Genomic DNA, 57,671 nt, shown 5'->3' on the forward strand with positions numbered 1-57,671 from the left:
GTTAGAGCAAATTCGCCAAGACGCATACGAAGAAGGCCTCAAACAGGGGCATGAGCAAGGCTACGTTGACGGATTTGATAAAGGTGCCAGTGAAGGCAAAGAAGCGGGGTTCCAAGAAGGGCTAAAGCAAGGCAAAGAGCAAGGGCTCGAAGATGCGAAGCCCATTATTGACGAACAACTGGAGGCGTTAAAAAGCACGTTAGAAGCGCTTGATGAACCTGCCAAACACATTGATGAGCAGGTTGAACATGAGTTGATTTTTCTCGCCAGCGAGTTAGCCAAAGCCATTACCTTGAGTGAGTTAAAAACCAACCCCGACACTATTTTAAATGCGCTTCGCGCGGCAACCGAAGCCTTGCCAAGTAATGAGGCAATGTGCCAAATCAGCCTCCATCCAGATGATTTAGCGATAGTGACGTCACACTTCAGTGATACCGAGTTGGATAATCGTCATTGGCAGCTACTAGGTGAGCCGACTTTGGCGCGCGGTGATTGTAAAATCAAGCAACAGCGTTCATCTATCGATTTCACATTAGGGTTGCGAATCCAACAAGTACTGGAACCGTTTTTGCACGACAGCGGTGTCCATGTGCGTGATGAGCCAAAATCATGACAACTTCATTAAGTGAGCGTTTGCACCAGCAGCGTAAACACATCCGTCAACCTCAGGTCGCGGTAGCGGGGAGCTTGACCCGCGTTGTTGGCCTGACCCTTGAAGCAAAAGGGCTGCAAGCACCGCTGGGTAGCCAGTGTCAGGTCGAAACGAACCAAGGCTTAGTCGATGCCGAAGTGGTGGGGTTTAACGACGACGTGCTTTATTTAATGCCCAATGACCGTATCTCTGGGGTGTTGCCAGGAGCCCGCGTTATCCCTCAACACAAGCAGCAAGGGTTGCCAGTAGGGATGAGCTTACTCGGGCGAGTGGTTGATGGTTTGGGGCGCCCTTTAGATGGACTCGGGCCACTGCGCTGCGAGGAGTTTACTCACTTTGCCAAAAACACCATCAATCCTTTAGCACGGCGACAAATAAGCCAACCCATGGACGTAGGCGTGCGTGCTATCAACTCTATTATCACCGTGGGTCAAGGCCAACGTATGGGCTTGTTTGCCGGTAGTGGCGTGGGTAAGTCGGTATTGTTAGGGATGATGACCCGAGGCAGTGCGGCCGACGTTATTGTGGTTGGCTTGGTGGGTGAGCGTGGCCGTGAAGTTAAAGAGTTCATCGAGGAAATCCTGGGTGAAGAAGGGCGTCGTCGTTCTGTGGTGGTGGCCGCGCCGGCTGATGCATCGCCATTGATGCGTCTAAAAGGTTGTGAAAGCGCCATCACTATTGCCGAATATTTTCGCGACCAAGGCCTCAATGTATTGTTATTACTTGATTCGGTCACTCGTTATGCCATGGCACAACGGGAGATAGCGCTCGCCGTTGGTGAACCACCCGCCACTAAAGGCTATCCCCCTTCGGTGTTTGCCAAGCTACCTGCTCTGATTGAGCGTGCGGGTAATGGCGGTGAAGGCCAAGGCGCCATTACTGCCTTTTTCACGGTGTTGTCAGAGGGAGATGATTTGCAAGACCCGATTGCTGATGCCGCACGAGCTATTTTAGATGGCCATATTGTGCTTTCACGAGAGCTTGCCGACAGTGGCCATTACCCGGCCATTGATATCGAAAAATCGATTAGTCGAGTCATGCCGCAAGTGGTCTCAGAGCAACATATGCAGCAAGCGCGGTTAATCAAGCAAGTGGTGGCAATGTACAATGAAAACAAAGACATGATCACCCTGGGCGCATACCAAAAAGGCACCGATCAGATACTCGATCAAGCCATTGATATGATGCCGCGTATTAATAACTTTTTACGCCAGGGAATGAAGGATGTGGTGCCTTACGATGAGTGTTTAACGTCGTTAGCCAATTTACTAGGGCAGGGAGGTAACCATGGCTAAGCTGGCGCTGCTTTATAAACTTGAATCGGATAAAGAAGAGAAGCTGCGTGCTGACTTTCTAGGCGCGCAACAGCACTGGCAGTCTCATCAGCAAAAGCTCAATGGACTTAACCAGTTTCGCCAAGAGTATTTTGCACAACTGACGCAAAAGGCACAGGCCGGTCTATCCAGCGCTGGGTTTAGTCACTACCAAAACTTCATCAGCAAAATAGACCAAGCTATTGAGCAGCAAACACAGGTGGTTGAAACTGCCCACAGAGTCACCGAGCAGCGCCAATCACAATGGCGTCAACAGCGGGTACGTACTGAAGCCGTAGCCAAGTTAATTGAAAAAGAAAAACTTAAGCAACAAGCGAAGTTAGCGAAAGCAGAGCAAAAAATGTTGGATGAATTCGCCACCAATCAGTTTTATGCCCGACGGCGTTCAGGCGAAACTGGTATGTAACTTGCTGTAATTTTCTAAAAGCTTAGTTAACCTTGCAAAGCGGCACTGCTTTGCCACCTTTGAAGGGGTCATATGATGACACAGGTAGAATCAGTAATTGTCCTTCCCCAATCGGGACAGAGCCAAGATAAGGGTGCATCATCCACTTACGATTCTGGTGAGAAAGAGTTTGCGCAATTCTATTCTCAAGAGCAGCAACGCCAAGACCGTGTGAAGCGCTCCCCAGAGGATGAAAAGCAGGCCATTGGTGGCTTTGTGGGTCAAAAAAGTGATTCAAAAGAGCCCCAAAAAAATACTCAAGAAACCGAACAAAGTGTTGATAAATCAGCGGAAAAGGTTAACGAGCAAAGTAGTGATAAAGAACCATCAGCAACGGTCTTGGATGGCGAGAGTGATGCAGCTGATGGCGCTGAGCCGCTTAGTAATACGGCGCGGCCTAGCGAAGAGGTGGCGCAGACCACTCCCATAGCTGCTAGTGAAGATGACTTTTATCAGCAACTTTTTGCGCAATTGTCGATGAGCACAGAGCTCTCTGCGGTTGCCAAAGAAGTGGGCAGTGCTCTTAATGGTACCGGGTTCAGTGATGATATTGATGTCGACTTTATTGCTAAGTTACCAATCGAGCTTAAACAATCGCTTGCCCGTTTAACGCCAGCACAGCGCAGTGAGTTGAGTGTGCAACTGCAGCAAATGGCCTCGGCAGCGGGGATAGACGCAAAAGCGTTGGCTAGCATAGAGACACAACTGAATCAGTTAGTGGCCACCCCAGGGCAATCTGGCCTGAGCGATGCTGAACGCATTGCCGCGCAAGCCAAAGAGTTATCCATGGCAAAAGCCAGTGAACAGGTTCAGCGTCCAGCCGAGAGTGTAGCAGCACGCAGTGCTGAGGATGCCAGCAAACTAAACAATTCAACTAAGGTTGCCAGTGACGTTCAGCAAGAACTGAATAAAGTACTCGCTGATGGCAAAACCCTTGGTGCAGAGGCTGCAAAGTCTGATGCAAAAAATAGTACCGCGAGCGCGGCGCCAGGGTCATTAAACCCAGAGCAACAGCAACGCCAATCCCAAACCCAGCATATATTGGCAGCAGCAAAAGTTGAAGCGGACCAAGGCGGACCCAGTGTCAGCAAAACGACCCAAGCAGCAGTTAATCCAATGTTGAGCGATGCACAAATGAAAGCGGCTCAGCCACAAGGGGATAAGCAAACTAATCTATCAGCGAGTAAATTCAGCGCCGAGCCTATGATTGAGTCAGGGGATAAGGCGGTTTCGCCAAGTAAAGGCACGCAAGGGGAGAACGCTCAGCCTTCAGCCAATGCTTTGAGCGCTCAGTCTAAAGTGACTCAGCTTGCCAGTGCCTTAGTGGCACACGCGCAAGGCAATACCGAGCTCAGCAGTGCAATTGAGGCGGACCTTGCACATTGGCAACAGGTGCAACAAGCCGCCATGCAAAGTACGCAGAACACCCAAGCTCAAGGGCAAACTCAGCGTATGGCGCTGGATCCTGCACTGCTGCAAGCAATTAATATCACTAAAAACGACGCCGCGCAGCAAATACAGCAGCGCGTGAATATGATGCTTAACCTCAATAACCAAGAAGCCGAAATCCGTCTTGATCCACCGGAGCTAGGAAGTATGCAAGTGCGGGTACGCAGTGAGGGAGAACAAGCACATGTTAATTTTGTAGTGCAAAATCAACAAGCTAAAGAAGCGCTAGAGCAGGCGATGCCGCGATTAAGAGATCTACTAGCGCAGCAGGGGTTATCTTTGGGTGATACCAACGTCGAGCAGCAAAATCAGCAAAGTGCGCAGCACGATGGTGAACAAGGTCAAGGCAGCGAGCATGGCCCATTGACAGAGCAAGCAAGCAATGATGAAAACCATGGCTTAGAGCAACAGCAGAAAAACGCGCCAATGGAACAAGGAATTGATTTCTATGCGTAATAACTATTGCTATTATACAGTTAAGTGATTCTATTCGAGGCAACCTATGGCCGATGATAAGCAAACCGACCTGCAAATAGAAGAAGGCGGCGGCTCAAAGAAAAAACTGATTATAATCATTGCTGTTGTAGTGCTATTAGTCGGTGGTGGTGCAGGCTATTTCCTGTTTGCTGGGGGCGACGACCCGGCGCCTGCTACACTGGAACAAGAGCAAGGCGGTGCATCAGAGCAAGGTGGTGCAGCACCGAGTGCACAGCTTGGCAGTGCATTGTATGTGGGCATGCCTCGTCCTTTCGTATTCAATGTACCGGGCGCTGCACGTGACCGCATAGTACAAATTAAAGTACAGCTATTAGTGCGTGGCGAAGGGAACGAAGAGGCCGCTAAAAAGCATATTCCACTTATTGAAGGCACATTATTAAGTGTGTTCGCCGGTACCAATGCCGATGAGCTAAGCACTGCAGCAGGTAAAGAATCTTTGCGTGATGAAGCGCTTACGCAAGTACAACAAGCCCTCGAAGGCGTAGAGGGTTCGAAAGTCGTAGAGCGAGTGCTCTTTACCGGCTTTGTAATGCAGTAAGGGGTAGATGTGAGCGACTTATTATCTCAAGACGAAATTGACGCGCTACTGCACGGGGTAGACGATGTCGAAGAAGAGGATACCTCCGAGGGTGCCAGTGCCAGTGGCGAGAGCGCGCTGCAGTATGACTTTTCTTCACAAGATCGTATTGTCCGTGGGCGTATGCCAACGCTTGAGATTGTCAATGAGCGCTTTGCCCGACATATGCGCATCAGCTTATTTAATATGATGCGTCGCACCGCTGAAGTGTCCATCAACGGCGTGCAAATGATTAAATTTGGTGAATATATTCACACCTTGTTTGTTCCCACCAGTTTGAATATGGTGCGCTTTCGTCCGTTAAAAGGCACCGGTCTGATTACTATGGAAGCGCGGCTGGTATTTATATTGGTAGACAATTTCTTTGGCGGTGATGGTCGTTATCATGCCAAAATTGAAGGTCGTGAATTCACGCCTACCGAACGCCGTATTGTGCAGATGCTGCTGAAAATCATCTTTGAGGATTACAAAGAAGCGTGGGCTCCGGTCATGGATGTGTCGTTCGAGTATTTAGACTCGGAAGTAAACCCGGCGATGGCCAATATTGTCAGCCCCACTGAAGTGGTGGTGATCAGCTCGTTCCATATTGAGCTTGATGGTGGCGGTGGCGACTTCCATATTGCCCTGCCATATTCCATGTTGGAACCCATCCGTGAGCTGCTTGATGCCGGTGTACAGTCTGATACTGAAGACACTGATTTACGCTGGTCTAAAGCTCTGCGCGATGAAATCATGGATGTTGAAGTCGACTTATCGACACGGTTATTAGAGGTAGACTTGAGTCTTGAGCAGATTATGGAGCTCAAAGCTGGAGACATTATTCCAGTAGAAATGCCTGAGCATATCACTGTGTTTGTTGAGGACTTACCGACCTTCCGCGCGAAGATGGGCCGCTCTCGGGATATGGTGGCATTGCAAATTAGTGAAAAGATTAAACGCCCAGAATCGGTGAAGTCGGAACTTCATGTGTTTACGAAAGGCGGTAAGAAGCTCGACTCAGATGCTGAATTAGCCGAGCTTGAGGAAGATCTGCATTTAAGTGAAGGCGTAGATTTAGATTGGTAAAAAGGTGCGCACATGCGCGCCTAGCAACAGAGGTTGTATGTAATGAGTGATGATCAAGATACCATGGATGAATGGGCCGCAGCCCTAGCCGAAGCCGAAGAAGGTGAACAAGGCGGTGGCGACGATGCCCAGGTTGCAGAGCTAGACGAGCTCTCCGAAGAGCGCGATGAGGTCACGCCAGAGGAAAAGCGTAAGCTGGATACCATTTTAGATATTCCGGTGACCATTTCTATGGAAGTGGGCCGTTCTAAAATCAATATCCGAAATTTGCTACAGCTTAACCAAGGCTCAGTGGTTGAACTTGATCGCGTTGCTGGCGAGCCACTGGATGTATTAGTGAATGGCACCTTGATTGCGCACGGTGAAGTGGTGGTGGTGAACGATAAGTTTGGTATTCGCTTAACCGACGTGATTAGCCAAGTAGAGCGGATCAAAAAACTACGATGAGAGCATTGGCCTCGCTTTTTGCCCTCGTGGCACTTCCCGTTTATGCGCAAAATGGTGCCGCCCAACCTGGCGCGGGGCTTAATCTCAATGTTATGTCTATGTTGTTGTCGCTGTTATTGGTGGTCGGGACAATTATCGCATTAGCTTATATGCTTAAGCGTTTTAATCCGAATATGGCCAATAATGACGATTTTAAAGTTATACGCACTTTGCCACTGGGGACTAAAGAGCGGCTACTGGTGGTAGAAATCGATAATAAGCAACATTTATTAGGCGTTACGCCAGGTGCCATCAATTACTTATATGAGCTGGAAACGCCGCTCAAAGAGCGCGAGATGGCGCCACTGGCAAAGCAACTCAGCCACATACTCAATACTAAAAAAAAGACCTAAGATAATGAAATACTGGCTAATACTTCTTTTTGCTATGCTTTTAAGCCCGACTGCTTTTGCAGAGCAGGGGCTTCCCGCCGTGACCGTAACCACCAATGCCGACGGCACGCAGGATTACTCAGTCACCTTGCAAGTATTAGCGATTATGACGGCGCTAAGTTTTATCCCTGCCGCCGTTATTATGATGACCTCATTCACCCGTATTATTGCGCCAAGCCATCGGCTTGCAACAAACCCCTTCGAACCAAGTGCTGCTGGGCATGTCTTTGTTTCTGAGTATTTTTATTATGGCACCGATATACAATCAGGTGCACGACCAAGCGATTCAGCCTTACCTAGACGAAGAAATGTCCTCTATGCAGGCGCTGGAAGCCGCTAAGCAGCCGATGAAGGCTTTTATGCTTTCACAAACACGGATAAAAGATTTAGAAACTTTTGCGCAAATAGCCGGTTATGAAAAACTAGACTCGCCAGCGGACACCCCTTTTATCGTGGTGATCCCCGCATTTGTCACCAGCGAATTGCAGACCGCGTTTATTATTGGCTTTATGTTTTTCATTCCCTTCCTGATCGTTGATTTAGTCGTGGCCAGTGTCTTGATGGCCATGGGTATGATGATGCTCTCGCCAATGATTGTCTCCTTACCCTTTAAAATTATGCTATTTGTATTAGTGGATGGGTGGTCACTGGTAATGGGCACCTTGGCACGTAGCTTTGGGTTGGGAGTGTAACAATGGAGCCGGGCATTTTTGTCGATATTCTCAGTGATGCTTTATTTTTGGTGATAAAGTTGGTGTCGGCGATCATTGTCCCTAGTTTGATTGTTGGTTTGATTGTTGCGGTATTCCAAGCGGCGACCTCAATCAATGAGCAAACCTTGAGCTTCTTACCTCGTTTGCTCGTCACCCTAAGTGCACTTATTATCGGTGGCCACTGGTTTACGCAGGAACTTATGGATTTCTTTAACCGCTTAGTGCTGTCGATACCTGAAATTGCGGGATAACCATGGAATACCCCTTTGCCGTCATTGTTCAGTGGCTAAGTGACTACTTACTTCCCTTAGTCCGTATACTGGCAATGTTGATGGTCATGGCAGGGATAGGGGCACGTAATGTCCCTTCGCGTATTAAGCTTGGCTTGGCCTTGGTGATTGCCTTTGTTGCGGTGCCGGTATTGCCTCCTACTCAGTTCACCAACCTGTTTTCGTTGGAAATGGTGTTTGTGGTGCTGCAACAGCTGCTCATTGGTGTGGCTATGGGCTTTGCCTCGCAGTTATTATTGAATACCTTCATTCTCGCCGGGCAAATCTTAGCAATGCAAACGGGCTTGGGTTTTGCCTCGGTGGTTGACCCCTCAAATGGCCTAAGCGTGCCGGCGGTGGGGCAGTTCTATTTAATTCTCACCACCTTATTATTTTTTGTTTTTAACGGTCATTTGATGATGATCCAAATGATTGTACACAGCTTTATCGCGGTCCCTATCGATGGCACTTGGTGGGCGGTTGATCACTACTGGGATATCGTTACCTGGGGTGGGTGGATGTTTACTACCGCTTTGGTATTGGCGTTGGCACCGCTGACTGCGATGTTGGTCATTAATTTATCTTTTGGCGTGATGACGCGAGCGGCACCGCAATTAAATATCTTCTCAATTGGTTTTCCCTTCACCCTAGTGGCGGGACTAACCATTATCTGGGCAACCTTAGGAAACTTCATGGCGCAGTTTGAGGCGCAGTGGTTACGCATGGTTGAGCTACTTTGCTCGATGGCAGGCTGTAGTCCTTAGGAGTTGTTATGGCAGAAGATTCAGGTCAAGAACGTACCGAAGAGCCCACGCCGAAAAAGCTACAAGAGGCGAAGAAAAAGGGCCAAATAGCACGCTCAAAAGAGTTGGGTACCACCTTTGTATTGATTATGTCGGCGGTTTCTTTGCTCATTTATGGCCCCGATATTGGTCGTGGTTTACACACAGTCATGAAGCGAATGCTATCGCTGAGTCGTAACGAAACTTATGACACTACGAAAATGTTTGCAGCATGGGGGGCGGTAGCAGATTCATTGCTCTATCCCATGAGCATGTTTGTACTGGTTATAGTTATCGCCGCGTTTATTGGTAATACCATGCTTGGAGGGTTTAACTTTTCATGGCAGGCGATGGCACCCAAAGCCAGTAAGATGTCGCCGATGAAAGGGTTCAAACGTATACTTGGGCCGCAAGCAGCAGTTGAGCTGATAAAAGCGCTGCTCAAATTCGGGCTAGTTGCAGCGTGTGCGGTGTTTTTGATCAAAATGTATTTTTACGAAATTCTGCATTTGAGTATCGAAACGCCACCGAACAATATAGCTCACGCGTTGGAAATTATTGCCTGGATGTTTCTAGCATTGAGTTGCACCATGATTGTTGTCTCGGCGGTGGATGTGCCTTATCAGGCGCACAATCACCATAAACAGTTGAAGATGACCTTACAAGAAGTTAAAGACGAGTATAAAAACTCCGAAGGTGACCCGCAGATCAAAGCGCGTATTCGGCGAACCCAGCGGGAAATGTCACAACGTCGGCAAATGCAAGATGTGCCTGATGCTGATGTGGTGGTAACCAACCCGACGCACTTCTCGGTAGCGATAAAATACGATACTGAAAAAGCCGGTGCGCCAATAGTATTGGCTAAAGGGGCCGATGAAATGGCCTTACAAATTCGTAAAATAGCCAAGGGGAATGACGTCCCGCTGGTAGAATCTCCAGTGCTAACACGGGCGCTCTATCATACCACCGAAGTAGGCGAACAAATTCCCGAGCAGCTATTTACCGCCGTCGCGCAAGTGTTGGCCTATGTGTATCAGCTGAAACGCTTTGAAAAAGGACGCGGTCGCCGACCGTCTAAACTGGCGGACAAACTACCTATTCCTGATGAATTCAAGTATTAACCAACTGAAATATAAGATATAAAAAACTGGCCTACTCCTTGCTTTAATGACTGCAGTGTCAATTTATTGCTGTAGCATTTATGGATTTTAAGGCCGTTCTCACCCAGCTTAATCGCGATAAAAAAGAATATGCAAAAGGCGTAGGTACGCCGTTGTTGGTGCTCGCCGCACTGGCAATGGTGGTATTACCTATGCCGCCATTTTTACTCGATATTCTGTTTTCGTTTAATATTGCGCTGGCCTTGGTGGTGCTGTTAGTTACGGTCTACACCATGAAACCGCTTGAATTTGGTATGTTCCCAGCGGTGCTTTTAGTCGCGACCATTATGCGTCTGGCGCTTAATGTTGCCAGTACGCGGGTGGTGTTATTAGAGGGCCACCAAGGCGGGGACGCGGCCGGTAAAGTAATTGAAGCCTTCGGCTCGGTGGTGATCGGCGGTAACTATGCCGTGGGTCTAGTTGTCTTTCTGATCTTAATTATTATCAACTTCGTGGTTATCACCAAAGGGGCCGGACGTATATCAGAAGTGTCTGCCCGCTTTACCCTCGATGCGATGCCCGGTAAACAAATGGCCATTGATGCCGATTTGAACGCGGGTTTTATCAGCGCCGAGCAAGCGCGGGAGCGGCGTGAAGAAGTCACCCGTGAAGCGGACTTTTACGGTTCGATGGACGGTGCCAGTAAGTTCGTAAAAGGCGATGCCATTGCGGGTATCGTTATCTTAGTGATTAATATCGTTGGCGGGTTATTTGTCGGTATGATCCAACATGACTTGAGCTTTTCTCAGGCCATGGAAGTGTACACCTTACTCACCATTGGTGATGGCCTCGTGGCGCAGCTGCCATCGCTGTTGTTATCAATCGGTACTGCTATCGTCGTAACTCGCCAAAATGAATCACACAATATGGGCGAGCAAGTTAAAACCCAGCTTGGCAATGACAAAGCACTGTGGATAGCATCCGGTATTCTCATCACTATGGGGTTGGTACCGGGTATGCCCCATGTGGCGTTTTTAGGCTTAGGTGGCTTACTTGGTTTTGTTGCTTATTATTCGCAAAAGCAGGCAAAGCTTGCTGCTGAGCAGGAGCAACAAGAAGCTGAGCAGGGCCCTGGCAGCAATGTTGCCACCCACGACGAACCAAAAGAATTGGGCTGGGACGATGTGCAGCAAGTCGATGTCATCGGTTTGGAGGTAGGCTACCGCTTGATCCCGCTGGTGGATCAGGCCCAAGGTGGAGAGTTGTTAAGCCGCATTAAAGGGGTCCGTAAGAAGCTCTCACAGGAACTGGGCTTTTTAGTGCCGCCCGTTCATATTCGCGATAATTTAGAGTTAGACCCTAATGCCTATCGTATTACCCTAATGGGCGTGTCCAGCGGTGATGGTGAACTCAGTCATGGTGATGAACTGGCCATCAACCCGGGTCAAGTCTTTGGCCCAATCAATGGTGTGGCGACTAAAGATCCGGCTTTTGGTTTGGATGCGGTGTGGATCAAACCAGAGCAAAAAGATGAAGCACAGTCTTTAGGTTACACCGTCGTTGATGCTGCTACGGTAGTGGCGACCCACATTAGCCAGTTACTCACTAATAACGCCTCACTGCTATTGGGTCACGAAGAAGTACAGAGTCTGCTTGATATGCTAGCGAAAAGCCATCCGCGTCTAGTAGAAGGTCTAGTACCAGATGTGTTACCGCTGACTACCATAGTGAAAGTGCTACAAAATCTCCTCAATGAAGGCGTTGCTATTCGCGATATGCGCAGCATAGTGCAAACACTCGTAGAGTATGGTCCGCGCAGCCAAGACCCAGATGTATTAACCGCAGCGGTACGTATTTCATTGCGTCGTTTGATTGTGCAAGATGCGGTTGGCGCTACGCCAGAAATTCCTGTCATAACATTGGCGCCTGAGTTGGAACAGATGTTGCATCAGTCGCTTCAGAACGCAGGAGATGAGGGTGCTGGCATTGAGCCAGGCTTGGCAGAGCGGCTACAGGCCTCTTTAAGCGAAGCCCACCAGAACCAAGAAATGTCGGGTGAACCTTCCATCTTATTGACCTCCGGGATGCTTCGTACAGTGTTATCACGCTTTGTGAAGCACACCATCCCAGGGCTGAAGGTGATGTCTTACCAAGAAGTGCCCGATGAGCGTCAAATTAAGATTGTTAGCTCCGTTGGACAGCAATAGATCGGAAAGCCGGTTGTGAGAGGGTAATATTATGAAAATCAAACGCTTTTTTGCTAAAGATATGCGTACAGCACTGAAAGAAGTAAAAGATGAGCTGGGTGTTGACGCGGTGATCATGTCGAACAAAAAGCTTGCAGATGGCGTTGAAATCGTTGCTGCTATTGACCATGAACGCCCAGCAGCCGCACCGAAAAGCGCTCCCCAGCAGCAAATGCAGCCCCGCGCCACTGAGCAGCGTATGGTACGCCCACAAACACGTACGCAACGTCCTGAGCCGCAAAGTCACAATGGTGTGGCTGATTCATTACAGGCGTTGTTAGAGCGTCAGAGTCCGAAACCAAAGAACGCTGCTCTCGCCGACATGTTTTCGCAATCAGGTATTGATATGAGCGCGCCTGAAGAGCCCGTTGAACAGCCTCAGCGTCGCGCTGCGCCGGCCAATAACTACGCTCCGCAGCCAACGCTGGCAGAGCCAACGCAAGCCCGCGCTGCAGCGCAGTCCATGGGTGATGATTTGGACGGTGACGGTTTTGATGAGCTACACCGCCAGCCCAATGATTCTGTACAGCAAGAGGCCATGGACAGCGAAGAGATCAGTGCCATGCGCGATGAGATGAATGCCATTCGTCAGCTTCTTGAACATCAAGTATCCGGCTTATTACACCAGGACCGAGCGCGCCGCGATCCAACTCGTGCCTGCTTTATCGAGCGCTTGCAGGGCATGGGTATCGACACTGAAGTGGCTGAGCAGTTGGTGCGTTATGTACCAGACGACGTATCGCGCAAGCAGGCGTGGAGTGCAGCCCTGGATATGGTGCAAAAGCAGCTACACACCACCAATAATGAGATTTTACGTCATGGCGGCGTATATGCGTTGGTCGGCCCTACTGGCGTAGGCAAAACCACGACGGTTGCAAAACTGGCCGCATTAGGGGCGCAAAAATATGGGGCTGACAAGGTTGCGCTGATCACCACGGATACATATCGTATCGGTGCTTACGAGCAGCTAGCAACTTATGGACGCATCATTGGTTGCCCTGTGAAGCAAGTAAAAGATGCCAATGAATTGGCCGATGTGCTTTATCAATTACGCAATAAACGTCTAGTATTAATTGACACTGCGGGAATGAGCCAGCGCGATTTACGTTTAAGTGAGCAATTAAACACGCTCATGCGTAGTACGCGAGTCGATATTCGTAGCTATTTAGTGCTCAGTGCCACAGCACAACATGAAGTGCTTCAAGAAACCGTAAGGCACTTCCAAAAAGTTGACTTAAGTGGTTGTATTTTCACCAAACTTGATGAAAGTCTAAGTTTAGGCGAGATTATTAGTGTAGCGATTCAAAATCGCTTACCAATAGGGTATCTTACTAACGGTCAACGCGTTCCAGAAGATATTCGCGTTGCTAACTCAGAAAAAATGGTTAGAAAAGCTGAACAATTGTTTATCAAACGCCAAAAAACACAAAAATCAGCGGCACCAGCAGGGCGCCAAACAGTGGCGTCTCAGGCAGTAGGAATGTATGATTAACACAGTGCACGATCAAGCAAGTGGCCTTCGAAAAATGAATCAAAACAATAGCCAAGGCGTAAAAGTAATCGCCGTGACCGGTGGCAAAGGGGGCGTCGGTAAAACCAATGTCTCTTTGAATTTAGCTATTGCCATGGGTCAGCAAGGCAAACGTGTCTTAGTGTTAGATGCTGACCTAGGGCTGGCAAACTGTGACGTTATGCTTGGTCTGCGTGTTGAAAAGAACCTTTCTCATGTTCTAAGTGGTGAGTGCGAACTGCGCGATATACTGGTAACTGGGCCTGCGGGCATTCGTATTGCTCCGGCAACATCGGGGTCACAGAGCATGGTTGAACTGAGTGCCGCAGAGCATGCAGGTTTAATCCGTGCGTTTAGCGAGCTCGATAACGACTTTGATGTCCTCATTGTCGACACCGCCGCCGGTATCTCCGATATGGTACTGAGCTTCTCGCGTGCTGCGCAAGATGTTGTGGTGGTGGTCTGCGATGAGCCAACCTCGATTACCGATGCCTACGCGCTGATCAAGGTGCTTAGTCGTGAACATGGCGTATACAAATTCAAAGTCGTTGCCAATATGGTGCGCAGCCAGCGTGAAGGGCAAGACTTATTTGCCAAACTCTCCAAAGTAACCGACCGATTTTTAGATGTGGCGCTCGAATTAGTGGCCACCGTGCCCTATGATGAAAACATGCGTAAATCAACGCGTCGCCAGAAAGCCGTCGTGGAGTTATTCCCTAACTCACCCGCTTCGGTATCGCTGAAAAGTCTCGCTGGCAAGGCACTAAAATGGCCAACCCCTAATCAACCATCGGGGCATTTGGAGTTCTTCATTGAAAAGCTGGTCAATAATTAACTGTTGTTCGGATTTATGAATAAAGTGGCTGGATATCAAGATCAATTACAATTAAACACTCTGGTCGAGCGCCATGCCGCGCTGGTCAAGCGTGTTGCATGTCATTTGCTGGCGCGACTGCCAGCGAGTGTGCAGCTCGATGATCTCATTCAGTCCGGCATGATTGGCCTCATCGAGGCATCAAAAACCTTTGACGCCAGTAAAGGCGCCAGCTTTGAGACGTTTGCTGGTATTCGTATTCGTGGTGCGATGCTTGATGAAGTACGACGGGGAGATTGGGCTCCACGATCGGTACATCGCAATAGCCGCGCTGTAGCTACCGCTGTACATGAATTGGAAACCTCCCTAGGTCGGGAACCAAAGGATGTTGAAGTAGCTGAAAAACTTGATATTTCGCTCGATGAATACCATCATATTTTAAACGATGTTAATTGCTCTAAAGTGCTCGGTATCGAAGACTTAGGTGTCGATGAAGATGTACTCACCCCGAGCAGTGAACAATCTCAAACGGGGCGGCCCTATACCAGCGTTCACAACGAACGCTTTAACCAAGCATTAGTAGCGGCAATTAATTCTCTCCCCGAGCGTGATGCATTGGTATTATCGTTGTACTATAACGATGAAATGAATTTAAAAGAAATTGGGCAAATACTGGACGTAAGTGAGTCCCGTGTGAGTCAGATACATGGTCAGGCAATGATTAAGCTCAAAGCGAAAGTCAATGACTGGGTCAATTAGTAGTAAGAATAAAGGTTCATACCTCACTGGAGGATACTTTGGATAAAAACATGAAAATTCTCGTGGTCGATGACTTTTCCACTATGAGAAGAATCATTAAAAACCTATTGCGTGATTTAGGCTTTACCAACGTGCAAGAAGCGGACGATGGTAGTACCGCGCTGCCCATGTTGCAAAACCAAGAGTTTGACTTTGTGGTTACCGATTGGAACATGCCAGGTATGCAGGGTATCGATTTGCTCCGTGCAATTCGCGCCGACGACAGCTTAAAGCACATTCCAGTACTGATGGTAACTGCAGAGGCGAAGAAGGAACAAATCATTGCCGCTGCCCAAGCTGGCGTGAACGGTTACATCGTTAAGCCCTTTACCGCAGCTACATTAAAAACCAAGCTGGATAAAGTATTTGAGCGCTTAGGTTAACCGAGAAGGAGAGGTTTATGTCAGCTCCCGCTGCACCTCACATTACCCTAGAGCAAGCCAAACAGCTTGTATCGTTTCTTGAGCAAGGTGAGCAGGAGAAAGCCGATCAGCTGATCCTCGATGCAGCCTCCAAGGAACAGTCCGAACTGTTTGCTGAGGTTGGCAAGTTGACGCGGCAACTTCACGAGTCGTTGAAGAATTTCCAACTCGATACGCGCTTGAACGACCTCACGCAAGAAGCCATTCCCGATGCTAAGCAGCGTCTTAATTACGTGATGGAAATGACCGAGCAGGCGGCAAATAAAACCATGGATGCCGTGGAAGCCAGTTTGCCCATCGCTGAGCAGCTATCCACTGAACTACATCAAATTAAACCCATTTGGGATAAATTGATGCGTCGCGATCTCGAATTAGGTGAGTTCAAGCAGTTGTGTCATCAGCTCGATAGTTTTATGAACCGCTCTCAAGGCAGTACAGTGGAGCTGCACGACCTTCTTAACAATGTGCTGATGGCGCAAGACTACCAAGATTTAACAGGGCAGGTAATTCGCCGCGTAATCGAGCTGGTGCGCGAGGTAGAAGACAGCCTTATTAATTTATTAACTGTGTTTGCGGGCAACGAAGGTGAAGAACTGGTGGTTGAACAACAAAAAGCAAAACCAGCTGTGAACGCAGAAGGTCCAGAAGGGCCAATTATAGACACAGAATCACGTGATGACGTGGTCTCAGGCCAAGATGAAGTAGACGACTTGTTGTCTAGTTTAGGCTTCTAAAGAGGAGAGCGGCTGCATGAGCTTTGAAGTAGATGAAGATATTTTACAGGACTTTTTAGTCGAAGCAGGTGAGATATTGGAGCAGCTCTCTGAGCAGTTAGTAGAGCTTGAAAATAACCCTGATGATAAAGACTTGCTCAACGCTATCTTCCGGGGCTTCCACACTGTTAAAGGGGGAGCTGGGTTCCTTGGCATGAATGAGCTGGTAGATGCCTGTCATGGTGCTGAGAATGTGTTTGATATTCTGCGCCAAGGTAAGCGCCAGGTTACTTCTGAACTGATGGACGTGATCCTGCAAGCGCTCGATACAATTAACGACATGTTTGCGCTTATTCAAGCACGAGAGCAGCCGCAACCTGCAGACCCTGAGTTACTTGCTGTATTGCATAAACTGAGCGAACCTGAATCCGAAGATGAGGCACCTATTGCTGTGCCTGAACCTGCCGCAACTCCGAGTGAACCTGTTGTTGAACCCGAACCTGTGCCTGAAAATGTCGCATCAGGGGCCGATGATTTTGGCGATGATATTTTGTTCGATGCGCCAAGTGCTGGCAGTGACGAAGGCGAAGCGATTGACGAAATCACCGAAGATGAATTCGAAAGTTTGCTCGATGAATTGCACGGCCAAGGCAAAGGCCCGTCTGTGGGTGAAGGGTCAGCGGATGCTGGGACATCCGGTAATGATGAAGATATTACCGATGATGAGTTCGACTCGTTACTAGACGAATTACATGGAGCAGGCAGCTTTGGTGCCATTAGCGATAATGGCTCCACGCCGAGCGCCGAAGAGCAGGGAGCTGCGCAGCAGAGTGCACCGACTACATCGGGCCAATCAGAGTCGGCCAGTGGTGATGATGAAGACATTACCGAAGATGAATTTGATGCGCTGCTTGATGAGCTGCACGGCAAAGGCAATGCGCCTAAAGCAAGCTCGGCAGAAGCTTCGCCAGCGCCGGTTGAAAAGCCTGCGGCGCCAGTAAGCCAAAGTAAAGCTAAAGACACACCGCCGGCAACGCCAGCGCCTAGTCAAGCGCCAGCGGCCGCAAAACCAGCGCCGAGTACGGCGAAGGGGAGCACCCCGCCTAGCAGTGGTGATGCCAAAAAACCGGCACCTAAAGCCGCGCCACCGCCACAAGCAGAAACGACAGTGCGCGTCGATACCAAACGACTAGACCAGATCATGAATATGGTGGGTGAGTTGGTATTGGTACGTAATCGTCTTATTACCTTAGCGAATAATAACAACAGTGAAGCTATGGGTAAGGCTATCTCAAATCTTGACGTGGTCACCGCCGACCTACAAGGTGCGGTGATGGCAACTCGGATGCAGCCAATTAAGAAAGTATTTGGCCGCTTCCCACGTGTGGTACGAGACCTTGCCCGCAGCTTACAAAAAGATATTTCCTTGGTCCTTGAAGGGGAAGAGACTGATTTAGATAAAAACCTTGTCGAAGCCCTAGCTGACCCACTCGTGCACTTAGTACGTAACTCAGTGGACCACGGTATTGAGATGCCTGATGTTCGAGAAGCAGCAGGTAAACCTCGCACCGGTACGGTGCGCTTATCGGCTTCTCAAGAAGGCGACCACATTCTCCTGAGCATCCACGATGATGGCGCTGGGATGGATGCCGAAAAACTGAAAAAAATTGCTATTAGCAAAGGGGTTATTGATCACGACCAAGCCGCTCGTTTGAGTGACACGGAAGCCTATAACCTTATCTTTGCACCTGGATTCTCCACCAAAGAGGAAATTTCTGATATTTCTGGGCGTGGTGTGGGTATGGACGTGGTGAAAACCAAGATCAGCCAGCTTAACGGCACCATTAATATCGACTCACAGCTCGGTGTTGGTACCCGTCTAGATATCAAAGTACCGCTGACGCTTGCTATTTTGCCAACGCTGATGGTGATTGTGGGTGAACAAACTTTTGCTCTGCCATTGGCGGCTGTTAGTGAGATTTTCCACCTTGATTTGACCAAAACTAACATTGTCGATGGCCAGCTCACCATTATTGTGCGTGAAAAAGCCGTACCACTATTTTATTTAGAGCATTGGTTAGTCAAAGGTGCGGACCGCACCCAACGTAAAGCCGAAGGCCATGTCGTTATCGTTCAAATTGGTACTAAAAAGGTTGGCTTTGTGGTGGATTCGCTGATTGGTCAAGAGGAAGTAGTCATAAAGCCTCTGGATGCGCTGCTGCAAGGCACACCAGGTATGGCCGGGGCGACAATTACCTCAGACGGTGGCATAGCCTTAATTCTAGACGTGCCAAGCATGCTAAAACATTACGCTGGGCGTTCCAGCGTTAACTAAAATCGAGTATTAAATGGCTGTCAAAGTTCTAATAGTTGACGACTCAAGCTTTTTTCGTCGCCGGGTTACTGAAATTCTTGAAGGTGATGCCAATATCGAAGTCATTGACGCAGCTGTCAATGGCGCCGATGCGGTGGAAAAAGCAGTTAAGTTACGCCCAGATGTGATCACCATGGATGTGGAAATGCCAGTGTTAGATGGTATTTCTGCGGTGAAACAAATCATGGCGAAATCGCCAACACCTATTCTTATGTTTTCCTCACTGACGCGTGAAGGAGCCAGTGCCACACTGGATGCACTTGATGCCGGGGCATTGGATTTCTTACCGAAAAAGTTTGAAGACATCGCGCGCAACAACCAAGATGCGATTGAGATACTTCGACAAAAGGTGCGCGAGCTAGGACGTCGTCGTCTTTCGCGTTTTAATCGCCCAACGACCTCAACAACAGCACCGTCACCGGCGCGCCCCAGTGTCACCGCACGCAGTTCAGCGCAACCTGATAGAAGCTTTAACCAAGGAGCTTCGACTCGGCCTCAAAGCGCTAGCCAATTCAAGCCCAGCGGCAAAAAGTACAAGTTGGTGGCTATTGGCACCTCGACCGGGGGGCCTGTGGCACTGCAAACGATTCTGACTAAGCTGCCAGCCAATTTTCCTCATCCTATTTTGCTTATTCAGCATATGCCGGCCGCATTCACTCCTGCGTTTGCGCAGCGCTTGAATAACCTTTGCAAAATCAAGGTAAAAGAAGCGCAACAGGGAGACCGTTTGCAACCTGGAACGGCGTATCTTGCACCAGGTGGTCAGCAAATGATGTTTGATGGCCGCGCTCAACAGCAAACTCTGAAGGTATTTCAAGACGACAACCCAAGGATTACTTATAAACCCAGTGTTGATGTTACTTTTGCCAGTAGCGCAAAAGCATTCGGCGGTGATGTATTAGCCATTGTGCTGACCGGGATGGGTGCTGATGGTCGCGAAGGTGCGCGGATGCTTAAACAATCAGGCTCACGGGTTTGGGCGCAGGACGAGCAGTCTTGTGTTGTGTATGGCATGCCGCAAGCGATAGCCAGTGCCGGTTTGCATGACCACCAAGTGGCTCTTGACGATGTTGCCGCGCATTTACTCAAGGAAGTCGGCTGTGGATAAACTTTCCATAATTGGCCTTGCTGTTGCCATTATCGCCATTACCTTAGGCTATAGCCTCGAGGGCGGTATGGTTTCAGGGCTAATTGATGGACCGGCACTGATCATTGTCCTTGGCGGCACTTTAGGTGCCGTGATGTTGCAATCGCAACTAGCGACCTTCAAAAAGGCCTTGGGAGTCTTTAAGTGGGTATTTGTTCCCCCGTTTTATGATACCCAAGCTGGGATTGAGCAAATTAAATCGTGGGCCAGTACCGCACGTCAAAAAGGGTACCTGGCTCTTGAGGAACAAGCACTCGTAAGTGAAGACCCTTATGCCGCTAAAGGCTTAAGCTTGCTGATTGATGGCTCTCATGAGCAGCGCTTGCGTGACACCCTAGAAATCGAGCTTATGTTAGAGCGCGAGCGGTTGCTAGATGCAGCTCGTGTTTACGAGGCCATGGGAGGATATGCGCCGACCATTGGTATTTTAGGGGCTGTGCTCGGGCTCATTCAGGCGATGGCATACATTAGTGAGCCCGATAAATTGGGTGCTGGGGTCGCCACCGCATTTTTGGCCACGATTTATGGCGTGGGCTTTGCCAACTTGTTATTCCTGCCCGTTGCCAACAAGCTAAAGCAAGTGATTGAAGAAAAAATGCTCTATCATGAGCTCATCGCTGAGGGCATCATGGCAATGCAGCAGGGAGAGACGCCCGCAAATATAGAGTTGAAACTCGAGGCTTACTGCGCTGAGCGCCATGTTAGTGCAGGGTACTAATATGATGCGTATTCGTCACCGCCGAGGTCATGTAAAGGAGTCGCAACACACCCACCGTTGGCTTGTTTCTTACGCTGATTATATGACCATTATGTTCGCCTTGTTCGTGGTCATGTACGCGATTGCTATCAATAAAAAAGACGAAGAGTTTGCTATTTTCTCGCAGACGTTGGAGCAATTTTTTGACCGTGCTACCCAAGTGACTCAACCCATATTAACTGAGCAGCAGCAATCCACAGGGGACGGTGTGTTGCAACAACCACTGCCCGTCAATGACAATGTGTTAGAAGGTGAGAGTATTGTCAAAGAGCCTATTCGTGGCTCAAAGTTGATTCCAGAGCAAGCAGACGTGAGTCTTATCGAGCAAAAAGAGCTCGGAGAGCCTTTAGAAACTTTGTTAGATAAGTTAACTGGCACTTTGCTTAATGAAATTCGCCAAGGTGATGCACAGCTCCAACTGAATGAGAATTGGCTTACTATTGAGATGAGTTCGGGGCTGCTTTTTCCAAGCGCCAGCGCCACAGTGACGAATCGCGCCGAACAAGTGGTGGCTCGTATTGCTGAGATTATTTCGCCAATGCGCAATTACTTGCGTGTGCGTGGCTATACCGATGACCGCAGTATCAATAACGAAATGTTTCGCTCCAATTGGCAGTTATCAGCGGCACGTGCAGCGGCGGTAGTCAAAGAGTTGCAAACCCTGGGCATAAACCCTGCGCGAATGGCGTTGGAAGGGTATGGGCAGTACACCCCTTTTGCTGACAATGATACTGCCCAAGGGCGGGCGCAAAATCGTAAAGTGGTCATCGCAATTTCAAAGTTTGCCTTGCCTCTGCAAGAGACCCCGCAACAAGACAGTGCCGTTGAATCAGTTGAGCCCGCAGTGGAGCAAGAGCTGCCAAGCACTGACAATACAATAAAAATAATACAACTACCCCATGGCGGTATTCGTATTACGACGCGCAATGAGGAACAGCAATAATGAAGGTATGGACGGTCGCGAACCAAAAAGGCGGGGTGGGTAAAACCACCACAACGGTGTCTTTAGGCGGTCTATTGGCTGAACAAGGAAAGCGTGTCTTATTAATTGATACCGACCCTCACGCGTCGCTTACCTACTATTTTGGTATTGATTCAGAGGCCATCGAAGTGAGTGCTTACGATGTTTTCACTCGCGGTAAAAATATGGCGAGTGAGGAAATACTGCAATCGCTGTGTCCATCCGGTGTCGAAAATATTGATATTCTGCCGGCTACCATGGCCATCGCCACGCTTGATAGAAGCATGGGTAATAAAAACGGCATGGGGTTAATACTTAAAAAGGTATTAGCGAAAATCAGCGAACATTATGATTATGCCATTCTCGATTGCCCGCCGGTACTTGGGGTGTTAATGGTGAACGCGTTGGCAGCAAGCGAGCGCGTACTCATACCTGTGCAAACTGAGTTTCTTGCGCTCAAAGGACTAGATCGCATGATGCGCACGATGGAACTGATGCAGCAAAGTGCACAAACCTATAGCTATCAATACACGGTGGTCGCGACTATGTATGATAAGCGCACTAATGCCTCTTTGGATGCATACAAAAAACTGCGCGCTACGTATCATGACAGTGTTTGGCCGGGTGTGATCCCCATTGATACCAAGTTTCGCGATGCCAGCCTTGCGCAGCAGGTGCCTAGTAAGCACTGTGCTAAGGCGCGAGGCGTACAAGCCTACCGTGCGCTCTTAGACTATTTGCAAAACAAGCAGGTGGATGCATGAGTGGTCCTAATGAAAAGGTGATGAAGGAGTACCTCAGTGCGCTACTTAAAGAAGAAGCAGAGCCTAGGCGGGTAGCTAAGCCAGTCATCACTGAATCCCCTCAGGCAAATAAACTTGAGCCACTTGAAAAGTTACTTGCGCAGGCAGAGCAGCAAGCACAGGCTCGCGAGCAACAGCAACAGCAACAGCAACAGCAACAGCAACAGCAACAGCAACAGCAACAGCAACAGCAACAGCAACAGCAACAGCAACAGCAACAGCAATCCAGCGCGCACGTTGAGGATATTGCTCGGGCAATTAATAAGGCAAAACCTGCATCCTCAGGCACTAAGCTGCGCGCGCCACAGGCGGCGCGAGAAGAATATATGCAGGGCGAATTTCAGGCGCTTTTTTTTGACGTGGCTGGTTTGCTATTAGCAGTGCCTCTGAAATCTCTCGGTGGTATTCACCAGATTGGTGAAGTAAACCAATTATTCGGGAAACCACCTTGGTTCAAAGGGGTGATGTTAAACCGCGATGAAAAAGTCAGCCTTGTGGACACCGCCCGCTGGGTAATGCCAGAAAAATATGACAAAAACTTGGAACAGGCATTAAACTATAAGTATGTGATAATGCTTGGAGAATCTCAGTGGGGATTAGCCGCTGAGAATTTGATCAACAACGTAACCTTGAAAAGTGAAGACGTAAAGTGGCGACAAAGCCATGGTAAGCGTCCGTGGCTTGCTGGGGTTATAAAAGAAAAAATGTGTGCTTTAATTGATGTGGATAACCTGCAACTGCTTTTAGAGCAAGGGTTAGACAGTCAGGCTGAGTAATCAGGCACAAACTAATTGGTAACCAAGGCCGATTCATGACAGACGGCGTTATGGAGCTAAGTATGAGCGAAGAAAGAATAGTATCAGCGAAAGATGTAGACAGCAGTGATGAGGTACTGCAATGGGTCACCTTCCGGTTAGAGGAAGAAACCTATGGTATCAATGTGATGCAGGTACAAGAAGTACTTCGTTATACCGAGATCGCGCCCGTGCCCGGTGCACCCAGTTATGTCCTGGGTATTATTAACTTGCGAGGCAACGTGGTTACCGTGATTGATACCCGTTCACGCTTTGGGTTGGTTGACGCTGAAGTCACTGACAACTCTCGTATTGTGATTATCGAAGCGGAAAAGCAGGTTATTGGTATTTTGGTCGACTCGGTCGCTGAGGTGGTGTACCTGCGCAGCTCCGAAATCGACAGTGCGCCCAACATTGGTACAGAAGAGAGTGCTAAGTTTATCCAAGGGGTCTCAAACCGTGACGGTGAGTTACTGATTTTGGTGGATCTAAACAAACTACTCAGTGACGAAGAGTGGGACGAGTTAAGTAATATCTAAGTAATGAAAGACCCGAATCTGCTGTATATGATAGCCGCTAGCATAGTGTTATTGCTGGCGGTTTTAGTAATAGTGTTGTGGTTACGTACGTCGCAATTAGCGCGGCAAATGCGGGCACTGCGACAAAACATGGACACTGAAAAACAGGCGTCATCACAAACGCAAATTTTGCGTGCGGAGGTCAGTGAGTTGCGCACAGCATTGGCAAATATGAGCAACCGTATTGGCCAAATTCAACAGCGCACCGAAGAAGTGGCGCAACAGCAAGACACTATTCGTGAAGCAGACCCGCAAGCACGAATCTACTCTCGAGCAGTAAAAATGATTGAGCTAGGTGCGCCCATGGAAGAAGTCATGAGCGAATGTGAGCTACCTCGGGCAGAAGCTGAGTTACTGTTCTCATTGCATCAGAAAAATTAAGCTTTCACATTGAGCTTATTGCTAAAGTTCTGCCATCCAGGTGGAAACTTACCACGTAATACATAGGAAAAGGCAATAAGCTCAGCAATCACATAATAAAGCTCTTTGGGGATTTCTTGGCCTTGATCGAGCTTTTCTAAGGTCTTCGCTAAATCAGCATCTTGGTGAATTAAAATGCCTTGTTCTTGCGCTGCTTCGATAATGTGCTCGGCTAACTCGCCAAACCCTTTGCTCGACACGGTTGGTGCACTGCCATGCTCGTAGAGCAATCCAATGGCACTGCGTTGGGTTGATGATGTCATACTACACCTTTAAATTAACGATACTATGACGGCGATAAAACTGCCGCCACTGTTGTACTTGTTGCTCACTCACCTGCTCAACCTTAATGGGCGCAACGCCGAGGCCGTGACTTTGCAGCTTGCGTCTTAGTGTTTCACTGTGTTCGTTAGCAAGGTGGTGCAAAGCCTGAGAGCTGGCGCGAAGTTCACAATTGAGGGTTTGCTTACACAAGTGCGCCTGCACACTGAGCTCGCCCAATTTAGGGTAGTCAAATTGCATACGCACAAACCACACGTCTTCGCCCTTGCCTTGTTGGCTCTTTTCTTTGTAGCGACCAATACTTAGCTGCGTTTGCCCTGCCTCAGGTGGCAAACGCATAGGTAAAAACAGCTGTACCAAAGGGTTAGAGTCTTGCTGCGTTGTTAATTGTGGAGCGCTTGACTGGGGCGTCATACTTTGTTTAATGGCTGCTAAATCGCCGCCTAATGCTTGCGCCCCCGCACTTTGCAGCTGTTGCAATACTTGCTCAGCAGCAGAAGCTGGCGCTTGCGGTGTTTGAGCTAAAAGTAGGTTTATCAGTGGCATCAAGGCGCTTTGGCTGTGAGTCGCCATCGTGCTTGGCAGCTGTTGCAGGCTCTGAGCGCCCAACAGTGATAGCAAAAGAGTATCGATTTGAGCTGTGACGCTTGCACGGTATTGGCTAACAGGCTGTGACCAAGGCTGCAATTGGGCTCGCAACTGATTGACTGTGTTGGCTGCCGGAGTATGCGGTCCAACCATTTTACTAAAAGCTTGATTGACGAGTTGCTGTAGCTCTTTAGGCGCGTTTTGCACCAGAGTGTCTAGATTGGCAAGGTGATGGGTCAAGCTATGCTGTGCTGTATAAGGCTTTATTAATGGTGCCATTAACGCCTTGCTGAGAGGCAAGGAGAGTACTTGTTGTGCCCCTGATACCGTTTCTGTAGCAGCCCCAGACACCAAGGTTGCTTTTACCGTATGCTGCATCTGTGCGGTTAATGCTAATAGCGGCGACTGACTGCGAAGGGTACTAAGCAAGGCGCTCACCTCAACGCCCGGGCTTAATGGTTGCCCCATGGCGTTGTGTCTTGCCGCGCCATTAAAGGCGCTGAGTGACACCGGTTCAAGCCTTTTCGGCGTATCAAGTAGTACCGTACTAAGCAGTGGCTTTGCAGCACTTTGTAATAACTGCTGAGCACTTGCGAGTGAATTGATACTTGGCGCACCTCGCCCTTGCTGCCAAGACTGTAATTGTTGCTTAGCATGCTGCCATAACGAGGTGCTTGCTTTGTTGTCTGTTACCGGCCTATCACCGAGTTGCTGTGTTGCCGAGGAGGCCGTGATGCTGCTTTGAGTGTCCACAATCACTTGTGGGCGGGCAACGTGTAAGTCAATACGCGGCAATTGCAGTTTGAGTTGTAACGCAGGTGATGTTGGCGCCCCCCCCAGGCTTGTTGTGAGGCCCTGAGTTGGCAGTTGAGCCGATACGGTTCGGTTTATCGGCAAGGTCAATATGGCTTTATTCGCTTGGCCACCGACCAGGTTGAGCTGAGCATGCTTACCATCGGGACGAGGTAGCAACTGCAAGTTCATCGGTGTCTTTAGCAGCATGGCAACGAGCTTTTGTTGGCTCATCGGCAGTGGTAATTGGCTCCCTCCACTAAGCGGTAAGTGGGCCTGTATCTTTCCTTTCACTAACTGAACGATCAAGGATGTCGGCGATGGCTGAGCGTTAATTATCTCGGCACTGGATTTATTTAAATGCAAACTGGCATTAAGCGCCGGTATTGATAACGCTGCTTTGTCAGTTAATTGCACTGTTAGTGCCAAACGCGTTGGGCTCACAACTTGGCCCTGACCATTGGTTAAGGCTGCGCCAAGCAAACGCATTATATCCTGAGCGGAGCTAAGCGGTAGCGAGGTTTTGCTGGGCGTTAATTGCAGTTGTCCTTGAGCATTAAGTTGCACGGTGCCTTGCTCAATAGTCAATGGTAGCGGCCCCTTTGGTGCTGATTGCAGGGGAACCTCGAGGGTCCGCCATTGACCTTGCAGCTGAACTTGCATTGTTGCTTTGTCAGCGCTGATATGAACATTTTTAACCGCCAAGGGCTGCTCAGTGGGCAGCGTGAGTGTCTTAGCCTGCTGCGTATCACCAGCGATGCTCAGCGTTTGTGTGTGATGAATTAAAGGGGCAGATGGGCCCGACATATTACCCCCGAAACAAGATCAAAGTTTTGCCCGCAATTTTTCGCATTAGCATAGCATTATGGTAGACTATCGCCCAATTTTAAGCACTGAGAATGTCTGTTCGTGTTACACGTTGACGCAGTCACTTGCATTAAGCAAGAGCGATGCCTGTTTGAAGACCTTAGCTTTTCAATAAACGCTGGGGAGATCATGCAGTTAGAGGGGCCTAATGGGGCTGGGAAAACCTCTTTATTGCGCATTTTGGCGGGCTTTTCAGAGCCTATGCAAGGGCAAGTGCGCTTTATGCAAAAGTGTATTCGCCGTGACTACGAAAACTATGCGCAACAAGTGTTGTTTATTGGCCATAAAACAGGTGTAAACACACAGTTAAATGCATTAGAAAATTGTCAGTTCTGGCTTGATACTCACGGACTGAAAACCGACCTCAATATTTATGAGGTGCTGAGCAATCTTGGCTTAGTAGGACTAGAAGATGTTCCGGTGCGGCAATTATCAGCTGGCCAACAGCGCCGTGTTGCCTTGGCTCGGTTATGGCTCAATGATGCCAAACTGTGGTTTTTAGATGAGCCATTCACTGCCGTAGATAAAAAAGGCGTGGCATTATTGCAACAGCGTTTCGCTCAGCATTTGGCCCAACAAGGGGCGATTTTACTCACCAGTCACCAAGACTTGACCGCGCACTTTTCTCACCTCAGTAAGTTGCAGTTGGAGTATCGCATTTAATGATTCAGCAGCACTCCTACTGGCGAGTTTGGGCCAGCGTATATAAAAAAGATGTGCGTCTTGCCTTTCGCCAGCGCAGCGATATTGTTAATCCGCTGCTGTTTTTCTTAATCGTGATTACACTGTTCCCACTTGGCGTGGGTCCTGAGCCAAACTTATTGGCACGCATGGCGCCGGGTATTATTTGGGTCGCTGCTTTACTAGCGACGATGTTGGGTCTGGATAAAATGTTCCGAGATGATTACCTAGATGGTACTTTGGAGCAGTTATTATTGTCGCCATTCCCTTTGTCGCTCAGTGTGTCGGCAAAAATTGCAGCGCATTGGACCATTACAGGCTTGCCAATGGTGTTATTAACGCCACTGTTCGCATTACTAATGAATTTAGAAATGCAGGCCCTCAATGCAACGTTGTTAACGTTGCTTATCGGTACTCCATTATTAAGCTTGATCGGGGCGATCGGCGCGGGGTTAACCGTGGGTTTGCAAAAAGGGGGAGTGTTACTCAGTTTGTTGGTCTTACCGCTGTACATTCCCGTATTGATTTTTGCGACTTCCGCCATTGATACAGCCAGCATGTCGTTGGCTTATGGCGGTCAGCTCGCAATCTTAGGTGCATTTCTTACCGTCGCCATCGTGCTTGCGCCTATTGCCGTTTCATCAGCATTGAAAGTGAGTATTAACTAGTATGTGGAAGTGGTTACATCCCTATGCCAAGGCCGAGCGGGCCTACACGCTGTGTAACACACTGTTGCCGTTTTTTGCAGTGGTTACCGTGATATGCATGATCTTAGGTTGGGTTTGGGGGTTGGCTTATGCGCCGGCCGATTACCAACAAAAAGACAGCTATCGCATTATCTTCATTCATGTACCGTCGGCTATTTGGTCGATGGGTGCTTATTCGTCGATGGCCATTGCCGCCATCGTCGCGTTAGTATGGCAAATTCGCAATGCCCAACTGGCGGTGATTGCTATTGCGCCGGTGGGTGCGGCAATGACGGTGATTGCATTATTGACCGGCGCCGCGTGGGGTAAACCTATGTGGGGTACTTGGTGGGTATGGGATGCACGCTTAACCTCAGAGCTCATCCTGTTGTTTTTATACCTAGGGGTCTTGTCTTTGTACCATGCCTTTGAAGACAAACGTGCCGGAGGCAAGGCAGCGTCTATTTTGGCCCTTGTCGGAGTGGTCAACTTACCCATTATTCACTTCTCAGTGGAGTGGTGGAATACCCTGCATCAGGGCTCAACCATTACTAAATTTGATACCTCTGCCATCGACCCAAGTATGTTTTGGCCGTTAATGGTTAATATTGTCGCTTTTGCTGGTTTTCTAGGCTGGGCAACGTTGATCCGTTTGAAAACGGAGCTGTTAAAAAGTGAACAACATCGACCGTGGGTGAGAGCACTCGCCACAGGAGCAAAACATGGAGTTTAATAGTTTTTCTGAATTTCTCGCCATGGGTGGGTATGGCTTTTATGTATGGCTTTCCTTCGGCAGCTGTGCATTTATTTTGATTGCGCTTTTAGTGACCTCGCTATTAGAGAAACGTAACGTGCTCAAGCAGGTTGCCGCTCAAAGCGCACGAGAGCAACGTATTGAGAGGGCGAAACGCTCGCAGCAGGAGTCGTCACTATGAACCCAAGACGCAAAAAACGCTTAATCACCATTATTGCCTTATTGCTCGGTTTATCATCGGCGGTGGGGCTTACTCTGTATGCGTTGCAAGAGAACATTAACCTTTTCTATACCCCCAGTGAGCTGATTGAAGGCAAGGGTAAAGAGTTGGAAAAACCCAGTATTGGCCAAAAACTACGGATTGGCGGCATGGTGGTGCCAGGCTCAGTTAAGCGCGACGAAAACTCGCTATTTGTAGAGTTTAAACTGATTGACAGTGGCCCTATGGTCACCATCCGTTACAAAGGCATCTTGCCGGACTTATTCCGTGAAGGCCAAGGCATCGTAGCCCAGGGCACCTTAGTGCAGAGCGATGTGGTTGAGGCATTTGAGGTACTCGCCAAGCACGATGAAGAGTACATGCCAGAGGAAGTGGCAGAAGCGGTGAAGGGTATCAAACACGAGAAACCTAAATACAATAGCAATTACGGCAACTAAATTATGATTCCAGAGCTCGGGTACTTTTCCCTAACCTTAGCAATGGTGCTGTGTGTACTGTTGTTTATATTTCCTTTGTGGGGCGCGCATACCGGTAATCTCAGGTTAATGCGTGCAGCTCCTTCTTTGGCCGTGGGCCAATTCATTTTTGTTCTGCTCTCTTTCGCGGCTCTTATTTACGCCAGTGTCACCGATGACTTTACTGTCGCCTACGTTGCTTACCACTCCAGTAGCACGCTACCTTGGTATTACAAAATAACCTCGACTTGGGGTGGCCATGAAGGCGCTATTTTATTATGGCTGGTCATGCAAGCGGGTTGGACAGCCGCAGTGGCGCTGATGTCTAAATCGTTGCCATGGCCGCTGCGCGCCCGGGTGCTCGGCGTACTTGGGTTCTTAGCGGTTGGCTTTATGCTTTATACCTTATTGATGTCGAGCCCGTTTGAACGCTTATTACCTTACTTTCCAGTAGAAGGGCGCGATCTTAATCCTTTGCTGCAAGACCCTGGCATGATTATTCACCCGCCATTGCTGTATATGGGCTATGTGGGTTTATCTGTCTCTTTCTCATTTGCCATTGCCGCACTGTTGACCGGTCAGCTAGATAATTTGTGGGCTAAGTGGTCTCGTCCTTGGACGATGGCTGCCTGGGGCTTTTTGACTCTCGGTATCACTATTGGTAGCTGGTGGGCTTATGCTGAACTTGGCTGGGGGGGCTGGTGGTTCTGGGATCCAGTAGAAAACGCCTCACTGATGCCGTGGCTGGTGGCCACCGCATTATTGCACTCTTTGGCGACCACGGAAAAACGTGGCATCTTTAAGTCATGGACTGTGCTATTGGCCATCGCAGCGTTCTCGCTGAGTTTACTAGGTACCTTTATCGTGCGTTCAGGGATCATCGTCTCGGTGCACGCGTTCGCGTCAGACCCAGATCGCGGTATGTTTATTTTGGCGTTTTTAGCCATCGTCGTCGGTGGCGGCTTGTTGCTGTATGCTCTGCGTGCAGGGCAGGTACAAAGTGAGGGACGTTATAGCCTATTCTCCCGTGAAGTCGCACTGTGGCTAAACAATATTTTACTGGTGGTGGCAACCCTTATTGTCCTGCTTGGCACGTTGCTGCCTATGGTGCACAAGGAGCTCGGCCTTGGGTCTATTTCCATCGGTGAACCGTTCTTCAATCAGATGTTCAGTTATTTAATCGTGCCTTTTGCCTTGTTATTAGGCGCCGCACCACTGCTACGCTGGAAGCAGAATAAGTTTAGCCAAGTGGCACGTAAATATGGCCTTGGGCTAGTCCTGACACTGATCGCGACACCGGTGTGGTTGTATAGCAGCTTCGATAACGTCAGTGCCTTGACGTTACTGGCCACCGGCCTTGGAGTGTGGGTGTTAATCATGAGCGCCCAAGACCTATTGTTAAAAGTGTCACAAGCAAACAGTGTGGCCACTGGCATTAAGCGCCTCGGTTTGAGCTATTGGGCGATGCTGCTTGGCCATGTCGGTCTTGCCTTAGTCGTGATCTCGGTCACCCTAACATCGGCTTATTCCACCGAACGAGACGTGCGCGTTGAGCCCGGTGAGCAAGTTGCCTTAGGTGGCTATGAATTCCGTTTTGATGGTGTTAAAGCCATTCGTGGCCCCAATTACAGTGGTCACGCTGGCGTTGTCACTGTGTTTGATGGTGATGAGGTGGAAGCCGTATTACATGCAGAAAAACGCCGCTATGACATCGGCATGCAGTTTATGACCGAGGCTGCGGTTGACCCAGGTTTTACCCGCGATTTATACCTGGCCCTTGGTGAGCAATTAAGCGGTAACGCGTGGTCTTTACGCTTGTACCATAAACCTTATGTGCGGGTGATGTGGCTAGGTGGGATATTAATCTCCTTAGCTGGGTTTGTTGTGTTGTTCGATAGACGCTATCGCCGTCGCGTGCGTAAGGAAGGTCAGTCATGAGTAAAAAGTGGATAGTGATTACGCCGTTATTAGTTTTCGTGCTGTTATGCGGGTTTTTACTCAAAGGCCTTTTTTCGGATCCGCGCGAATTACAAAGCGGTCGCGTGAATCAGCCTTTGCCGGCCTTTGACTTGCCTGATCTCATGGATCCAGATAAACGCTGGACCAATGCCGACCTGCAAGGGCAAACCTATTTACTCAACGTTTGGGGCACTTGGTGTCCTACCTGCTTGGCGGAGCTGGGTTATTTGACCGAGTTACGCGAGCAGGGAGTTAGTATTGTTGGTTTGTATTATGAACAAGGCTACGATCCTGATTTTGACGGTCAATTTAACCTTGCTGCTTTGCAGCAAGAAGTGCGTGATATGTTGGCCCGTGCAGGCGACCCATATCAATTCAACATGCTTGATCTAGATCGCCAATTTCTTCTTGATTTAGGCGTTTCAGGTGCGCCCGAAACCTTCCTAATTAATAGCGAGGGGAAGGTGCTTGTGCATCATACCGGCGACATTAACCAACGTGTGTGGCGCGCTAAGTTCGCACCCTTAATGCAGGAGGCGCAATGAGATATTTACTATTAGCCATAGTACTGATGTTGGCGCTGCCAGCACTTGCTGTGGAGGAAAAGTACGATTTTGCTAATGACGACCAAGCCCAGCTGTTTTCAGAGCTAACCAAAGAGCTACGCTGTCCAAAGTGCCAAAATCAAAATATCGCTGACTCTGATGCCGTGGTGGCCAAAGATTTACGCGATAAAGTCGAAGAGCTCGTTAAAGAGGGTCAAAATAAAGACCAAGTGATTGATTATATGATCGATCGTTACGGCTACTTTGTGCACTATCAGCCGCCAGTCACTCCAGCGACCATCTTATTATGGATCTTGCCAGGGCTGATCGTTATAGCTGGCTTAGCTTTTATTGTTTTACGGCAAAAGAAAGCGGCGCAAAAAGCAAGTTGGTCAGCGGCCGATGAGCAAAAACTGCAGCAACTTATCAAGCAATATCAGCGTAAGGAGTCAGCGTAATGCTTACTATGTGGGGGGGCTTTGCTGCCCTGATTATTATTGCTTTAGTGTTTGTCTGCTGGCCGTTTTTTCGACGTTTTCAGGCACAGAGTAATTCAGGAGTTAATGCGCAGCGTATCGACATCTTCAATCAACGTCAGCAAGAGCTTGCAGACGAACTCGCCATGGAGCGCATCTCACAAAGCAGTTTTGACGAGTCCATGGTTGAGCTGAAACGCCGTTTACTGAATGATTTATCACCTGAGCAACAGCTACATGGCCGAGGTAATAACCGTATTTTAGCGCTAACAGGGGTGCTTTTTGTGGTGGTCCTCAGTGGCGTGTTTTACTACTTTACTGGCAGTTATCAGCAGCTAAAGAGCTGGGAGCAGGCTATTGAACAACTGCCTGAGTTAGGTGAGCGTGCGGTGATGGGCAAAGGTGAACCATTGTCGGCCAACGAGCGACAAGCGTTATTACTCGGGCTTCGCACCCGCTTGGCACAAGATGGCGATGATGCCGTTGCCTGGCTGATGTTAGGACGCGTTGCTATGACTCTGGACGAGTTTGAAATGGCCACTCAAGCTTTTGATAAAGTATTGGCCATGGACCCAGACAACTTAGGCGCTAAAGTCAGCTACGCACAAGCGCTGTTGGTACGGGGTAACGACAGCAGTATGACGCAGGCAGCAAAGTTACTCTCGCAAGTGTTGCAGCAGCAGCCACAAAACATGGATGCGATTTCCATGTTGGCGCTGATAGCCTACGAGCGCCAAGATTGGCTTGAAGCAAAAAGTGCCTTTGAGCTTATTTTATCGTCCATGCGTCAAGACGACCCGCGTTATGCCATGGTAGCGCAGCGCATCGATGAAATCGAGCAACGCATTAGCCAATCGCAGCAAAGCTCCGGCGAGGAAATAACGGTTGCTGTCGCGCTGGCCGATAAAGTTAAAGACCGCATCCCCCATCAAGCGATTTTGTTTGTCTATGCTAAAGCTGCTTCCGGGCCACCTATGCCTCTGGCAGTAAAGCGTTTTTCTGAATTTTCATTGCCAATGACGGTGACATTATCGCAAGCGGATGCGATGATGGCGGAATTAACACTGGCTCAATTTGAGCAAGTGCAAATCATCGCTCGTATCTCCAAAGATGGTGATGTCGCCATTGCCAGCGGCGAATTACAAGGACAGTCTGGTGTGATTGACCAGCAGCAACAGAAGCAAGTGGACGTGCTTATCGACACTTTGATTCAGTAGGAAGTGACATGTTAAAGAAGACTTTTATAACGCTTGTGGCGTTAGTACTCAGTGCCTGTGCCCAGGTTCCTCCAGAAAAAGAGGATCCGCGCGATCCGCTACAAAGCCTGAACCGACCATTGTATGACTTTAATATGGATGTGTTGGATGCTTACATTTTGCGTCCAGTTGCAGTGGGTTATGTGGAAGTAACACCAGCGCCTGTTCGTCGTTCGGTGGTGAACTTTACCGACAATATTAGCGCGCCAACCGATGCTATTAACGCAGCACTGCAAGGCAAAGCGGATCACACCGGCATAAGTATTGCGCGCTTTTTAGTCAATACCACAGTAGGTATAGGGGGATTATTTGACGTGGCTTCATCCCTTGGGTTGGAGTATGTTGATGAGGACTTTGGTCAAACCTTAGGGGTTTGGGGAGTAGGTGATGGAGCCTATGTGATGATCCCAGGAATGGGGCCGAGCACCGCACGTAACGTAACCGGCGATATTGTTGATAATGTGGTATTGCCTGAAATCGCTCTGACCACACCGCAAACTATTTTAGTGTTTGCTTTGAAGGCCGTGGAGGCGCGAGCTTCATTGATCCCCCAAGAGAGCTTGCTAAATGAATCGCTGGACCCTTATACCTTTATGAAAGATATATACTACCAGCGCCAGTTGTATGAGCTACATGACGGTAATCCGCCTATAGAGGAAGAGCCTGAAGCGCAAGACTACGATGATGACTTTTTGGAGAACCTCTAGTCGATTAGCGCAAACAGCGAATAATAAAAAAGCCGGCAATTCGCCGGCTTTTTCAATTATTACATAATGGCTTGCATTTGCTCGTTAGCCCAATGAATTGCCTCATGGTAGGCATCGGGCACTTTGTTGGCATCCAGTTTCATTTCTTCTACTGTTGCGTTAGCTTGTTGCCACTGGGCGTGCTCATAATATTTTACCAAGGTGATATAGCCCGCAAGTACGCCTTCGTTGTCGCGCAGCGCCGCTTTTATATCATTGGCCAAAGGCAAACGTTCAACAACCGCTGCCATATCTTGGTCTAAAATCGCGTCTAACAGAGACATCATGCCGGTTAAGAATGCACGTCCTGGGTCACCTGCATTTTGGTGCTGCTCTGCTAATACCTCGGCAAAACGGGCGCGGGTAAGGGATAAACGCATCAGTTCGGCAGGTTTGTCTGAAGACAGTTGCGCGGTGAACAGCAGCGATAAAAACTTTTTAATCTCTTTGGCACCGAGCACTACGAGCGCTTGCTTAATGGTGGATACCTCAGCGCGGCGTTTAAACATGGCGGAATTGGAATAGCGCAACAACTTGTAAGAGAGGTTAACGTCGCGCTCAAACACTTTAGTGACTTTTTCCAAATCCATTTCACTGGTTGATGTTTCGTATAGCAACTCGGCAAGCGTCAACTCCGAGGGCGGCAATGCCTTACTTTGTACCATCTCAGGCTTAGAGAAGAAGAAGCCTTGGAAGTAGCTAAAACCAAGGTCGAGCGCGTGCTGATACTGCTCATAAGTTTCTACCTTCTCAGCCAACAGCTTGATGTTGTCAAAGCCTTTAATCGCCGCGACCACTTCTTGTATTTCTTGTTCGTTGGTTTCCAAGTAATCGATTTTAATAATATCGATAAAAGGGAAGAAGTGACGCCAGACGTTTTGATGTTTATAGTCATCAAGGGCAATGGTATAGCCTTGCTCTTTCAGGTCTTGTACCAGGGCTAGCAGACGTTTGCCAGGTTGCACGGTCTCGAGTATTTCAACGACAATTTCGTCAGTGCCCATCATGGTGGCATACCCTTTACTGAGCGTTTCCAGAGTAAAGTTGATATAAGCCGGCTTATTGTCGGTTAGCTCTTCAAGGCCAAAGGTAAACTGACTTCCTTCGATAAGCTTAGAGGTGGCTTCATCACCATTAATTTGTGGGAACACATTGGCTAAGCCATCGCGGAACAACAGTTCGTAGCCGACCAGTGTTTTCTCTCTATCCAGAATGGGCTGACGCGCAGCGTAAAAATTCATTTATTGGCACTTCCAAAAATACGTTGCTAATTGCTTAACAATATATGAAAAATCTAGGTTGTTTTCATTAATAATTATACTTTTTTGTGAGCTAAGTGCGCAAATGTGACGTTGAAACCATCATATGTATCAAATATTTAATACATAAGTATGGATATCGCACTAATTGGAGTTGCGGGTCAGGGCCATGCTATAGTGGTGTGAGCGTACGTTGTGATAAAACTACACTGCAACGTCGTTAGGGTATGCTGACCTTTGCTGCAAAAACAGGCAGCAAAGGTCAACGCGCCTAAGTAATAATAACAACATTCTTCGCCCAATCTGTGCTTCGTGCGGCTTTTGGGGTGAAGCTCAGCGCTAAGTTGGAGGCTAAATTGGAAGTAGGTACGATAATTTCTCTTGCTCTGTATTTCATCGTTATGCTCGGCATCGGTCTGTATGCATACAAGAAATCAACGGATGATGTATCAGGGTACATGTTAGGTGGGCGTAATCTTAGACCCAGTGTAGCAGCGCTTTCTGCAGGTGCTTCTGACATGAGCGGTTGGATATTGATGGGCTTGCCTGGCGCTATGTTCTTAACTGGCTTTAGTGCTACCTGGATTGCCATAGGATTGGTGATCGGTGCTTGGGCTAACTACCTATTAGTGGCGCCGCGCTTACGTGTGTATACCGAGCGGGCCAATGATGCGATAACCATTCCTGATTACTTTGCTAACCGTTTTAACGATTCCAAAAATGCGCTGCGCGTGGTGTCGGCGGTGGTGATCATCGTGTTTTTCACCTTATATACCTCTTCAGGCGTTGTCGCTGGCGGTAAGCTGTTTGAAAGCTCGTTCGGTTTATCCTATGAAATGGGCTTATATGTGACCACCGGCGTGGTCGTATTGTATACCTTATTTGGCGGCTTTTTAGCTGTGAGCCTAACTGACTTTGTGCAAGGCTGCATTATGTTCTTAGCGCTCATTATCGTGCCTTTTGTTACCTATACCTTACTTGAGCAGCCTCTACCTGCCACGCTTGAACAGGTAAATCCGGATATGCTTGAGTGGGTGGGGACCGGCTCAGTACTAGGAATTATTTCGGCTATGGCGTGGGGTCTGGGTTACTTCGGTCAGCCCCATATCATCGTACGCTTTATGTCAGTTCGTGGTTTGAAAGATATTCGCGTTATGCGCCGTATTGGTATGTCGTGGATGATTGTTGCTGCGGTAGGTGCAGTGGCAACAGGTTTATGCGGTGCTGCTTATAGCTATGAGAAAGGTATTACCGTTGAAGATGCGGAAACCATTTTCCTCATTTTATCTCAATTGCTATTCCACCCACTGGTGGCCGGATTCTTATTAGCAGCTATCTTAGCGGCTATCATGAGTACCATTTCCTCGCAGCTATTAGTGAGTTCCAGCTCGCTGACAGAAGACTTCTACAAGATTTATATCAAACGTGATGCCTCAGAAAAAGAGCTTGTGCTCGTGGGTCGCATCAGCGTGCTACTGGTTGCACTGTGTGCCATCTACCTTGCATATGACCGCGATAGCTCGATTTTATCGTTGGTGAGTAACGCTTGGGCCGGTTTTGGTGCGGCGTTCGGTCCGCTAGTATTATTTAGCTTGTATTGGCGCCGTATGAACCTTCCAGGCGCGCTTGCAGGTATGATTGTTGGTGCGGCTACAGTGCTATTCTGGATTTACGCGCCTGTTACGATTGATGGCCAGTCACTAAGCGACTGGATGTATGAAATCGTCCCAGGCTTTATTCTTGCGAGTATCGCTATTGTTGCAGTATCGCTGGCGACTAAAGAGCCCAGCGAAGCACTGACAGATACCTTTGATAAGGTTGAGGCAGAGCTGCAAGAAGGCTAATCCCTGAGAATTAGAGATAGTAAAAGGCCACCCTTAGCGGGTGGCCTTTTTTGTGTCTTTGAGCTGTCCTAAGTAGCGTTGAGGGTATTTAGTAACAGCAACCCTAGTTCGCTAATTCCAACGCAGTGATTGGTTTATCCGTGCCTGGTATTCATCCACTGGCGCTTGCGCCATAGCCACCAGTATGGCGTCTCCTTGAGGGAAGTGTGAAACGCGTCCAGCGAAGCGCTGATCATTAAAATGAACATCACCGAGATAATCGTTCGCAGAGGGGACGATAAATACCGTCATCGGCCCGAAATCCGATTGAAAAACTAGGTGTAAACCTTTTTGCCCTTTGAAATTACAGTAACGAGCGTAGGTGATAGCCCCAGGTAACTCATCAAGGTGGCCGCCAAGTTCAGAGAGTCGTAAATTGACCTCATCCAAGGCTATTTCCTCATTTACGCTCAGTGCGTCAATTTCATGATAAACATGTGCCAAGGCGTGCTCACCAATCGATAACGTTGGCGACATCAGGTGATACAACACCCCAGTAAAGGCGATAACCACAGACGCAGCTATGGCGATATACCACGGCGTTTTTGGTTTAGTCTGCTTCGCTGCGGGGTTATTGCCCGAGCGTTGATCGCTTTGCTCCCCCATGGTTTGGTTAAAAATAATTTTATCAGCCAAATTATCGGGTACAGGTACCTGCATCGCCTCAACAAGCTCTTTATCAAGCTGTTTTAACTCATTAACTAATTGTTTGCGCTCAGGACTTTGCTCTGCAAACTCAAGCACGTCCTTGTCTTTGGTGTTTGGATGAGCAAAAAGGCGCCGGCGAAATTCTAATTCATCCATTTGGAGCCCCTTTCATAGGTTCAGTGGTTCGAGTGAGTGCGCTTTTTAGCTGATTTCTAGCTCGATATAAGCGCGTCATAACCGTGTTTTTGTTTAAGCCGAGGATTTGCGCAATTTCATCGCCGCTGCAGCCACCAATCACTTGTAGGATTAACGGTTCACGGTATTCTTGCGCAAGCTCCATAATACGTCGTTGGACAACGGTCATTTCCATTTCGTCATCTAAAGAAGTGCTGCGTTCGTCGCAGAGGGTGTCTTGTTCGACATCACTGTAATCAAACTGCTTGCGTTCAAAGCGGCGAGCATTTTCTCGTCGCAAAATAGTAAACAGCCACGACTTAGCAGCGTTCTGATCGACTAATGAATCTAATGAACGCCATGCTCGTAAAAAAGTTTCTTGGACCAGGTCTTCAGCCACACTAGGGTCTTTGCAAAGCCAATAGGCAAAGCGATAGAGCTCTTTGTGGTATACCTGCACCAGCGCCTCATAGCGCTTTTGTTTATCTGCCATGCCCATTAAGACCTCCGACAGCAATAAAACATTTCACTTAACGGGAAATTTATTTGCTCAAGGCAATATTAAGCGCCTGCAGAGCAGGCGCTTAAAGACGGTTGCAGTGATTTGCAGTTGCCACTCGCAGTGAAGCGAACTAATGCCTTAATACAAGGAGTCTAGTTCAGTTTGTTGTTTTTGCTGCATGCTCACGGGTGTGTTAATACCTTGCGCAATCAAAGAGTAGTCAACCACTCTCTCGTCATGGCTATAGAGTTGCTGGCGCAACTTGGTAAGTTCTTGGCGAGCATTTTCAGGCCAATGGCTTTGCCATTGGTGAAGTGAGCTTTTGTTCGCTTTGGCATGCGCATCTAGGGCGCGATAGAGCTCCTGCGGGTTTTGCGCTTTAAGCGCGCGCTGCACAGCCTGCAAATTACCCTTTGCTGTTTTAGGCTGCGGTTTGGTGCTGGTCGGTGCTAAAGTCTGAGTACCTTGACGTTGCCACCACCACGCTGCCATAGTCAGTAGCCACAGCACATAACCTGGTATCGCCCATAGCAAGCTTACATCAGAGTGCGTGGGTGGCGCGCTAACATCGTTAGTTGAGGTGGCTTGCGGAGCATCACTAGGGGAGGGGGCGGCCGTGGTGCTGGCCTCGCCAATCACGGTAATGGTTTTTTCTGCTACTTTGGCTATCTGCGCGCGTCCTGTAACGGTATTAAACCAAGGCACCTCGATTGCTGGCAGCGTATAGGTGCCAGGCTGTTGTGGCACATAGGCAATGGATGTGGTGGTTTGAGCAATAATACGACCATCGCGAATAAGATGCGTGCGCTCGGATTGATCGGGGTAGCTGCGCACGTTTTCAAGGTTTGGGCTGGTTAAATCCGGCAGTTGCTCTTTGGTGGTATTCAAAGCCGTCAGTGTCAGCGTTCGAGTGATGGGGGTGCCCACCTGCACTTGTTCATCAGCGCCTTGCCACTGTTCACTTAAATCCACCAACTCACTTGGCAACCATGTGCCATTAATGCCTTCGGGCATGGGCTTCACATCAACCAATGTATTTGTGGCACTGGCACTGACTGCCATAGCACGGTAGTTTTTACGCACTTTGCCGTTTAAGCGTGGCGCTTGTAACTCAAAGGTGCCACTTTTTTGTGGTTGTACTAAGTAGTCGCGTTGAATTACCAGGTAGCGCCGCCCATCAATGACTTCTTGGCTCTCTCGCTGTTTGCCCATTTGCGTAATATTGGCGTTTTCCATACTCGGCGCGGCCAGTGAACCATCAATTAAATCAACACCTAAGTAAAGTTTGACGGTATAAACCCCGGCTTGCTGCACATACAGTGACTGCGGGGTGAGCTCGGTTTTAATAAAGGCGGTGCTATCGTCAAGACTGCTGTTGGCGTTGTTAACCACTTTTAGAGTGAATGGCTCTGAGCTCACGCCATTAATAGTAAACGCCGGGATTTCATAATTACCCGCTTCACGGGCCATCAGCTCGATTTGCCATGTAGATTGTCGGCTTACGGCACCATTGATAATACGTGTTTGGTTACTACGAGACATAGGGCCAACCACAAAGTCATCAAGCAGCGCTTGAGTATCGGGTTGGCTGTCATTGACCGTATCATCGGCTTTGATGGTTATAGCGAAATACTCACCGGCAAGCACAGGGTTTTTATCGACACTGGCGGTAAGCTTAGTGAGCGCCAAAACGGGCATTGCTAAGCAGGTGAGTGCGATGAAGAAGGCGGTTCTTACCATGATTTTTCAACTCCTTGTGGTAAGCGGCGATAACGTTGTCTTTTTCTTGATTCAAGTTGCATTTTATTGCGCAGCAGAATTTCCGGATCGTCAGGGATCTTGCGCAATAACTGATTCAACTGCTGGGCGCGCTCGCGCTCCTCAGGCGTCAGCTCACTGGCTTGTGCCGCCAGTTGTTGCTCTGTGCCCTGCTGATCACCTTGCTGTTGCTGCATTTGCTGAGCTTGTTGCTGTTGTTCAGCACTTTGCGCTTTATTGCCTTGTTGCTGCTCGCCATTTTGGCGTTGCTGCTGTTGCTGCGACTGTTCACTGTCGCTTTGTTTAGACTCAGACTCGGTAGGTTGTTGCCCACTCGATTCATCGTTTGCTTGGGCACTGTTTTGCGGATCATTGTTGTTTGCGTCGTTACGCTGACCGGCGCTTTGTTGTTGCCCTTGTTGTGACTGTTGTTGCTCACCTTGCTGCTGATTATCGTTGTCTTGCTCTGTTTGCTGCTTATTTTGTGAGGAATCTTGTTCGTTATTTCCTTGTTGTGATTCCTGTTGCTGTTTTTGGCGCATTTGTTCCACTAATGCTTTGTTCCGTGCAGCCGATTCGAGCTCAGGATTTTTTTCCAGCGCTTGCTGATAACGCTCAATTGCCTCATCAAGTTGCCCTAATTGCGCTAGGGCGTTGCCTTGGTTGTACAGCCCTTGCGCTGAATTGTCTGAAGCAAAGGCATCAAGAGCGCCTTGGTAATCCTGTTGTTGATATTTTGCTGCCCCGGCTATCAGCGGGTTTTCAGTTTGGCTGGCCTGATCATAGGCCTCGTTCTGATAAGCGGATAGGGCGTTTTGCTGTTCGTTGTTAAACCAGCTCTGCCACTGCGCCGCATAGGCCTTAGGTTGTGGCAGTAGCACCATAAAGGCGCACAGAACTAAAGCGCGACGGCCCATTAGCCATAACATTAACGGCACGATTAGCAGGGTTAAATAGATGCCGGCATCAATGCGCCATAAGGTCTGTTTATTGTCCTGTTGCAACTCTTGCTGCGGTTGCTCGGTGCTCTGCAGTACCGAGAGGTTTGCCGCACTTGCTTGATAGCGTAATAATTTTCCGTTGCCGGCTTGGGCCAAGCGCTGGAGACGTGAAAAGTCGGTGGTAGGGATAACGATTTGCCCGTACTGATCTTTAAGAAAACCCCCATCTGGCAAGTTAATCGGGGCACCCTCGGCAGTACCTATGGCATAAATATGTAAGCGATAGTCATGACTGGCGAGCCAATCACGGACATCCGCTTCTTCATCGGCATCTATGCCATCGCTCAGTAAGATCACATCGCCACGTGCATAGCCTGCTTGGCTGAGTAACTCTTGTGCCTGTGTCAGACCAGCAAGCACATTACTGCCTTGTCCGGGCATAATATCTGGGCTGAGACTGGGAATCAGATTGGTCAACGTCTGACTATCTGAGGTTAAGGGCGAAATTGTATAGGCATCATTGGCGTAAGCAACCAGCGCAGTTTCTCCTTCGGTGAACAAATCCACCATATCCAGAGCTTTATAGCGTGCTTGTTGCAGTCGGCTTGGGGCGATATCGGTGCTATACATTGAGCGCGACATATCCATGACTAACACCCGGGCCATTTTGCTTTGATAGACTGGCACCTCTTTTTTGCTAAAGCTTGGGCCGGCAATCGCCACTACCATCAAGGCCATAAGCAAAGTACTTAATACATGACTAGGTGCTCGCTTTTGCTGGCCTTGACTCAGGACCTGTGTTGCCAAGTGCGGAGCAATAAGTTGGCTATTGCTAGGTTGGCGTTTGCTCCCAGTGAGCCGCCAGAGCATGTACAAAGCCATCACTATCAGCAACCACAATGCATCGGGGCGAATAAACGTAAACTCGGTCATGCATCACCTACTACAGCTTGCTGCTTCAGTTGTCGCCATAAAGCAGCCAAAAATAACATCAATAAAGCGCCGCTTAGGGGCAGGTAAAACAAGGCATCCACTGGGCGGAATGTTTGCTCTTGCTCAGCTTGTGGCTCGAGCGCATCCAATTCTTTATAAATATTGGCCAAACTTTGGGTGTCTGTGGCGCGAAAATACTGACCGCCGGTCTGCTCTGCAATGGTTTTTAGCAGCGATTCGTCGAGCATGGCCCCAGAGCTGCCAAGCATAGAGAATAACCCGCCTTGGTTGCGGCCGTCTGCGCCCACACCCACGGTATAGACTTTGACGCCGGCGTCTTTGGCCAAAATAAGCGCCTCTTCGGGTTTCAGGTTACCAGCGGTGTTTTGGCCATCGGTGAGTAAGATCACTACCTTGTTTGATTGTGACTTTTCATTAAAGCGCTTCACCGACAGCCCAAGGGCATCACCAATGGCGGTGGCACGTCCTACTAAACCAATTTGTGATTCTTCGAGCATTTGCGCCACAGTGTCAACGTCGCGTGTTAGTGGCGTTTGTAAAAACGCGGTGTCGGCAAATAAAATAAGCCCCAGCTGATCGCCACGGCGTTGGCTAATAAACTCACTGAGCACCGCTTTAACGACACTAAGGCGGTCGACGAATCGCCCTTGATAAGCCATATCTTGCTCACGCATTGACCCAGATAAGTCCACCGCCAGCATAATGTCACGGCCTGGCTCTGAGAGGGTGATGGGTTCACCACGAAACACCGGATTGGCAGCGCTGGCTACAACAAGCGCCCAGACAATTGCGAGTAACCAGTGTGGCCACTTGCGGCTGGGCGTGACCTTGGTATTGGTCATTCCCATGTGTGCCAATGCGTGAATGCGCAGCATCAAGGTGCTATGGTGTTTTTGTTTGCCAGCGATGAGCGCAATAAGCCAAGGCAAAGGCAGCAGGGCAAAAGCCCAGGGCCAAGCAAATTCAAACATCGATGCGCTCCTTGGTTTTAAATTGCTTTATGGCTTGGTGCAGCTTGTTTTTTAGCTCATCGCTTACCGCTCTAGGCTGATATAACTGCTGCAACTCCCGGGCGTTAAAATCAATATCACTTAATAGAGTCAATACTTGGCTCCAGCGCTCGGCACTGAGCGCCGCTACACGCGTACCATAGTAATGTTTGCCTAACCGTTTGAGCAGTTGATGCAAACGGGCGGCATCTTGGCTCTGCGCCAAGCGCAGTGCTTCGCGTTTGGCGCGGTTATGGCGGCGTTGACGCACATACAGGGCCAGCGCCAATACCGCAGCAATTAACAGCACAGCAGCGATAATCCACCAGGCGGGGCCTGGCGGCCAAGCACTTACCTGGTCAGGGACCATGACATCGTCTAATTGAGAAAGGGGATTGCCTTGCATTTATGCACTCCGAAGCGAAAATTGTTGCTCAAGGGCACTGGCAGCGGAAATCTCCACCAGTGAGTGGCAATGGCGAGATAAACGCTGTAGGCGCTGCGAGTCAAATTGCTGTGCTTGGCGATGATAGCGGCGGCGAAATTGGGCATCATCCAGGGCCAAACTTATTTTACCCCGGCCGGTGTCAACGTTGATGGTGTCATTGAATTGTGGCAGTTGGCGCTCGAACGGGTCGCTAATGACACTGGCCACCACTTCACAATGGCGTGCCAGGTGCTGCAGTTGACGTTCTATGGATTCGCCGTATTCATCGTTGAGCTCAACAAAGTCACTGAGCAAATACACCACACTGCCTGGCTTGGCTAATTGGTTCATGCGTTGCAACTGGCTGAGCAGGTTCCCGGCGTGTACTTGCTCGCCAATGTCTGCATGCTGCATGTCTTGCATTGCATGAAGTACCCTCAATACCGCTTTATCACGGCTTTGTGGGCGAAACTCATGGTGCTGCTGTTCGTTAAATACTAAGGCGCCAAGTTTATCGCCGCGTTTACACGCCGACCAAGCCACCAGCGCAGCCACATGAGCTGCTTGCACCGATTTGAATACAAACTGTGAGCCAAACTGCATCGACGAGCTAAGATCGACCATTAGCAACACAGGGCGTTCTTTTTCCTCTTGAAAAAGCTTGGTGTGCGCTTCGCCAGTACGAGCGGTGACGCGCCAGTCGATACTGCGCACATCATCGCCTTGCTGGTAATGGCGCACCTCAGCAAACTCCATACCACGGCCTTTATGCGGGGCCAGATACTGACCACTTAGCGGGCTGCGTAAACGCTTTTGAACCGCCAAATCCAGCAGCTGGGTTTTGCTTTTATAATATGTCAGCTCTTTCAGTGACAGGCTATGACCATTGCTGTGCAGCTTTTCAAGCCAGTACGCCACCGAGTGAGTGGGGGCCTGATTGTTCATTAGGGCACAGCCACTCGCTCAAGAATGTGCTGCAGCACTTGGTCTTTGGTGATGCCATCGGCTTGCGCTTCATAACTTAAAATGATGCGATGGCGCAGCACGTTATGGAACACCGCTTGAATATCTTCGGGGCTGACAAAGTCACGACCCTCTAGCCAAGCATGGGCTCGCGCAGCACGGTCAAGGGCTATGGTGGCACGGGGGCTGGCACCATATTCTAGCCAGCTAGCGAGCTGGTCATCCAGTTGCTTGCCATCGCGAGTCGCCATAATGAGTTGCACTAGGTACTGCTCCAACGGCTCGGCTAAGTGCAAGGCTAATACTTCCTTGCGCGCGGCAAATAAATCCGCCTGGGTGAGCGGCTCAATACGGGCGTGTTCCCCCTCAAGTGCTTCGCCGCGCGTCAGCCGTAAAATGGCGAGCTCGGAGTCCGCATCGGGGTAGTCAATATTAAGGTGTAGTAGGAACCGGTCAAGCTGAGCTTCGGGCAGTGGGTAGGTGCCTTCCTGTTCGAGCGGATTTTGCGTCGCCATTACCATAAACAGCTGCTCTAGCGGATAGGTGTTTTTACCCACGGTAATTTGCCGCTCTGCCATGGCTTCTAATAATGCCGATTGCACTTTTGCTGGTGCCCGGTTTATTTCGTCGGCTAACACTAAGTTATGGAAAAGCGGGCCTGGCTCAAATACAAATTCGCTGGTTTGCTGACGATAGATATCGGTTCCAGTAACATCTGAGGGCAGTAGGTCAGGGGTGAACTGAATGCGTTGAAAACTCCCCTCCAACCCTTTGGCCAGCGCATTCACAGCTCGCGTTTTGGCAAGCCCAGGAGGCCCTTCCACCAATAAGTGACCATCAGCGAGAACAGCAATTAATAATGCTTGAGTCAAATGGGGTTGGCCGATAATTTCGCTATCGAGGTAGGTTTTTAATTGTGCAAACTTAGCAACTGCCATAAGTGTACGTATCCTTGCCGGCATAAATGAAACAGAGCAACCTAACAGGCGGAAGAACCCAGCCCTAGGTTGGCGCAACGCCCTTTAGGCACTGCACTGTTTAAAAAGTTCGATTGATTTTACTCACAATTACATAGTTTTAAAGTCTTGTTTTTATTTTCATCGTACCCAGTTCTTAACTATTGTTGTAGCTGGCGCAGGAATTTTAGCGTCACTATTGGCATTGCGCTTTGGGTTGTTTTAGAATCGAGGAAATATTAACAGGTCAGACCTGTCAGCAGGAGAAGCATTTTATGTCTGAGCAAACAAAATTAACAACACGCAACGGGGAGCGCATCGCCATTGTTAGCGGCCTGCGTACGCCTTTTGCAAAACAAGCTACCGCCTTTCATCACGTCCCAGCACTCGATTTAGGTAAGCTGGTCGTCAACGAAATGCTTGAGCGCTTGGACTTTGATCGCAAAGAAATTGATCAGTTGGTGTTTGGCCAAGTCGTGCAAATGCCGGAAGCGCCGAATATTGCCCGTGAAATTGTCCTGGGCACTGGCATGCCGGTCAATGTCGATGCTTACTCGGTATCACGGGCTTGTGCGACTAGTTTCCAAGCGATTGCCAATGTTGCTGAATCAATTATGGCGGGTCATACCCAAGTGGGTATTGCTGGCGGTGCTGATTCTTCTTCCGTCTTACCTATTGGTGTAAGCAAGAAGCTGGCAGGTAGCCTTGTGGATTTAACCAAAGCGCGGACCCTATCGCAGCGCTTAAAGATTTTCTCTAAGTTGCGCCCTAAAGATCTTATGCCAGTGCCGCCGGCGGTTGCCGAGTACTCAACCGGGCTTTCTATGGGGCAAACGGCAGAGCAAATGGCGAAAAGCCACAGTATTAGCCGCGCTGATCAAGATGCCTTAGCACATCGCTCGCATACGTTAGCCAGCCAAGCTTGGGCTGAGGGCAAATTGGCGCAGGAAGTCATGACTGCGCATGTACCACCTTATAAGTCATTTATTGAACAAGACAATAACATTCGTACCAATTCACAGCTTGAAGGCTATGCCAAGCTGAAACCGGTATTCGACCGCAAATATGGTAGCGTCACTGCGGCGAACTCGACGCCACTAACCGATGGTGCGGCTGCGGTGATGCTGATGAATGAAAGCAAAGCCAAAGCGATGGGCTATGAAATCTTGGGTTACATCCGCAGTTATGCCTTCAGTGCCATCGGTGTGCACGAGGATATGCTGATGGGCCCGGCACATTCTACCCCTGTTGCCCTAGACAGAGCCGGGATCACCTTAGGCGATCTAGACCTAATTGAAATGCACGAGGCTTTCGCGGCGCAAACCTTAGCTAATATGAAAATGTTTGCTTCTGATAAGTTTGCCAAAGAGCAGCTTGGCCGTGATAAAGCCATTGGTGAAATTGACATGGACAAATTTAACGTCAACGGGGGCTCGCTAGCATATGGCCACCCCTTCGCCGCTACCGGAGCCCGTTTGATTACACAAAGTATTCATGAGCTTAACCGTCGCGGCGGTGGCTTAGCCCTAACTACGGCGTGTGCTGCCGGTGGTTTAGGTGCGGCCTTTGTATTGGAGAGCGCATAATGACAACAGAATCCGTATTTAGTTTTGAGTTAAACGATGAACGCGTTGGCATCGTCACTATTGACGTGCCAGGCGAGAAAATGAACACCTTGCGCGCCAGCTTTGCTGAGCAGCTGCAAGACATTGTTCGCACCGCCAATGAAAATAACGTCAAAGGCTTGGTATTTATCAGCGCCAAGCCAGATAACTTCATTGCCGGCGCCGATATCAACATGCTTGATAACGCTCATTCACGTGAAGAAGCCTTAGCGCTATCGACCATGTGTCAGGAAGCGTTTTTTGAACTGGAAAAGCTGCCTTATCCCACCGTCGCGGCTATTCATGGTGCCGCCCTAGGCGGGGGCTTAGAGTTTGCTTTGGCATGTGATTATCGGGTGTGCAGCGACAGTGACATTACCAAAATGGGCTTGCCTGAAGTGCAGCTTGGCCTACTCCCAGGTGGCGGCGGCACACAGCGTTTACCTAAATTAGTGGGCTTGCAGAAAGCCTTAGAGTGGATGCTAACCGGCAAGCAAGTGCGTGCTAAGCAGGCGAAAAAAGCTGGCCTCGTTAATGACAGTGTCCCTCACAGTGTCTTACTTGAAGTGGCGTGTAAGTACGCACTTAAAGGCAAAGCGCGTGCAACCAAGCCGCCGTTGGATAAAGTATCGGCGTTGTTGGAGTCTAATCCATTTGGTCGCAATCTGATTTTCAAAAAAGCGGCTGAAAACGTCGTCAAAAAGACCGGTGGTCATTACCCTGCACCGAATAATATTATTAAGGCAGTACGCGCCAGCGTTGAGCTAGATACCCTCAAAGCCTACAAAACCGAAGCCGACGGCTTTGCCGATTTGGTGATGAGTGATGTATCGAAATCGCTGCGCGGTATCTTCTTTGCTACCACGGAAATGAAAAAAGAGTGGCGCGCCGATGATGCTCCGAGCACCGATAAAGTAGCCGTGCTGGGCGGCGGCTTAATGGGCGCCGGTATCACGCATGTCAGTGCCATTAAAGCGGGCGTGCCGGTGCGTGTCAAAGACGTTGCCCATAAAGGCATTAGTGGGGCGATGAATTACAGCTATAAGCTATTAGAGAAAAAACGCAAGCGTCGTATTATCTCCAAAGCGCAGTTGCAAGAGCAGATGAGCCGTATTACCGGCACCACTGATTACAGTGGCTTTGCGCATGTAGATATGGTGATTGAAGCGGTATTTGAAGATCTCAAGCTGAAGCAATCAATGGTTGCCGATATTGAAAGTCATGCCCAAGCACACACTGTTTTCGCTAGTAACACCTCGTCACTGCCCATTGCCCAAATTGCTGAGCAAGCGCAGCGCCCAGAGAATGTTATTGGCTTGCATTACTTCTCGCCGGTAGAAAAAATGCCGCTGGTGGAAATTATCCCCCATGCAGGCACCAGCGAGCAGACCATCGCCCGTACGGTGAGCTTTGCCCGTAAACAAGGCAAAACACCCATAGTGGTGAAGGATAAAGCCGGCTTCTTTGTAAACCGTATCTTGGCGCCTTATGTAAACGAAGCAGCCAACCTATTGTTAGCCGGTGAGCCAATCGAGAAAATCGACAAAGCCTTGGTTGAATTTGGCTTCCCAGTGGGGCCATTAGCCTTACTTGATGAAGTGGGCATCGATATTGGTTCTAAGATAGCGCCTATCTTGGAAAAAGAATTGGGCGAGCGTTTTAAAGCCCCTGATGCGTTTAGCCGCTTAATCGATAACAAGCGACTGGGACGTAAATCAGGCCGTGGTTTCTACGATTACTCGAAAAAGGACAAAAAGCCTGACGAGTCAGTGTACGAACTTCTTGGCGTGACTCCGGCTCCGAAGCTGAACAAAGAGCAAATAGCTGAGCGTTGTGTTATGCAAATGCTTAACGAAGCGGCGCGTTGTTTGGATGAGGGCATTGTTGCGAGCGCCCGTGATGGCGATATTGGTGCCATCTTCGGTATTGGCTTCCCACCTTTCCATGGCGGACCTTTCAGCTACATGGATAAGTTAGGGCTGAGCAATGTGTGCTCAACGCTATCGAGCTACGCCCAGCAAAACGAGGTGTTCACGCCAGCCCCCGCTTTGGTGGCAATGGCTGAAAAAGGGCAGCGTTTTTATGACCAAGACACGGCGCCACAGGACACAGTTGAGCAGGATACTGCAGAGCAGGGTACCGATGACCCCTCGACGCAACCATCTTGATGGCTCTGCCAATCGCCTAACACTTAGCGCTGGTTTTTAACCGGCGCTTTTTTATGCCACAGGCTTAGGCCGCGACGTGCTCAAAGGCGCTAAAAAGGCACTATAGTTGCTGCTTAGGGCGATGAACTTACGACTTTGGTGTGGTTAATAACTGAGCGTAAAAATGCTAAACTGCGCGCCTACATTCAGTGGGGGTTGTATGTTGTTGTTAGTGAGTGTGTGTTTTGCTTTGTTGTTGTTTTTTGTGGCGTCGTTTAAAGGCATGCCAGCAAAACGCTGGGCGCTGGCGGGTGGCTTAATTGGCCCGGTCGCGTTAGCGCTGTTTAACGTGCATTATCGTCGTGCATTAATGCGCAGCGTTGCCCACTGCGGTATCATCTGGCGACCTTAGTGTTAGTACCTTTTCCAATGTTTAAAGTGAAAGATGTATTTAGAAAGTTCATGAAGTAAAAATAAAGTAGATAGATAAGTTGTTATCAAGCAATAGCACAAACGACGAAGTAGCATCTCGCGGTAGATTAATAAGCAATGAATAAGTGTGCTTTAGCCTTAGCCGAAGACAAAGAGTTAACCCTCTGACTTCGGTAGAACTTCAAATTGGATTAATTCCGAACTAGTGATGAGCCATTTATCTGAGATAGTATAGCTTCGTCTTTTATCTTGTCATCCGAAGCGAGCAATAAGGCTTTGGATAAAATAACTAAAAGCTTCTTATCCTCTTCAAAAGGGAGGTGTGCTTTGGTTTTAGTGATTTTGGGTAAGATGCACAAGTATTGGTTGTGGGGCTGGATTAATATATTTGATGAACCTAAGTGAACTTTATATTTAGCCAACCTACCTTGAACATATAGAAAGTTTCCCTCTAGCGTAAATACCTTGTTATTGGGGAATGTAGCAATAATATTTGCCAATACTTGCTTGCGTGTTTTTGCAACCGGACTCAACTCTCCAAAGCCTTGCTGGAACCAGTAACTTGCTTCGTCATTTTCCCTTTCAGGGTCATTGGAAATGTTTGCAGCACTCACAAATAGATCAATATCACGCATTACTTCAGAAAAAATGATCTTATCAACATCTTCTAAAGCTATCAGTTCATCACTATCTTGGTGGCGAAAGAAAACTTTACCGGTGCTCACACAGCTGTGAATTCCAGTATCTGTGTCACCATACTGGCGAAGGCCCTGCGTATCAAAAATAACGGTTAAGTATAGGCGGTCAATATATTTTGTAGCTTCTGTTTCACTGCCTCCGTCCCAACCACCGCCCCGCGTTTGGTTCCAGCGACGTTGAGTGGCAACTGCATGAAACTTCTGTTGGTTTAGAACGTGATTTTCAAACCGCGTACTATGTGTGCGAGAACGCTTTTCGGCTTCTGTCAGAATATATATTTCGCGATGTGCTTGCTTGAACGGTTGCGTTATTTTGTGATGCGCCAAGAGCGTTTGCCATGCAATAATCTCATCCTTGTTAGCCTCACTTGGGTGCCATAAACTGATAACCGATTGGCTATCTAATTCAACCTTTTTTCCGTGACAATCAATATACTGGCTATCGACGAAAAGCACATCACAGCTTTGACCGTCATTTCCGGTCAAGCGCCAAATAAGGCGGCGAGCTATAAATCCAATGAGTTTGTCATCAATGTATCGTGCTTGCCAATCGCTAAAGGAGATACTCTGTGAGCTAATGTAAAAGCTTTCAATACGTTGCGTATGAGCAGTTGTGGCGTTTTGTATTTCTTTAACAAGCCCTTTTAATGCTTTTATTTCTTCTTTAAATTTCGTTTTCAAATTGGTAGGCACAGATTTTTGGGTTTTTTCACTGGTTTGCCAAGTCAATTCACACTTACCTACGTGTGTACAAGAAATAGCCGCAATACTGTCCCCCAGCTTCTTTTGATATTTGCCGATATCATACAAACCGAAATCAGAAATATAAGATTGAGCTAATGCTTCAGGTGTGGTGCCTTTATTTTGTGCGATATTATTGACTATCCGTTGAACATTTTTTAAGGCTGGGTTGTATTTAGTCGTTGAATAGATAATTAAAATATCACTTATTCCTTGTTCATTAGGTAACAGGGTCAATGCTGTCATAGCTGCGTTGGCTAATTTAGCATTTCTCATACCAACATCATGAACTTTTTTATACATCGATTGAGCTACTTTGCGAAGTTGACTCGAAATAGAAATATCTGAAGAAAAGCTAGATGACCATAGTAGCCCTTTTAAAGCCAGTACATTTGATTGACTAAAGGCATAGATAAGCTCATCGGACCGACTAGTCATAACACTATCAAAGCCCATGTATTCCGCAAATTTAGAATTTACAGCAAGCGCTAAATTATTGTTTCGAGGTTTTTCTATCAAAGGTAATAAAGATGAGATCATCGAAGAAAATTCGTCTGCGCCAATATCGTCGATCATTTCCTTAGCTTGTTTAAGCCACAATTTTGAAGGGGTTGCGCTTTTGTTTTTAACACAATGTGCAATTAATGCGTGCCATCTTGAGGTTTCACGATCATTTAGAATACTCAGTTTTGCAATGAAGCCGTCGCTCCAGCTTTCCCCACCATCAATTAGCTTTAAAATATCATACATTTTAGGACATAGAGGGGCATCGATACTCAGCTCGAAGGCTGTTTTAGCGCCGTGGAAACGTGCTTTTTCAATATGCTCATCATCAAAATCATCATTAAGCTGAATATAGTCGAGTAAAGAATAGCCAAATTTATTAACGTAGTTAATGTCTGCACCCAGTTCAATTATTTTTTTGAACAGTGCATAGTTGCGATGAAGTGCCCGTGGTAGTGGTAAGTCATCGTTGTTTTTTATTAGTGAAGGATCGTTTTCCACTAAATAGGTAAGTAACTTTTCATTGCCATCACCTTCTTCTATTGAATAAAGTAAAGATAGTGATTTGTACTTACTATTTTCCAGAATTTCTTTTGGTAAGAATGTGGGTAATAGATCCTCTGGAATGTCATATCTTACACTAAGGCATGCGATATAATGGGAGTTTATAATTAAAGGTATCTCAGTCAATAAAAACTGTAAAGTTTTGAATAGCCCGGAACTTATTGCTGATACTAATATTGAGTCTGTAGCAAGCCCTCTATTTTTCCATTTTTCTAGGCTGATTAAACCTTTTTTGAATAAACTGGCTACCGCTTCGTCATCTTCTTGATGGGCACATTCTACGAGTTGTTTTGCTATATCGTGACCGCTGATTGCAGACAATTCATCAAAGTTTAGGCCCAACTCTTGAAGCCACTGTACAGTGTCGAATTGGCTGGATTCTACAAGTTTTGAAAAACCACCGAAAATAAAGCTTTCCGCGTTTTCTGGGAGTTGTAATTGCTCTAACAGACCACTTTCAAACAACTTTTCTAATAGATCTTTTAACTTAAGCTCGTTGTTCTTTACCCAATTACCCCATGAGCCTAAAACGGTATTCAATAGCTCATGTTGATAACTTATAAAACAATTACTATCGATCAAACACATTACCAGATTTGGTCTACCTCTTTTCAATAAGGTTTGCAGGAGAGTTTCTTCTTCAAAAAGACGAATGTCCTCTCTAAGGTCGATATTTAAATCTGAAAACTTATTTATAATTTCCTCGTCAGGGTGGTCATCCAGTAGGCTTATTATTTCTTTTTTGTTTTTATTATCAATTAATTTCATACTTCTTCCTTGCTATGAATGGTTTGTAATTTTATTTTTTATATTTTGACTTTTATTATGTTTAATATTTATTGAAGGCTTAATTATAAATGCTTTTATCTTACTAATTATTTTTGATAGGTGCTCGGGTTAACTTTGTCACGAATTATTATTAGAATTCGGGGCTAGCGTAGACATACAATTTGGCGCCATGGAACCAGGAATTAATTATTCTAATATGGTGCCCTTTGACGATGAAGGTGAGTTCTTTTTTCATTTCTAAAGTCCTTTTAACAGCGGCCTAAAATATTCTTGCTAAGCCTTCATTGATTCCGCGTCACACTGTGGTTATTGCACCAATGACAAGTGATGCTGATCTTGCGTTTTACTGCGTTCGCGCAATAAAAATGCTTCGAATTGCTCAGCTGAAAGCGGTTTGGCGTAGTAGTAGCCCTGCATTGTTTCGCAGCCCAACTGCTTTAATTGTTGCAGTTGCTTGGCTTCTTCAACGCCCTCAGCAACCACATGTAGACCTAAGTTTTGCGCTATGGTAATAATCGAGTCGACCATGTTTTTACCTCGTTCATTAACCATATCAACAATAAAGGCGCGGTCAATTTTCAACGTGTGCAATGGGAAGCGTTTTAAATAGGCCAGCGATGAATAACCGGTACCGAAGTCGTCCATAGCGAGGTGAATCCCTTTCCCTACTAGGGCGTGCATAATCGCGATTGCTTGTTCTGGGCTGTCCATTACGGTGCCCTCGGTTATTTCCAGTTCAAGAGCACTGGCGGGAAGGTGGTATTGCTGTAGTAGGGCGTCGATACGATCGGTTAAATCAGGCAGAGCAAACTGTTTCGCCGATAAGTTTACAGCAACTCGCCCGGAAAATAGCTCGGCATCGCGCCAGCGCTTTACATCGCGACAGGCTTTTTTTAATACCACTTCACCAATCTCGATAATTTGTCCGGTTTCTTCGGCAATGGGAATAAACTGCCCAGGACTGATCAACCCTTTTTTCGGGGTTATAAAGCGCACCAGCGCCTCCATTCCGGCTAATTGGCCAGTGGCTATATCCATCTTCGGTTGGTAAAAAACCTCGAAATGATCCCGCTTAAGACCAAAACGCATTAAGTTCTCAATTTGCAGTCGTTTAACCGCTTGGTGGTTCATCGCATCATTAAAGAATAAGTAACGGTTCCCTTGCTGCTTAGCATGGTACATTGCGGTATCGGCGTTCTTTAATAGAATTTGTGGCGATACGCCATCCTCCGGGCTCAATACTATGCCAATAGAGGCGGTGATGGCGAGTTCATGGTTCATCATCCGAAATGGTGTTGCAATGGTTTGCAAAAAGTCGTTACTAATCGCGGTAATAGTATGAATGTCGTTGGTGCCGCGCATCACCAATGCAAACTCATCGCCGCCGAGGCGATAAAAAGTGTCTTGCGGGCGCTTACGCTCACTTAAACGCTGGGCTAATTTGATAAGCAGCTTATCGCCTAATTGATGGCCCAACGAATCATTAATCTTTTTAAAGTTATCCAAGTCCATCACCATCATGGCGTGATGGCTGTCTTGTTTCATTAAGGTATCGAGGTCGACAAAAAATTGGTTACGATTGGCAAGCCCAGTCAGGCTGTCTTGATTAGATAAATCATTGAGGGCTTGTTCAGTCTTTTTGCGCTCGCTTAAATCGGAGTAGACCATAATATAGTAGTCTACCTCGCCCTGTTGGTTGAGCACTGGGTCCACGCTCAGTTCCATGGCTAATCTTTTTCCATGCTGGCTGCGCACTGACACTTCACACTGAATATGGCTGTGCTTTAGCACTTGGCGCTTCAGTGTACTTATTTGCTTGGTATTCAAACCCGGAAGAGTAAAAGCCAAGCCTTGGTGCTTTTTCTGAGATAAGGAGAACAATTCGGTGAATGCAGGATTGGTATCAACTAGTTTGAATTCATGGTCATATATGGCCATCGCATCACTGAGATTCTCAACGCATTTAGCAAATAGGTCTAAGCGCTGCTCAGTGGTTTTGATATCGTCGATATCTTTCATTGTGCCACTCATACGCAGCGGTTGTAGTTGGGCGTCTTTTTCTACCACCTTTCCTCTATCTAGCATCCATCGCCACTGCCCCTGTTGGTCAAGCAATCGGTAGTTAGCTTCAAAAAACGCTGTTTTTTGTGCAAGGTGGGCGCGCAAGGCACTTTGAACGCGAGGTAAATCCTGTGGGTGTATTAGCGCTTGGTTCGGGGGAATGCAAAAACTTTGTGTGGTTGCACTGTGATTGGCATGTTCATCATTAACGCGTTTGACCTCACCGGTTTTTATATACCAATCCCAGAGGATGTCACCGCTGCCTTCTAAGGTCAGTTTTAGGTGTTGTTCTGAGCGTGCTAATTTCTTACGTGAGCGGCGCAACGAAATAACACTGAATGTCATAACGCATAACAGGGCAAGAAGTAATGATAAAACAACCGTGTGTAAAGGGGAGTCGAACAGCATGTGCGCTTGCTCATGAGCAAACGAGCACCCACTGACAAGCAACAATCCGCTTATTATTAAGCCTTTTCTACAACCTGACCTAAACACACACTGTCATTCTAATTACTACAATCATGCTAGGTTAATTCAAGCCGTTGATTGAGTAAAGCATTATGCGTGTTCCAAGGCTTGTTGCGACTGTTTAACCCCGTCACTGAGCCATTCCATGCGAGCCCGCGAAGGAGAAAAAAGCTGCTGCATATAGTGTTGTACGTCTTCCAAGGAGATAGCATCAAGTGTCGTTAATAAGTTACTTTGCAGGCTAAAATCGACGCCCGGGTTACTAATTGCTAACCAGAGGCGTTGTGAACGCAAGCGCAGGTTTTTGTCCTTTTCGGCAATTTGCCGGTAGAGGCTGTGCTTGGCTTGTTGCCAGTGCGGCTCATCAATTTCAGCAAAGTCCTGAACATACTGCTTAATAAAGGCGCGGTGATGAGAAAGTAACGTGTGCGCATCGACATTGGGTGATTGCACGTAAAATGCCAGTCCAGCGCGAGAATTAAACGGTGCATAGCCTGCACCGACCAAATAACCTAATTGCTGCTGTGTACGCAGTTGATGAAAATAGGGCTGATTAATCAGGTGGTTAACAACCATCATCAATACTTTTTCTTTTATATCTGCGGTCTCTGCTTGGTAGTAAATGACCATGGCATTGTCACTGCACTGCAGTTTTAGGTGATGAGTGTCGACTTGCGTAATTTCATTCAGTGGGCGGCTAATGCTGTCGATACTCGTGCGGGTACGTAAATGAGATTGCACCAAACGTAAGAAATCGTAGGCATCGGCTGGGCGCCAATTACCATGTAAAAACGCCTCTACATGCACGGATTCGAAAAACGCTTGGCGGAACTGTTTAAATTGCATGTAGCTGGTGCTTTTAAGTGCCTGAGCAAGCTCCGTCGGGGTGGGATTCCAAGGCATAATCTGCGCGCCGATACGGCTGAAAATCTCACTGACAGGCTTGTTTTGATTACTGCTTTGCCAGTGGCGCACTAGCTGTTTTTTGTACTCAGCAAAGCGCTTCGTGCAAATATCCGCATGAAACAGGGCTTGCAATAGACCCTGCACCAGTTCTAGTTGGCTTGATGACAAGCCGGCGGTGTGTAAAGTCAGCCCACCTTGATGCGATGAAATATGGTAATTCAGTCCAGCCAACTCAGCAGGGTAGAATTGCTCTGCCACACAATCAATAAACAGATCGGCAAATAAACGAGTCAGCGCCATGTGCTGCACGTCTTTGACCGCCAGCTCTGAGTCCAAAGCGAGATAAAAGTGACCCTTAGCAACTCGATAGGTCGCATCTTGCTTAAACCAGAAATTAAGTCCTGGATGAGTGGCGAGCCTTTGTGGTTTATTGCCTGGCGCCACTAATTCATGAAGCACGCAAGGACGCTGTAGGTAGGGGTTTGTGCTTGGCAGAGACATGGTATTGAGTGGCGTATCAATACTCTCCAGCGCGGTTAACCAATCTTTATCGAGTGCGTTGATGCGGTACGGCGTGTTATACCACTTTGTATAGCGACTTGGCTCGACGCCGGGGTGGATTAGCACCAGACGCATATTATGGGGAGTCAGCCATTGCAGTACCTCAGCAAATAGCTGACTATCAAAGCCAGTCATCAGGTAGTCACCGTACAAGTAATGCTCACTGGGGTAGTGGTGCATATTCACGCTGATACCGCTGACCCAATCGAGTAAGCGAACTCGCTCTTGGTTATCAAAGGCAATTTGCAACAACGTTTGCTTGTCACGATACAGCGGCGACAGCTTATCGTCGTGACATTTTATCAGCGCAATATAGGCGAACACCGTTTCAACGAT

Annotated in this window: 53 protein-coding genes and 1 pseudogene (2 of these 54 only partly in view); 40 read left to right on the forward strand and 14 right to left on the reverse strand. The window is 48.2% G+C overall.

Annotation, left to right across the window (positions count from 1 at the left end; all coding sequences use genetic code 11):
* The 26 genes and pseudogenes from fliH to MHM94_RS10460 all read left to right on the forward strand — a co-directional run.
* Positions 1 to 613, forward strand: the 3' portion of a protein-coding gene (gene fliH, locus MHM94_RS10335) for a flagellar assembly protein FliH (protein ID WP_235419889.1). The gene continues 245 nt to the left of window position 1, outside the view; 613 of the gene's 858 nt are visible here — the last part of the coding sequence; its start codon lies off the left edge, out of view; it ends in the stop codon at positions 611 to 613.
* Positions 610 to 1,947: a flagellar protein export ATPase FliI gene (gene fliI, locus MHM94_RS10340; RefSeq protein WP_235419890.1), complete on the forward strand. Its 1,338-nt coding sequence runs from the start codon at positions 610 to 612 to the stop codon at positions 1,945 to 1,947. Before fliH ends, fliI begins: the two co-directional genes overlap by 4 nt.
* The gene (gene fliJ / locus MHM94_RS10345) at positions 1,940 to 2,392 is read left to right on the forward strand and encodes a flagellar export protein FliJ (protein ID WP_130145089.1); all 453 of its coding nucleotides are present in this window, start codon (positions 1,940 to 1,942) and stop codon (positions 2,390 to 2,392) included. Before fliI ends, fliJ begins: the two co-directional genes overlap by 8 nt.
* Before the next feature lie 72 nt (positions 2,393 to 2,464).
* Positions 2,465 to 4,336: a flagellar hook-length control protein FliK gene (locus MHM94_RS10350; RefSeq protein WP_235419891.1), complete on the forward strand. Its 1,872-nt coding sequence runs from the start codon at positions 2,465 to 2,467 to the stop codon at positions 4,334 to 4,336.
* A gap of 46 nt (positions 4,337 to 4,382) precedes the next feature.
* Positions 4,383 to 4,916 (forward strand): flagellar basal body-associated protein FliL, encoded by a 534-nt coding sequence (gene fliL, locus MHM94_RS10355; protein ID WP_053911139.1) that lies wholly within the window; start codon positions 4,383 to 4,385, stop codon positions 4,914 to 4,916.
* A gap of 9 nt (positions 4,917 to 4,925) precedes the next feature.
* Positions 4,926 to 6,020, forward strand: coding sequence for a flagellar motor switch protein FliM (gene fliM / locus MHM94_RS10360; protein WP_022944834.1), 1,095 nt, complete (start codon positions 4,926 to 4,928; stop codon positions 6,018 to 6,020).
* Between the two features lie 42 nt (positions 6,021 to 6,062).
* Complete coding sequence (gene fliN / locus MHM94_RS10365) at positions 6,063 to 6,467, forward strand: flagellar motor switch protein FliN (protein ID WP_022944833.1); 405 nt, start codon at positions 6,063 to 6,065, stop codon at positions 6,465 to 6,467.
* The gene (gene fliO / locus MHM94_RS10370; RefSeq protein WP_022944832.1) at positions 6,464 to 6,859 is read left to right on the forward strand and encodes a flagellar biosynthetic protein FliO; all 396 of its coding nucleotides are present in this window, start codon (positions 6,464 to 6,466) and stop codon (positions 6,857 to 6,859) included. Before fliN ends, fliO begins: the two co-directional genes overlap by 4 nt.
* Before the next feature lie 4 nt (positions 6,860 to 6,863).
* A pseudogene (fliP, locus tag MHM94_RS10375) lies at positions 6,864 to 7,590 on the forward strand (flagellar type III secretion system pore protein FliP).
* Positions 7,591 to 7,592: 2 nt separating this feature from the next.
* Positions 7,593 to 7,862 (forward strand): flagellar biosynthesis protein FliQ, encoded by a 270-nt coding sequence (fliQ, locus tag MHM94_RS10380; protein ID WP_022944830.1) that lies wholly within the window; start codon positions 7,593 to 7,595, stop codon positions 7,860 to 7,862.
* Positions 7,863 to 7,864: 2 nt separating this feature from the next.
* The gene (fliR, locus tag MHM94_RS10385; RefSeq protein WP_022944829.1) at positions 7,865 to 8,644 is read left to right on the forward strand and encodes a flagellar biosynthetic protein FliR; all 780 of its coding nucleotides are present in this window, start codon (positions 7,865 to 7,867) and stop codon (positions 8,642 to 8,644) included.
* An 8-nt stretch (positions 8,645 to 8,652) separates the two neighbouring features.
* Positions 8,653 to 9,783, forward strand: a complete 1,131-nt coding sequence (gene flhB / locus MHM94_RS10390) for a flagellar biosynthesis protein FlhB (protein ID WP_022944828.1) — start codon at positions 8,653 to 8,655, stop codon at positions 9,781 to 9,783.
* 80 nt (positions 9,784 to 9,863) lie between these two features.
* Positions 9,864 to 11,969 (forward strand): flagellar biosynthesis protein FlhA, encoded by a 2,106-nt coding sequence (gene flhA / locus MHM94_RS10395; protein WP_022944827.1) that lies wholly within the window; start codon positions 9,864 to 9,866, stop codon positions 11,967 to 11,969.
* Positions 11,970 to 12,000: 31 nt separating this feature from the next.
* Entirely contained in the window at positions 12,001 to 13,500 is a 1,500-nt protein-coding gene (gene flhF, locus MHM94_RS10400; RefSeq protein ID WP_045978605.1) for a flagellar biosynthesis protein FlhF, read from the forward strand.
* Positions 13,493 to 14,353 carry a MinD/ParA family protein gene (locus tag MHM94_RS10405; RefSeq protein ID WP_022946906.1) on the forward strand — a complete coding sequence of 287 codons (861 nt, stop codon included), beginning with the start codon at positions 13,493 to 13,495 and terminating at the stop codon, positions 14,351 to 14,353. The genes flhF and MHM94_RS10405 overlap by 8 nt, the downstream gene beginning before the upstream one ends.
* A 15-nt stretch (positions 14,354 to 14,368) precedes the next feature.
* A complete protein-coding gene (locus tag MHM94_RS10410) occupies positions 14,369 to 15,091 on the forward strand; it encodes an RNA polymerase sigma factor FliA (protein WP_022946905.1) in 723 nt (240 codons plus the stop codon).
* Between the two features lie 38 nt (positions 15,092 to 15,129).
* On the forward strand, positions 15,130 to 15,513 hold the full coding sequence (gene cheY / locus MHM94_RS10415; protein WP_010560568.1) for a chemotaxis response regulator CheY: 384 nt from the start codon (positions 15,130 to 15,132) through the stop codon (positions 15,511 to 15,513).
* Between the two features lie 17 nt (positions 15,514 to 15,530).
* Positions 15,531 to 16,286 (forward strand): protein phosphatase CheZ, encoded by a 756-nt coding sequence (locus MHM94_RS10420; RefSeq protein ID WP_235419892.1) that lies wholly within the window; start codon positions 15,531 to 15,533, stop codon positions 16,284 to 16,286.
* A gap of 16 nt (positions 16,287 to 16,302) precedes the next feature.
* The gene (locus MHM94_RS10425) at positions 16,303 to 18,600 is read left to right on the forward strand and encodes a chemotaxis protein CheA (RefSeq protein ID WP_235419893.1); all 2,298 of its coding nucleotides are present in this window, start codon (positions 16,303 to 16,305) and stop codon (positions 18,598 to 18,600) included.
* Between the two features lie 13 nt (positions 18,601 to 18,613).
* Entirely contained in the window at positions 18,614 to 19,747 is a 1,134-nt protein-coding gene (locus MHM94_RS10430) for a chemotaxis response regulator protein-glutamate methylesterase (RefSeq protein WP_235419894.1), read from the forward strand.
* Positions 19,740 to 20,504: a flagellar motor protein gene (locus MHM94_RS10435; protein WP_045978608.1), complete on the forward strand. Its 765-nt coding sequence runs from the start codon at positions 19,740 to 19,742 to the stop codon at positions 20,502 to 20,504. Before MHM94_RS10430 ends, MHM94_RS10435 begins: the two co-directional genes overlap by 8 nt.
* Before the next feature lies 1 nt (position 20,505).
* Positions 20,506 to 21,486: an OmpA family protein gene (locus MHM94_RS10440; RefSeq protein WP_235419895.1), complete on the forward strand. Its 981-nt coding sequence runs from the start codon at positions 20,506 to 20,508 to the stop codon at positions 21,484 to 21,486.
* A complete protein-coding gene (locus MHM94_RS10445) occupies positions 21,486 to 22,268 on the forward strand; it encodes a ParA family protein (RefSeq protein WP_022946899.1) in 783 nt (260 codons plus the stop codon). Before MHM94_RS10440 ends, MHM94_RS10445 begins: the two co-directional genes overlap by 1 nt.
* Positions 22,265 to 23,083 (forward strand): chemotaxis protein CheW, encoded by an 819-nt coding sequence (locus MHM94_RS10450; protein WP_235419896.1) that lies wholly within the window; start codon positions 22,265 to 22,267, stop codon positions 23,081 to 23,083. The genes MHM94_RS10445 and MHM94_RS10450 overlap by 4 nt, the downstream gene beginning before the upstream one ends.
* A gap of 62 nt (positions 23,084 to 23,145) precedes the next feature.
* Positions 23,146 to 23,640, forward strand: a complete 495-nt coding sequence (locus MHM94_RS10455) for a chemotaxis protein CheW (RefSeq protein ID WP_022944775.1) — start codon at positions 23,146 to 23,148, stop codon at positions 23,638 to 23,640.
* A gap of 3 nt (positions 23,641 to 23,643) precedes the next feature.
* Positions 23,644 to 24,060, forward strand: coding sequence for a DUF2802 domain-containing protein (locus MHM94_RS10460; RefSeq protein WP_022944774.1), 417 nt, complete (start codon positions 23,644 to 23,646; stop codon positions 24,058 to 24,060).
* Here the strand turns inward: MHM94_RS10460 and MHM94_RS10465 are convergent.
* Entirely contained in the window at positions 24,057 to 24,362 is a 306-nt protein-coding gene (locus tag MHM94_RS10465) for an EscU/YscU/HrcU family type III secretion system export apparatus switch protein (protein ID WP_053911146.1), read from the reverse strand. The genes MHM94_RS10460 and MHM94_RS10465 overlap by 4 nt on opposite strands.
* Position 24,363: 1 nt before the next feature.
* Positions 24,364 to 26,568: a flagellar hook-length control protein FliK gene (locus MHM94_RS10470; protein WP_235419897.1), complete on the reverse strand. Its 2,205-nt coding sequence runs from the start codon at positions 26,566 to 26,568 to the stop codon at positions 24,364 to 24,366.
* A 102-nt stretch (positions 26,569 to 26,670) separates the two neighbouring features.
* On the opposite strand from MHM94_RS10470, the gene ccmA reads away from it, so the two are divergent.
* Genes ccmA through MHM94_RS10520 form a run of 10 tightly spaced genes read left to right on the forward strand, consistent with a single transcriptional unit; the run spans position 26,671 to position 34,367 of the window.
* Positions 26,671 to 27,291 carry a cytochrome c biogenesis heme-transporting ATPase CcmA gene (ccmA, locus tag MHM94_RS10475; RefSeq protein WP_235419898.1) on the forward strand — a complete coding sequence of 207 codons (621 nt, stop codon included), beginning with the start codon at positions 26,671 to 26,673 and terminating at the stop codon, positions 27,289 to 27,291.
* Positions 27,291 to 27,977: a heme exporter protein CcmB gene (gene ccmB, locus MHM94_RS10480; protein WP_022944770.1), complete on the forward strand. Its 687-nt coding sequence runs from the start codon at positions 27,291 to 27,293 to the stop codon at positions 27,975 to 27,977. Before ccmA ends, ccmB begins: the two co-directional genes overlap by 1 nt.
* Before the next feature lies 1 nt (position 27,978).
* Positions 27,979 to 28,728 (forward strand): heme ABC transporter permease, encoded by a 750-nt coding sequence (locus tag MHM94_RS10485; protein ID WP_022944769.1) that lies wholly within the window; start codon positions 27,979 to 27,981, stop codon positions 28,726 to 28,728.
* Complete coding sequence (gene ccmD / locus MHM94_RS10490; protein ID WP_022944768.1) at positions 28,718 to 28,930, forward strand: heme exporter protein CcmD; 213 nt, start codon at positions 28,718 to 28,720, stop codon at positions 28,928 to 28,930. Before MHM94_RS10485 ends, ccmD begins: the two co-directional genes overlap by 11 nt.
* Positions 28,927 to 29,406 carry a cytochrome c maturation protein CcmE gene (gene ccmE, locus MHM94_RS10495; protein ID WP_235419899.1) on the forward strand — a complete coding sequence of 160 codons (480 nt, stop codon included), beginning with the start codon at positions 28,927 to 28,929 and terminating at the stop codon, positions 29,404 to 29,406. Before ccmD ends, ccmE begins: the two co-directional genes overlap by 4 nt.
* A 3-nt stretch (positions 29,407 to 29,409) precedes the next feature.
* A complete protein-coding gene (locus tag MHM94_RS10500) occupies positions 29,410 to 31,362 on the forward strand; it encodes a heme lyase CcmF/NrfE family subunit (protein ID WP_138547556.1) in 1,953 nt (650 codons plus the stop codon).
* Positions 31,359 to 31,928: a redoxin family protein gene (locus MHM94_RS10505; RefSeq protein ID WP_045979862.1), complete on the forward strand. Its 570-nt coding sequence runs from the start codon at positions 31,359 to 31,361 to the stop codon at positions 31,926 to 31,928. Before MHM94_RS10500 ends, MHM94_RS10505 begins: the two co-directional genes overlap by 4 nt.
* On the forward strand, positions 31,925 to 32,386 hold the full coding sequence (locus MHM94_RS10510; RefSeq protein ID WP_022944764.1) for a cytochrome c-type biogenesis protein: 462 nt from the start codon (positions 31,925 to 31,927) through the stop codon (positions 32,384 to 32,386). The genes MHM94_RS10505 and MHM94_RS10510 overlap by 4 nt, the downstream gene beginning before the upstream one ends.
* Positions 32,386 to 33,621: a c-type cytochrome biogenesis protein CcmI gene (ccmI, locus tag MHM94_RS10515; protein WP_022944763.1), complete on the forward strand. Its 1,236-nt coding sequence runs from the start codon at positions 32,386 to 32,388 to the stop codon at positions 33,619 to 33,621. Before MHM94_RS10510 ends, ccmI begins: the two co-directional genes overlap by 1 nt.
* Positions 33,622 to 33,629: 8 nt before the next feature.
* Complete coding sequence (locus MHM94_RS10520; protein WP_045979859.1) at positions 33,630 to 34,367, forward strand: VacJ family lipoprotein; 738 nt, start codon at positions 33,630 to 33,632, stop codon at positions 34,365 to 34,367.
* A 59-nt stretch (positions 34,368 to 34,426) separates the two neighbouring features.
* Here MHM94_RS10520 and MHM94_RS10525 read toward each other — a convergent pair whose 3' ends face one another.
* Positions 34,427 to 35,647, reverse strand: a complete 1,221-nt coding sequence (locus MHM94_RS10525; RefSeq protein WP_022944761.1) for an HDOD domain-containing protein — start codon at positions 35,645 to 35,647, stop codon at positions 34,427 to 34,429.
* Positions 35,648 to 36,021: 374 nt separating this feature from the next.
* Here MHM94_RS10525 and putP point away from each other — a divergent pair, with 374 nt between their 5' ends.
* Complete coding sequence (gene putP / locus MHM94_RS10530) at positions 36,022 to 37,509, forward strand: sodium/proline symporter PutP (protein ID WP_053911206.1); 1,488 nt, start codon at positions 36,022 to 36,024, stop codon at positions 37,507 to 37,509.
* Positions 37,510 to 37,620: 111 nt separating this feature from the next.
* Here putP and MHM94_RS10535 read toward each other — a convergent pair whose 3' ends face one another.
* From MHM94_RS10535 to MHM94_RS10570, 8 genes are all read right to left on the reverse strand, one after another.
* Complete coding sequence (locus MHM94_RS10535; protein ID WP_045979857.1) at positions 37,621 to 38,352, reverse strand: DUF3379 family protein; 732 nt, start codon at positions 38,350 to 38,352, stop codon at positions 37,621 to 37,623.
* On the reverse strand, positions 38,345 to 38,869 hold the full coding sequence (locus MHM94_RS10540; protein WP_257220993.1) for a sigma-70 family RNA polymerase sigma factor: 525 nt from the start codon (positions 38,867 to 38,869) through the stop codon (positions 38,345 to 38,347). The genes MHM94_RS10535 and MHM94_RS10540 overlap by 8 nt, the downstream gene beginning before the upstream one ends.
* Positions 38,870 to 39,010: 141 nt before the next feature.
* Entirely contained in the window at positions 39,011 to 40,612 is a 1,602-nt protein-coding gene (locus MHM94_RS10545; RefSeq protein ID WP_235419900.1) for a BatD family protein, read from the reverse strand.
* Positions 40,606 to 42,504, reverse strand: coding sequence for a VWA domain-containing protein (locus tag MHM94_RS10550; protein WP_235419901.1), 1,899 nt, complete (start codon positions 42,502 to 42,504; stop codon positions 40,606 to 40,608). The genes MHM94_RS10545 and MHM94_RS10550 overlap by 7 nt, the downstream gene beginning before the upstream one ends.
* Positions 42,501 to 43,496 (reverse strand): VWA domain-containing protein, encoded by a 996-nt coding sequence (locus MHM94_RS10555; RefSeq protein WP_045979854.1) that lies wholly within the window; start codon positions 43,494 to 43,496, stop codon positions 42,501 to 42,503. Before MHM94_RS10555 ends, MHM94_RS10550 begins: the two co-directional genes overlap by 4 nt.
* Positions 43,489 to 43,920: a DUF4381 domain-containing protein gene (locus MHM94_RS10560; protein ID WP_235419902.1), complete on the reverse strand. Its 432-nt coding sequence runs from the start codon at positions 43,918 to 43,920 to the stop codon at positions 43,489 to 43,491. The genes MHM94_RS10555 and MHM94_RS10560 overlap by 8 nt, the downstream gene beginning before the upstream one ends.
* Positions 43,921 to 44,886 (reverse strand): DUF58 domain-containing protein, encoded by a 966-nt coding sequence (locus MHM94_RS10565; protein ID WP_235419903.1) that lies wholly within the window; start codon positions 44,884 to 44,886, stop codon positions 43,921 to 43,923.
* The gene (locus tag MHM94_RS10570) at positions 44,886 to 45,842 is read right to left on the reverse strand and encodes a MoxR family ATPase (protein ID WP_022944752.1); all 957 of its coding nucleotides are present in this window, start codon (positions 45,840 to 45,842) and stop codon (positions 44,886 to 44,888) included. The genes MHM94_RS10565 and MHM94_RS10570 overlap by 1 nt, the downstream gene beginning before the upstream one ends.
* Before the next feature lie 293 nt (positions 45,843 to 46,135).
* Between MHM94_RS10570 and fadI the strand changes: the two genes are divergently transcribed.
* The 3 genes from fadI to MHM94_RS10585 all read left to right on the forward strand — a co-directional run bounded on the left by fadI (position 46,136) and on the right by MHM94_RS10585 (position 50,023).
* Complete coding sequence (gene fadI / locus MHM94_RS10575; protein WP_235419904.1) at positions 46,136 to 47,446, forward strand: acetyl-CoA C-acyltransferase FadI; 1,311 nt, start codon at positions 46,136 to 46,138, stop codon at positions 47,444 to 47,446.
* Positions 47,446 to 49,632: a fatty acid oxidation complex subunit alpha FadJ gene (gene fadJ, locus MHM94_RS10580; protein ID WP_235419905.1), complete on the forward strand. Its 2,187-nt coding sequence runs from the start codon at positions 47,446 to 47,448 to the stop codon at positions 49,630 to 49,632. The genes fadI and fadJ overlap by 1 nt, the downstream gene beginning before the upstream one ends.
* Before the next feature lie 199 nt (positions 49,633 to 49,831).
* On the forward strand, positions 49,832 to 50,023 hold the full coding sequence (locus MHM94_RS10585; RefSeq protein ID WP_022944749.1) for a hypothetical protein: 192 nt from the start codon (positions 49,832 to 49,834) through the stop codon (positions 50,021 to 50,023).
* Positions 50,024 to 50,234: 211 nt separating this feature from the next.
* On the opposite strand, the gene MHM94_RS10590 is transcribed toward MHM94_RS10585, so the two are convergent.
* The 3 genes from MHM94_RS10590 to MHM94_RS10600 form a co-directional block, all read right to left on the reverse strand.
* Positions 50,235 to 53,318 carry a DUF4132 domain-containing protein gene (locus MHM94_RS10590; RefSeq protein ID WP_235419906.1) on the reverse strand — a complete coding sequence of 1,028 codons (3,084 nt, stop codon included), beginning with the start codon at positions 53,316 to 53,318 and terminating at the stop codon, positions 50,235 to 50,237.
* Positions 53,319 to 53,645: 327 nt separating this feature from the next.
* On the reverse strand, positions 53,646 to 55,745 hold the full coding sequence (locus MHM94_RS10595) for an EAL domain-containing protein (RefSeq protein ID WP_235419907.1): 2,100 nt from the start codon (positions 55,743 to 55,745) through the stop codon (positions 53,646 to 53,648).
* Between the two features lie 213 nt (positions 55,746 to 55,958).
* Positions 55,959 to 57,671, reverse strand: partial view of an insulinase family protein gene (locus MHM94_RS10600; protein ID WP_235419908.1) — the 3' portion only. 996 nt of this gene lie beyond the right edge of the window; only the last 1,713 of its 2,709 coding nucleotides appear in the window; the start codon falls outside the window, past its right edge; the stop codon is at positions 55,959 to 55,961.

The sequence above is a fragment of the Pseudoalteromonas sp. CNAT2-18.1 genome (genome assembly GCF_022347865.1).
In the GTDB taxonomy this organism is placed as follows: Bacteria; Pseudomonadota; Gammaproteobacteria; order Enterobacterales; family Alteromonadaceae; genus Pseudoalteromonas; species Pseudoalteromonas ruthenica.

Coding starts and splice junctions, on each gene's coding strand:
- flhF (WP_045978605.1), top strand. CDS start 12,001: ATGAAAATCAAACGCTTTTTTGCTAAAGATATGCGTACAGCACTGAAA.
- ccmI (WP_022944763.1), top strand. CDS start 32,386: ATGCTTACTATGTGGGGGGGCTTTGCTGCCCTGATTATTATTGCTTTA.
- flhA (WP_022944827.1), top strand. CDS start 9,864: ATGGATTTTAAGGCCGTTCTCACCCAGCTTAATCGCGATAAAAAAGAA.
- MHM94_RS10455 (WP_022944775.1), top strand. CDS start 23,146: ATGAGCGAAGAAAGAATAGTATCAGCGAAAGATGTAGACAGCAGTGAT.
- MHM94_RS10440 (WP_235419895.1), top strand. CDS start 20,506: ATGATGCGTATTCGTCACCGCCGAGGTCATGTAAAGGAGTCGCAACAC.
- MHM94_RS10535 (WP_045979857.1), bottom strand. CDS start 38,352: ATGGATGAATTAGAATTTCGCCGGCGCCTTTTTGCTCATCCAAACACC.
- fliN (WP_022944833.1), top strand. CDS start 6,063: ATGAGTGATGATCAAGATACCATGGATGAATGGGCCGCAGCCCTAGCC.
- MHM94_RS10550 (WP_235419901.1), bottom strand. CDS start 42,504: ATGACCGAGTTTACGTTTATTCGCCCCGATGCATTGTGGTTGCTGATA.
- MHM94_RS10565 (WP_235419903.1), bottom strand. CDS start 44,886: ATGAACAATCAGGCCCCCACTCACTCGGTGGCGTACTGGCTTGAAAAG.
- MHM94_RS10510 (WP_022944764.1), top strand. CDS start 31,925: ATGAGATATTTACTATTAGCCATAGTACTGATGTTGGCGCTGCCAGCA.
- fliR (WP_022944829.1), top strand. CDS start 7,865: ATGGAATACCCCTTTGCCGTCATTGTTCAGTGGCTAAGTGACTACTTA.
- MHM94_RS10545 (WP_235419900.1), bottom strand. CDS start 40,612: ATGGTAAGAACCGCCTTCTTCATCGCACTCACCTGCTTAGCAATGCCC.
- fliQ (WP_022944830.1), top strand. CDS start 7,593: ATGGAGCCGGGCATTTTTGTCGATATTCTCAGTGATGCTTTATTTTTG.
- fadJ (WP_235419905.1), top strand. CDS start 47,446: ATGACAACAGAATCCGTATTTAGTTTTGAGTTAAACGATGAACGCGTT.
- MHM94_RS10485 (WP_022944769.1), top strand. CDS start 27,979: ATGTGGAAGTGGTTACATCCCTATGCCAAGGCCGAGCGGGCCTACACG.
- fliL (WP_053911139.1), top strand. CDS start 4,383: ATGGCCGATGATAAGCAAACCGACCTGCAAATAGAAGAAGGCGGCGGC.
- MHM94_RS10425 (WP_235419893.1), top strand. CDS start 16,303: ATGAGCTTTGAAGTAGATGAAGATATTTTACAGGACTTTTTAGTCGAA.
- MHM94_RS10555 (WP_045979854.1), bottom strand. CDS start 43,496: ATGTTTGAATTTGCTTGGCCCTGGGCTTTTGCCCTGCTGCCTTTGCCT.
- MHM94_RS10520 (WP_045979859.1), top strand. CDS start 33,630: ATGTTAAAGAAGACTTTTATAACGCTTGTGGCGTTAGTACTCAGTGCC.
- fliJ (WP_130145089.1), top strand. CDS start 1,940: ATGGCTAAGCTGGCGCTGCTTTATAAACTTGAATCGGATAAAGAAGAG.
- ccmE (WP_235419899.1), top strand. CDS start 28,927: ATGAACCCAAGACGCAAAAAACGCTTAATCACCATTATTGCCTTATTG.
- MHM94_RS10560 (WP_235419902.1), bottom strand. CDS start 43,920: ATGCAAGGCAATCCCCTTTCTCAATTAGACGATGTCATGGTCCCTGAC.
- flhB (WP_022944828.1), top strand. CDS start 8,653: ATGGCAGAAGATTCAGGTCAAGAACGTACCGAAGAGCCCACGCCGAAA.
- fliO (WP_022944832.1), top strand. CDS start 6,464: ATGAGAGCATTGGCCTCGCTTTTTGCCCTCGTGGCACTTCCCGTTTAT.
- MHM94_RS10585 (WP_022944749.1), top strand. CDS start 49,832: ATGTTGTTGTTAGTGAGTGTGTGTTTTGCTTTGTTGTTGTTTTTTGTG.
- fliI (WP_235419890.1), top strand. CDS start 610: ATGACAACTTCATTAAGTGAGCGTTTGCACCAGCAGCGTAAACACATC.
- MHM94_RS10465 (WP_053911146.1), bottom strand. CDS start 24,362: ATGACATCATCAACCCAACGCAGTGCCATTGGATTGCTCTACGAGCAT.
- MHM94_RS10525 (WP_022944761.1), bottom strand. CDS start 35,647: ATGAATTTTTACGCTGCGCGTCAGCCCATTCTGGATAGAGAGAAAACA.
- ccmD (WP_022944768.1), top strand. CDS start 28,718: ATGGAGTTTAATAGTTTTTCTGAATTTCTCGCCATGGGTGGGTATGGC.
- ccmB (WP_022944770.1), top strand. CDS start 27,291: ATGATTCAGCAGCACTCCTACTGGCGAGTTTGGGCCAGCGTATATAAA.
- MHM94_RS10350 (WP_235419891.1), top strand. CDS start 2,465: ATGATGACACAGGTAGAATCAGTAATTGTCCTTCCCCAATCGGGACAG.
- fadI (WP_235419904.1), top strand. CDS start 46,136: ATGTCTGAGCAAACAAAATTAACAACACGCAACGGGGAGCGCATCGCC.
- MHM94_RS10450 (WP_235419896.1), top strand. CDS start 22,265: ATGAGTGGTCCTAATGAAAAGGTGATGAAGGAGTACCTCAGTGCGCTA.
- MHM94_RS10540 (WP_257220993.1), bottom strand. CDS start 38,869: ATGGGCATGGCAGATAAACAAAAGCGCTATGAGGCGCTGGTGCAGGTA.
- MHM94_RS10470 (WP_235419897.1), bottom strand. CDS start 26,568: ATGTCGGGCCCATCTGCCCCTTTAATTCATCACACACAAACGCTGAGC.
- MHM94_RS10595 (WP_235419907.1), bottom strand. CDS start 55,745: ATGACATTCAGTGTTATTTCGTTGCGCCGCTCACGTAAGAAATTAGCA.
- MHM94_RS10500 (WP_138547556.1), top strand. CDS start 29,410: ATGATTCCAGAGCTCGGGTACTTTTCCCTAACCTTAGCAATGGTGCTG.
- MHM94_RS10405 (WP_022946906.1), top strand. CDS start 13,493: ATGATTAACACAGTGCACGATCAAGCAAGTGGCCTTCGAAAAATGAAT.
- MHM94_RS10590 (WP_235419906.1), bottom strand. CDS start 53,318: ATGAAATTAATTGATAATAAAAACAAAAAAGAAATAATAAGCCTACTG.
- MHM94_RS10445 (WP_022946899.1), top strand. CDS start 21,486: ATGAAGGTATGGACGGTCGCGAACCAAAAAGGCGGGGTGGGTAAAACC.
- MHM94_RS10460 (WP_022944774.1), top strand. CDS start 23,644: ATGAAAGACCCGAATCTGCTGTATATGATAGCCGCTAGCATAGTGTTA.
- MHM94_RS10505 (WP_045979862.1), top strand. CDS start 31,359: ATGAGTAAAAAGTGGATAGTGATTACGCCGTTATTAGTTTTCGTGCTG.
- MHM94_RS10410 (WP_022946905.1), top strand. CDS start 14,369: ATGAATAAAGTGGCTGGATATCAAGATCAATTACAATTAAACACTCTG.
- MHM94_RS10430 (WP_235419894.1), top strand. CDS start 18,614: ATGGCTGTCAAAGTTCTAATAGTTGACGACTCAAGCTTTTTTCGTCGC.
- MHM94_RS10570 (WP_022944752.1), bottom strand. CDS start 45,842: ATGGCAGTTGCTAAGTTTGCACAATTAAAAACCTACCTCGATAGCGAA.
- MHM94_RS10420 (WP_235419892.1), top strand. CDS start 15,531: ATGTCAGCTCCCGCTGCACCTCACATTACCCTAGAGCAAGCCAAACAG.